This window comes from Sulfobacillus sp. hq2 (genome assembly GCF_002903155.1).
GTDB classification, from domain to species: Bacteria; Bacillota; Sulfobacillia; order Sulfobacillales; family Sulfobacillaceae; genus Sulfobacillus; species Sulfobacillus thermotolerans.
In genome coordinates, this window is the sequence record NZ_NWUL01000031.1 from 400,767 (window position 1) to 458,437 (window position 57,671).

Consider the following 57,671-nt stretch of genomic DNA (forward strand, 5'->3'; position numbering starts at 1 on the left):
ATGACCCTGCAGCCGGGGGATGTTATCTTTTCAGGTACCCCCGAGGGTGTGGGCCCCGTTCAACCGGGCGATCTCATCGAAATTACTATACAGGGCATAGGAAAATTGAGTAATCGCGTAAAAACGAGAGAATAATAGAGATTTTATAGCGAGGATATCGTAATTCTCTGCTATTTCCTGCCTTATTGCATTATTTTGTTGACAGAAGACCTTATTTTGATAAAATGATTCTGGCCGTCGGACAGGTTACTGTTGACGAGCACCAATCGGGTGATAAGGGGGTTGGGAATGCGATGAACGCATTGGGTCGACAAATTCTGGCAGAGATACACGGTTGTGATTCCAAGGTGTTGAACGACATCACCAGCGTAGAGGAAATTATGGTACAGGCTGCTTTAAAGGCAGGCGCTGAGGTGCGAGAGGTGGCTTTCCACAAGTTTAGTCCGCAAGGAGTAAGCGGGGTGGTGGTCATTTCTGAATCGCATTTAGCCGTGCATACGTGGCCGGAACACGGCTATGCCGCCGTAGATGTGTTTACTTGCGGCGATTCTGTCAACCCCTGGGACGCCTGTAATTACATCGTCGAACAGTTCCGCGCCCAAAATTTTACCGCTTCGGAAACCCTCCGGGGTGTTTTGGTCGAGACGAATGCGCATTCGGAAAAAGCTGTGATTTGACGACAGGGGGATTTTAGCGTTGGCAACTACGTTTGTCATGGTCAAGCCTGATGGTGTCAGGCGGGGGCTAGTAGGGGAAGTTATACGGAGAATGGAACAAAAGGGCTTGCGGCTAAAAGCCATGAAGTTATTGCAAGTCAGTCCAGAACTAGCAGCGCAACATTATGCTGAGCACCAAGACAAACCTTTCTATCCCGAGTTGATCGCCTTTATCACGTCGGGTCCCTCTGTCCCGATGGTCTGGGAAGGACGCGAAGCCGTAACGGTTGCCCGGACGATTATGGGGGCTACTGATCCGGTTAAAGCCTTGCCTGGCACCTTGCGAGGAGACTATGGACTGGCCATTACGGAAAATATTGTTCATGGTTCGGACAGTGATGCTTCCGCGGAGCGAGAAATCGGGCTTTATTTTGCCCCGCATGAACTTGTATAGCCGTGCTTAATGCAGCGGTTTTGGGCTTATTCAGCGTGGCGTTTTATGCCGTAGGTATTGAGCCGTTTTGGATTCGCGAAGTATGCTACGATCTGGTTGTCCGCAATTTGGCAAAGGAATTTGACGGTTTCACCATCCTCCATCTGTCTGATTTTCACGGGCGGGTGGGGGCTTTTTCGTTCCTGCGGCACCACCCAATCAGAGCAGATATGGTAGCGGTCACGGGCGATTTATATGCCTGGCGCACGCTGCCACGAGCGCGCCTTGTTCGGGAAATAAATGGGCTGACGGCACCCGAAGGCGTCTTTTACGTGAGTGGTAATCATGATTATCACAGAGGACGCCTCGACGTGACGCCATGGAATCCCGGGCCGCGCCTCCTCGATAATCGTGTACATCGCATCAAGCGTGGAGAACATAGTCTTTGGGTGGCGGGAATTCCTGATTTGGTGAAGGGACAACCGGCATGGGAGCGTGTTTTAGGGCAATTGGCGCAGAGTACGGAACCCGCTATTTTGCTCTCCCATCGTCCTGACGCATGGCTCTTGCCCGGCATTGAGCGGTTTGCATTGGTGCTTGCAGGACACACCCATGGGGGGCAAGTGACAGCCTTTGGGCGCTGGGTACCTGTGCGCCATACCCGGGTAAAAAAGCCGTATGCGGGCGGTTTGATCACAGCGGATTCCAAACCGCCTCTGATTACGTCGCGGGGCTTAGGGGCATCCGAATTGCCCGTGCGATTTGGCTCCCGGCCTGAAGTGGTGAAAATTACTCTACATAGCGACGTGGTAGCACACAAAGCGGTAGAATAGCGGGAAATGGCATTCATTAGGGGGATAGTCGATGAGAATTGCAGTAATAGGGGGAACGGGCGTGTATGATCCAACATGGCTCTCCCAGAGTACGACCGAAGAAGTGGCCACACCGTTTGGGCCCACTCGTGTGACGCGCGGCCATTTAGAAGGAATGGAAGAGGAGGTCTTTTTTATGAACCGCCATGGGGCGGGACACAAAGTCCCGCCCCATTTGGTGAATTATCGGGCTAATATATGGGCGTTGCGGGAGCTAGGCGTCGACCGAGTTGTGGCAACAGCGGCCGTGGGGTCCTTAAATGTGGCTATGCCGCCAGGGGCGTTTGTATTGTGCGACCAATTCCTCGACTTTACCAAAGCGCGGGCTTCGACTTTTCATAACGGGGGGGAGTCAGGCGTTGTCCATACCGACATGACAGAGCCATACTGCCCTGATATGCGGAGTGTTCTCGTCCAAAAGGCTAAGGAATTGGGGATTGCGGCCGTTAATGGAGGCTGTTATGTCACAACCGACGGCCCTCGGTTTGAAACGCCTGCGGAAATTAAGGCCTACCGGTTGCTTGGCGGTGATGTCGTCGGGATGACCGGTGTACCCGAGGTTGTTCTAGCCCGTGAGCTCGGTTTGTGTTACAGCACTGTCGCTTTGGTTACGAATTTCGCGGCGGGCATTTCTTCCGAGGTACTTAGCCATCAAGAAGTGTTGGACGTCATGGCACAAAATGTGGCAGGACTGCGCAATGTTATCGCGGCGGCGCTACCGTTATTGCAGCATGAACGTACGTGTGCTTGTAGCTTATCCGCGCATTGATATCGTGAACCAAAGGAGGACTGAGCCTTGTCAACCATTAAAGATCGCGCTTTAGCCTCAGATGGCCATAAGAAAATGGATTGGGTTGTCGGCCGCATGCCGGTATTAGGCGCCCTGCGTGAGCGTTATGCGAGTGAAAAGCCCTTTACAGACCAACGTATTGCCATCTCCTTACATCTTGAGGCGAAAACTGCCGTCTTGGCAGAATTGCTACATATCGGAGGAGCCACGGTAAGTATTACCAGCTCCAATCCTCTGAGTACTCAAGATGATGTGGCTGCAGCCCTTGCGGAACGGGGCGTGACGGTCCACGCTTTTCGTGGGGCCACTGACGAAGAATTCGACCGCTTGCACCAACGGGTCTTAGATTTGGAACCCACACTAATTATTGATGACGGCGGCGAATTAACCGACCGATTGCATTCGTCACGGTCATCATTGGCTGATCGTGTGAAAGGAGGAGCGGAAGAGACGACCACTGGTGTTACACGGTTGCGTGCGCTAGCCCGAGAAGGAAAACTGCGTTATCCGATGATTGCGGTCAATGATGCGGATATGAAGCATTTATTCGACAATCAGTATGGCACGGGGCAATCAACGTGGGATGGGATTATGCGCACGACAAACCTCTTGATTGCGGGGACAACCGTGGTCGTTGCAGGCTATGGCTGGTGTGGCCGTGGCGTCGCTGAACGGGCTCGGGGGCTTGGGGCTCGCGTCATTGTCACGGAGGTGAATCCGGTGCGGGCAAACGAGGCGCTTATGGATGGACACCAAGTGATGACGATGGATGAAGCGGCCGGCTATGGTGACTTCTTTGTGACGGTGACGGGCAACCGTGATGTCATTACGCCCTCACATTTCGCCAAAATGAAAACGGGCGCTGTCCTGGCTAACGCCGGGCATTTTGATGTCGAGGTGGATGTGAAGGGGCTGCGTGCTATGGCGGTTGAGACGATTCCTGGCCGCAATGCCAACGTAGAAGGCTTTCGTTTGCCGTCAGGTCAGACGGTGTGGTTGCTAGCAGAGGGCCGTTTGGTGAACTTAGCGGCGGGGGATGGCCATCCTGCGGAAATCATGGACTTAACCTTCGGATTGCAAGCGTTAGCGCTGGAGTATTTATTATCTCATCCCTTGTCGCCCGGTGTCTATCCAGTAGACCCTGATGTCGACCAATGGGTAGCCCGCATTCGCCTTAAGGCCCTAGGCATTGGCATTGATACGCTGACTCCTGAGCAACAAGCCTATACGGCATCATGGTAAGAGTGAGAACGATTCAGGAACGAGGTGAGCAGCAGTGAGGTACCGTATACAAGCGGACACCGTGATTACCGTGGATGATGCCTTTCATATTTTCCAGCCTGGTCAGGTCACATGGGACGGTCACGTTATTGTCAGTGTGGGTCCGCCTGAACTGGATACAAGTCGCGTGGACCAAGAGATTAATGTCTCTGGGGGCATCGTTATGCCTGGGTTTTATAACGGCCACAATCATGCGGCAATGACCTTATTGCGTGGACTGGCTGACGATAGTCCATTTTTTGAGTGGTTGGAACAGCATATTTGGCCACGTGAAGCTCGCCTAACGTCCGATGACATCTACGTAGGAACGTTACTGGCGGCGATTGAAATGATTAAGTCTGGCACGGTTGCATTTGCGGACATGTACTTCGAGATGGAAGCCGTGGCCCGCGCAACAGAAGAGAGCGGTATGCGAGGTTGGCTGAGTCGTGGGTTGGTTGGCAATGATGATTTGGACTTTGTCAAGCTCAACCAGAGTGTTGAATTTGTTGATGCATGGCGAGGGAAAGCGGAGGGCCGTATTGTGCCCATGCTGGGACCTCATGCTCCGTACACCTGTTCACCGGCTTATTTAGCCCGCGTGGGGCAAGTGGCCAAAGATCTCGGCGTGGGTATTCATATTCATTTAGCAGAAAGTCCTACAGAAGTTCAGCAAATGCAACAGCAATATGGACTGAGTCCCATCGGCGTTGCGTGGCAGGCAGGATTGTTTGAATCCCGGCTGCTGATTGCTCACGGGGTCCATATTCAGCCCGAGGATCTTGGGTACCTCACGGGCATGACTGGGGGGATTATTTCGTGTCCTATCAGCAATGCCAAGCTGGGTAATGGGATTATGCCCTATTCTTTGTTGTCAGCGCAAAGCGTGCCCGTCGGCTTGGGAACCGATGGGGCGGCATCAACTAACTCGCTGGACATGTTTCTCGAGATGAAAGCCATGGCATGGATGCAAAAGCTCGTTGAGGGCCGGCCTGAAGCCTTTAATGCCCGCACAGCCCTTACAATGGCGACGCGGCGGACCGCCGAGATTTTAGGGAGTACAGGTGGCGTTTTAGAACCGGGGCGCCCAGCGGACCTCATTGTGGTTGATGCAACGGCAGCGGCGATGACGCCAGAGATTGATCCCGTGGCCAACGTCGTCTATACGGCTACGGGATCCAATGTACTCTATACCGTGGTAAACGGGGAGATATTACTGGCGGATGGCTTATTAACCCGACTCGATGAACGGGCCATCATTCAAGAAGCGAAGCAACGTTTGCAGCATTTGTTTGCATAGAGCGACATTGTTAAGGATGGTGTTGGGGGTGGCCCGTGAATATTAACTGGGACGACAATCCGTGTTTTGTCTGCGGAATGCATAACGCCGTGGGGTTGCATGCGCATTTTCTGTATGATGCAGCCCAAAATCAGGTCCATTGTGCCTTAGCGGTTGACAAAATGTGGCAAGGTTTTGAAGGGGTGGTTCACGGGGGCATTATCGCCGGTCTCCTGGATGATGCCATGTGGCATGCGCTTTATCATGAGCACGATCTGGTGACGATGACAGCGCAACTAACTGTTCGCTACCGAAGGCCTGTGCCCATTGACACGTTGCTGAATATTTATGGGACCGTTACCCAATTTAATCGGCGGATTGTGCATACCAAGGCATGGATTGAGAGCTTCGGTGAGACGTTAGTGACAGCAGAAGGGGTTTTTATGCCACCCAAGGAACCGCCGCATGATTGACCCGTTTCATCTTTTTGAATATAGCGTGGTTTTGCACGTGCATTCGCAGTATTCAGATGGGACAGGAACGGTTGCGGACATTATTCAAGCAGGGCAGGCTGCGGGAGTGGATATCGTGATTTTGACCGACCATGACACCTTACAGCCACGCCACGACCGTTACGGAGAAGGGTATTATGGGCGCCTATTGTTTTTGGTTGGTGGTGAAATCACTCCTCAGCAAAACCATCTATTAGCCTTATTTGTTGACCAGTTACCGAACCCCGACCTCCCTTGGGGGGACATTGTTCAGGCGGTGAACCTTCGTGAGGGATTGTCTTTTGTTGCCCACCCGGTTGACCAGGGGAGTCCCTTTCTAAAATTACCCTCGTACCGGTGGACCGAGCGAGGAGTCAGGACGTTTACGGGGATTGAAGTGTGGAACCACTTATCCAGTTGGCTGCCATCGGTTACTAACACCCCGACCGCACTGAGAGCCATTTTGGATCCGTGGTGGCGTATACAAGGACCTGACCCAGAGGCGTTGCAATTGTGGGATGAACTCGGGCAGATGCAGCGAGTGGTTGGCATTGCTGGAGTGGATGCCCATGCCGCTCGCGTCGGCGGCAGACGCTTGGGTTTTACGGTGTTTCCTTATCTGGTGAGCTTCCAAACGCTTCGAACGCAGATCTATGTACCCCAGCCGTTAACGTATCATGATTTGGGTTTTGACCAGCAATTAATTTATGATGCCTTGAAGGAAGGGCGGGTGGCCCTGATGGCGTGCCGCGAGGGCACGGAAAAAGGGTTTCGCTTGTGGGCACAAACGTCCACCCATAAATGGCCGATGGGGAGTGAGGTCCCGTGGCAATCGGGACTTACCCTCAAAGCGACCAGTCCGGTTTTGGTTTCGTGGCGCGTATGGCATAACGGGATGCTGGCAGGAGACGGCGTAGGTTTGATTGGTGACTGGCCGATAACAGGGCCCGGTGTGTGGCGAGTAGAATTGCTCCGGGGCCGCAAGCAGCGGCCCTGGCTTTTTAGCAATCCGATTTATGTGCGAGAAGCCTAAAGTTGTCCGCCATAATGCCGGACGATATCGGCCACATTATTTCGGTCTTCAGCAGGGACCACAGCGGTCAACAACCATGCATCGGGTGCGATACCTTGGGTGCTCCATAAGTAGCTAGAGGCGCTATGAAGATTGGTTGTAAACATCCCGTGACCGTCATCCAAAGAGAGCATATTGTTTTGTGTGTCATAGGCGGATTGCGCGGGAATCGGGTCAATCTCCACCACATCAAAACCTTCTTCACGCAAGCGGGTTTGGCACTTTTGCGCATCTTCCATCCGCGAAAAAAATGCCAAGATGTTTTTGTCGTTCAATCGGGTCGCCTCCTTGTGCATGCTAGTGTGGTCATTATCGGGGGAATCTATAACCCATTCATCGAGGCATTGGACAATGTGCTAAGATAGGCCTACGGTTAATGAAGGACGGGATAGGGGTAGCATGCGAACAGATTTTGTGGTGTTGGATTTAGAAACCACGGGGCTTAATCCTGAAGGGGATCGCATTATTCAGGTGGCTATGCTACGTGAGATCAACGGTTGCGTCGAGCGTCTGGACTTTTTTGTCAATCCCGAACAACCCATACCGTCTTTTGTGAGACGATTGACCGGCTTTCAGGATATCGATTTTACTCTCTACCCTACGATTGACCACGTCATCAATGAGGTTAGGGCGTTTATCGGGGATCGGCCGGTTGTGGGCCATCAAATCAGTTTTGATTTAGCGTTTTTAGCTAAGGTCGGTGTGAGGGTTGTCGATGCCATTGACACATTGGAATGGGCGCGCATTGCTTTGCCCATTCAAAGCAGTTACCGTCTAGAAAGTTTAGCGCCGGAAGATCATGGATTTCATGATGCACGCAATGATGTCGAAGCAACGTATCACTTGGTCTACCGGATTCGTGAGGCTTTAAGCCAGTTACCCAAGGAAACACAGGCGGATTTGCGGTATCTATTGGGAAACGAGTGGGAATGGTGGGATGTGACCGACTCCGGGACAGCCTTTCATTCACCCCTGGATTTTCCCGTCGCCGAAGTGCCTCTGACGGGAGAATTACCTCAGATGGCCCACGGGTATAATGCTCACGATTGGTTAACGGAGCGGTCGCCTATTGGCAAGAGTTTTAGCGCTTTTGAGCGAAGGCCCTCACAAGAAACCATGTTGTCGGCAGTGGACCGGGCTTACGAGGACGGAACAATCCTGATGGTCGAGGCGGGAACCGGTACGGGCAAGAGCTTGGCATATTTAACGCCGGCGTTGTTAGCCTCTCTTGGGCGTGGAGAACGGACCGTTATTGCGACATATACATTGGCATTGCAAGAACAATTGTGGAATAAAGACTTACCCGTCGCCCAGCAGCATCTGCCGGTGCGTTCCGCGATGGTGAAGGGGCGTGGGCAATATATTTGTTTGCTCAAAGCCGATGAATTGCGACAAACCACGACGATGCTTAACGAATCGCGGGGGCGCCGTTTGGCATTAGCCAGACTACTGACATTTATTGCATTGACGGACCGTGGAGACTTTGACGCTTTCAATCCCTCGTCTCATGAGAGCAAACAATTGTGGCAAGATGTTTTGGCCGATCGCCATGCCTGCGCAGGTTCGCGTTGTGTCTATGCGGGATCGTGTTATATGCGTCTGGCCCGGCGTCAGGCCGAAACCAGTCACATTGTGGTCGTTAATCATGCGTTGCTGGCCGCCCACATGGCCACGCCAGGGGTTCTTCCAGACTTTGATCACGTCATCATTGATGAAGCGCATCATTTTAGTGATGTTGTGGAGCGCGCATTTGGGATGGATGTGAATATTGTAGATTTTACCCAGGTCTTAGGGGAAATGGTGGCTCATAATGGGCTCTTTGATCACTTGAAAGCTCATCCCGACTTATTTGGATTGGTGGAAACGGTACGGGATCAGGCCATGCAACTTAGAGATCGCTTGGCACGCGTGGAACAGGCCTTGCTGAGTCAAACCCCCCCGTCTGATTATGGGAGGCAGTCGGTGCGGGTGACGGAGGATCTCTACGCCCAATGGGCTGGTACCGGCATTGATTCGGCGATTCAATCGTTGCGGTACACACTCGCGGCGGTGGCGCAAGTGTCTCGCGACATTTGGGCGTCCGCTGAAGCGATATTAGGTGATGCCGTGAAGACTGATGCAGGCTGGCTAAGATTTCAGAAGTGGGCAGAAGATGTCTATGATTTTAGCATTCACATGGATCAGTGGGGGCCGCCTCAAGAGGCCGTTGTGAGCTGGTGGGAGGCCCGACGATTAGACACAGAGCCTCAGGTTACGTTGCGCCAAGGGCCTGTGGATGTGTCGAAGTTAGTGAATGACACCCTATGGGAGAAGGTCAAAACAGGCGTTTTAACGTCAGCAACGTTAAGTATTGCGGGCGATTTTCAATATATGGCGCGGACATTGGGGGTCCCGAAATCTCGTCTGCGGGCGATTCAGTTACCGTCGGCATTTGATTTGCGCCATAATAGCTGTTTGGCGATTCCCACTGACGCGCCAGATGTCAGTAATCCTCAGCATGTGCATGCGTTGGCACAATTTTTACTCGACGTGGTGCCCATTATTGAGGGAAGAACATTGGTGCTAACGACCTCACACAGGACGTTACGGGCGCTGGCCGATCTTATTCGTGATGAGTTGGAGGCTATAGGGATCATCACATTGGCGCAAGGGATTGATGGCCCTAGTGTGCGCTTAGTCTCTCAATTTAAGGAGACGCCGCGCTCTGTATTGATTGGGGCATCAGGTTTGTGGGAAGGCGTGGATGTGCCGGGCCCGGGTCTTTCCCTGGTGGTGATGACGCGGTTACCGTTTGGTGCCCCGGGCGAACCGCTCGAAGAAGCCCGGATGGAACGACTCCAAGCAGCTGGGAAATCAGCTTTTTACGCGCACACCTTGCCGAGAGCTGTATTGCGTTTCCAACAAGGCTTCGGCCGGCTATTGCGGACACGTCAGGACCGTGGAGTTGTTGTCGTCTTCGATCCACGTTTGATTACAAGTCGGTACGGAACCAAGTTTATTCAAGCGCTCGGGGGACCGCATCTTGAGACCCAGCCTCAAAGGGCTCTTGTGACGTGGATTAGGGAATTCTTTAAGGAGAAAGAAGGAGAGCAGGACCGTGAAATTTAACCGGATTCTTGTGACAAATGACGACGGCATTGGAGCGGAGGGCATTAAGCTGCTGACGGGCATGCTCAGTGCCGTGGCTCGGGTTTACGTGGTGGCGCCCGAATTAGAGCGCAGTGCCATGGGTCATGCTATCACGATGCACAAACCGTTGCACGCAACGCCCGTTGAAATAGAAGGCGCCACGCAAGCGTGGCGCATTAATGGAACACCCGCGGATTGCGCTAAATTGGGGGTGGAAGCGCTTTTGCCTACGCGGCCTGACCTCTTGCTGTCAGGCATTAACCATGGGTCCAATTTAGGACGGGATATTTATTACTCCGGGACCGTATCTGCCGCCATGGAAGGGATGTTTTTGGGCGTTCCCTCCATGGCTTTGTCTTATGCAGGAGATGATCGCGAGGGGCTAGAGTGGTCGGCTAGGTTTGTGAGATGGTGGGTGACCCAATCGAAATTTATTCAGCCCCCGAATGGCATGTTATACAATGTGAATTTTCCGCAATGGAATCATCAGCCTCCTCATCAGATGGTGTGGGTGAGATTAGGGCAGCGCAGGTATTCTAATGATTTCCACAAGCGTATTGATCCGCGCGGCCGTGCGTATTATTGGATGGCAGGAAGGCCGCACGACGCTATCCAGGAAACCGATACCGATGTGGGGGCATTGGCTGGGGGGATGATAACAGTGACACCGCTGCAAATGGATGCGACGGCCTATCCATTCATTGCGGACAAAGAGGCGTTACCTATTCCGTCTCAGCTTGGCGAAGGCTTGTGGCCATGATTGCCATCGTTTGATCAGGAGCAGATTGGCCGTCATACCAAGAAATGACTTGAACCATCAAACATCCGGTGGGGCTATCGTAGCGCACAATTAAGCCTGGGATAAAAACGTTCGCGACGGATTGGCTGTCTAAATGCTCCGTGCTATCTAGTACAAATACGCCATGTGCTACGGAGGGCCACAGTCCTCCTAGCTTTTCTTGAAATACACGAAGTGACAAGTCTGCGGCCACCTCAATGTGCCACCATGTGCGCGGCGCACCGCATGGCGTGACAATCATGTGGCAACTTGACCGGGAGCCTTTACCGCTTAATGGCTGGAATTGTTGGCGCCGTGCTGGGCACGCTTGTAGATGATGGGCCATGCCCGATTCCTGTCGAATCTTCTTGCAAAAATTACACTGTCCTAAACTGTCGTGGGCAATATTTAACTGAGGTCTCGCCATAAAATCTCCCCGCACGTAATCATAATTGTCATTTGAGTGTAACGTCTCAGATAAAGGCTGTCTAGGTGGGAAAAGGTTCCGCTATAACTTGTGTTAGTCGCGGACAGTCTAAAGACGAGGGGGGCTGATTATGGCTGAAGGCAAGAAACCAGTGGAACCAGGCTCAGAAGAGGCGTTAGATGACCTCAAAGAAGAGGTGGCGGAGGATTTAGGATTGGATGATGATATTCGGGAGCGGGGTTGGGGAAACATGACGACTCGCGAAGTCGGGAAAATTGGCGGGAACATGGTTCGTCGCCTTGTCAAAAGTGCCGAGCAACAGATGTCTAAGGAATAAACGTAAACGCCGGCTTAGGTCGGCGTTTTTTTTTTCGAAAATGTCGTCCTCGTCCTGTCATCGAACGGTTATACGCCGCGTAGGTTGTCTTAGGAGAGGAGACGAGGTCAAGTGAGCGTAGGCGTTATCTTGAGAGGCGTGTTAGCCGGTTTTGTGGCGGCAGCCCTAGTGGCTTTTATTTTAGCCTTAGTGGATTATAATACGACCCTAGCTGGCTCTGTATTGTCAATCTTGTTATGGGCCGCATTATTGGTGGTAACAGGAATCAGTGGATGGGTTGCAGGCCGAGGTGCTGAACATGCGGGGTGGATACACGGAAGTCTAGCGGCGTTGACACTCTTTTTGGTAGGGAAAGTAATCGGAGAAAACGTTCATGTGGGTCAGGGAGGCCCGTTATGGGTCGGACTGGTTGCGGCATTGATTGCGGGAATGATTGGCGGGATGTGGGGATATAGTATGCAATATTAGGCCGTCTGAATAAAATCTCGCTTTTGGTGCATTCTGGTAATTGAGGAGGATGCACAATGGCGGGAATCATTTCTTCAACCATGCTTTCAGCGGCTCTATCATTGTCCTTATTGGCGCCCAACACTATTCCGCAGAGTTGGATACAAGGACATGATCCTGTAGCGGTGGCAACAGTCCAAGCGCAGCTGGATGTATTGGGTTATAATGCCGGCCCTCTGACCGGTCAGGTCACCCCAAATTTTTACCATAGTGTTGCAAATTTTGTAACGCAATTCGGGATCGGTCCTAAGGCATCGTTCACGACGCAAGTTGCAGATATTGTCCATACCCTTCCGGCATTGCCCTCGTATGTATCGGGGGCGAGTGTGTTGGCTGTCCAGTCATGGCTTCAGGAGTGGAAGTTGTACCAGGGGGCCTTAAATGGGCGCATGTCACCGGCTCTTAGCCAATCGGTCAAAAAATTTCAAACGATTGCGGGATTGTCCGCGACCGGTGTCTTAAATGGACCAACGTTATCAGCGTTAGCGCATTTGGCTACTGTCCGCGTTGCGGCGCATAAAAGATGGACGTATGCGGCCCAGCCGGGTGATAAGATGCGCCTGTTGGCATGGGCAGCTGGCGTCCCCCTAAAGACGTTCGAAAGGGCTAATGCCGAACATGGAACTCTATTGTGGGTGGGGCAACCGGTTGTTTTTTATCCTAAAGTTTCGGCACACACCAACCCCATCCAAAAACCAGATAAGCGAGCCTCGTCACCCCGCGTTAAAATCCCGGCGCACAGGGATTTGAGCTCCGTTCAATCACAGCCCGCGGCTCAATCCTCCTCAGGATCCTCAACCCCCTCAACAGGGGTATTGAGCAATCTCCAACCCATTGCGGCGTTCGTGCTATATGATCCCCAAAAGGCGGTAATTCAAGCGCTATTATCGGCTCAAAAACGTTATCCTCATGCCCTGATTGATGTGGCAATCACTGGGGAGTGGGCCTTAACGCATACGCGTTTAATGAAAGCTTTGGCCAAATCAGGTAATGAAATCATCATGGACGGGTATTCAGGCGTCTCATTAAACACATTGCCCGATTGGGGCATACGCCAAGAAGTCACATGGTCAGTTAAAGCGCTCTCGCAAACGACCGGGCAGACGCCCGTATTTATCAGCCAATCGGTACCTTTTCAATCATCTGTCCTGGGCGAGATTAGCGCACAAAATGTTATTGCGCTCTCTCCTAGTGTTGTCGTAACCCAAAGTCATTGGGCGACGGTAATGGTACATGCCTTACTCGACCATCCTGAAGGTGTGGTGGGAAGTGTCTACGGTCCCCAATCGTCACAGGGCTGGGACAGGGTGTTCCAACGCTTAGCGACAGATCATTTTGTCTTTTTGACATTAGGGCAAGTGTGGGCGAATGGGGGATAATTTCATGATGGCCCGTACATATTACTCCCAGATGGCTAAGCACCATCTGGGAGGGTTGGATTCAAGATTTAGTCCGAGCGAGACGATAAGGATTCTTCGGCTTGGCGGATCATGACCTTCACCATGTTTCCGCCAATCTTGCCGCCAATACGTCCGAGTTGACGCGATGGCATATCGGCCCATCCTTTCGTGAGGATTTCATCAGTTAATCCTAAGTCTTCCGCCACTTCATATTTAAATTGATCGCGGATTTGGGGCGATAACAATGACGGTCCTTGCTTACGGCGCGCCATAATGCATTCCTCCCTTGTGGATTATTGATGACGTCATTAGTATGCCGAAAACACTCTTCGGGCATGTTAGGATGATCATGACACAACAAGCCACATTTCCCGGGCATAAGTTCCGATCCTTCTTTAATGTGTGGCGAACCTGCTATAATAATTTAAACAACGGCAAGAGACTGTAAGTGGAGGCGTCACGGATGAAGGTATCAGCAGACCATGAAAAACTTGTCGCGCTGGGGCAACGGCGGTTTAATGGGTTTACCCCATATCAAGTGGTTACATTTCTCAATCAAGTGTTAAAGGAGCGCGGTGTTATCTTCGGCCTGCGGCAGCTAGGGGAGGACAACGAGCTGACTATCTACGATATTACTGATAATGCCGGCCAGCCCTAAAATTGGAGTAGCCGCCGCCATTTTAAATCACCAGGGCGAACTCCTCATCGTGCAGCGTGGCCATCCGCCCGAACAAGGATTATGGGCCTTGCCTGGAGGCCGTGTGGAGTGGGGCGAATCGCTTGCCGGAGCCTTGTGTCGTGAGATTTCGGAAGAAGTGCATTTGCATATTGCTCCGGGACCGTTGTTGCATGTAGCAGAAATTGTGACGCCAACGGTCCATTTTATTGTGTTGGATTACGCGGCCACGGTGATTGGCCAGGAGAGTCTCCGCCCAGACTCAGATGCGCTGTCGGCGTGTTGGATTTCTCCCCAAGACATCGGTTCACGAGATTGGGCTGCAGGGATGAACCAGTTCTTTGCCTCAAAGGCCGTACGAGATTATTTATGTCTGTCAACTACCCCGCCCTGAAGGGCGGAGCTTGTGAGAGCAGGCTGGGTTGACCAGGGGCACGGTAACGTGCAGACCTTTGCAACAGGTCGGTAAGACCCACTCCGGGATGCTTCCTCAGTCCCGGACACTGGAAGGCAGGAATCATGCGGGCGAAAGGCAAAGCGCCGAAGGTTCCCGCCGCTACGGAAACGTAGGAGCCGGTTGCAAACAACCCCGAGGGGAGACCGCCGAAAGGCGGCGTCACAAGCGCCCGTAAGGGCTTTGTAGGAGGCAGGTAATGGCCGTTTTGGTATTGGATAAAAGAAAGAAACCACTCATGCCGTGCTCGGAGAAACGGGCGCGGCTGCTGTTGGAGCGTGGGCGGGCGCGGGTGCATCGCATGGTGCCTTTCACTATCCGGCTCGTGGACCGCTTGCAGGAAAATTCCACCTTGCAACCGGTACGTCTCAAGCTGGACCCCGGCAGCAAGACGACCGGCATGGCCCTCGTGCGGGAGACGGAGATGGTAGATGCAGAAACCGGCGAAATTTCCCGCAAGGCTGCGCTGCTGATGCTGCTGGAGTTGCAGCATCGAGGCCATGCTATCCGCGACGCCCTCACCCAGCGCCGAGCCTTTCGGCGGCGACGGCGCGGGAATCTGCGCTATCGTCCGACTCGCTTTGACAATCGCTCCAAGCCCGAAGGCTGGCTGGCTCCGTCCCTGCAGCACCGGGTCGATACGACGATGGCATGGGTGCGGAGACTGCTGCGCTGGTCGCCGGTCACGACGCTGTCGCAAGAATTGGTGCGGTTTGACACGCAGGCCTTGCAGAACCCTGAGATCAATGGGGCCGAGTACCTGCGCGGCGAGCTTTTCGGCTACGAAGTGCGCGAGTACCTGCTGGAGAAGTGGGGCCGCAAGTGCGCCTACTGCGACGCAGAGCATGTGCCCCTGACCATCGACCATATTCACCCCAGAAGCGCGGGCGGTTCCGATCGGGTATCGAATCTCACCCTGGGCTGCTTTCCCTGTAACCAGCGCAAGAGTAACCGGGACGTGGCCGAGTTCCTGGCGCACGATCCCCAGCGTCTGGCCCGCATCGGGGCCCAACGCAAGGCGCCTCTCAAGGATGCCGCTGCCGTCAACAGCACCCGCTGGGCACTCTGGCGGCAACTGGTGGCTACCGGCCTCGATGTCGAGGTCGGCACCGGCGGCAGGACGAAGTACAACCGCCACCGCTTGCAGGTGCCAAAGGCGCACTGCCTCGACGCTGCTTGCGTGGGGCACGTCGATGTTCTTGAAAGTTGGCAGCAACCCGTCTTGGCCATCAAGGCCACGGGGCGCGGTAGCTACCAGCGCACGCGCCTGAACCGGTACGGCTTTCCTCGCGGCTATCTTACCCGCAGCAAAAGCGCCTTTGGTTTCCAGACCGGCGATCTGGTCAAGGCGGTGGTCACCAAGGGTAAGAAAGTCGGCACCTACATGGGCCGCGTTGCGATCCGTGCCCGCGGCAGTTTCAACATCCAGGGCGGAAACGGGTTGATACAAGGCATCCATCACCGATTCTGCGCGTTGCTCCAGAGGGCAGACGGGTATGGATATTTCTGGACCAAGATAGCATTGGACAAAGGAGAGGCGGGAATGGGGCGGTCTTCGACCGCCGCGCTATCCCTGCCCGGCGTGAACGCCGGGGTTTCCCGCGCAACCTGATGAATTTAAAATGGGCCATGGCTGCGGCGGCATTACTCATGATACTCTCCGGGTGTGGCTCGAATAACTACTTAGTGCCTCCAGGAGCTCACGCGAATAATGGTCAGATTGCGGCTGACCAGCAAGCGGTTGAAGAGCGGTACCAGGCCTTGCAGTTTAACTTGCAGCGGGCGGTAGCCACCGAAGAAAGTGCGTTGGTGAAAGACCCGACTTGGGCAGCCGGGTATAGTCGTCTGGGGCAGCTTTTCTGGGATGCGGATCAACCTCATGCTGCACTGAAAGAAGCGCAGCGAGCATGTGCTTTGGCCCCCAAGAGCCAGACCTATTGGAATAATTTAGGGGAAATGGCCGTGAGTATGCAGCAGTGGTCATTGGCACGCCATGCCTATCACCATACTTTGCACTTAGACCCCGCTAATTGGCAAGCCATGGTGGGACTAGGGCAAATTGCTGTGGCTTTGCATCAATGGAATAATGCCCGGGTTCTTGCTGACAAGGCATTAGCGGTAGCGGGACCACAAGGTCCCATTTACGTGTTATTTGGTGAAGTCGCTCAAAATGCCAATGACTGGACGACAGCGGCGACGTATTATCGCAATGCGATTGCTGCGAATCCCGCCTGGTGGGAAGGTTATTATGACATGGCGATTGTCGACGTGCATTGGGGTGAAATCGCTCAAGCCGAAAGTAATATTCGCCAAGCATTGCACGACAATCCCGACAGTGCGGCACCGTGGATCTTACTGCAGTCTTTGCCTCAGACCAGTTCCACCCGCCCATAATCACCCAAGCGGGTGAAGGAGGAAAAAGTTTATGGTGCGCGCTGAACGTGTGATTTTGGTGGGGACGGCTGATAAAGGGGAAAGTGCTAGACGCCGTGGATTGCAAGAGCTGGATGAATTAGCATTGTTAGTGGAACAAGCAGGCGGCGAGGTTGTTGACCGATATTTGCAGGCGCGAGACAATCCCGAGGTAGGGCTGGGGCCGGGAGCATTGCAGGAAGTCGCGCAAAGAGCCTTAGAATTAGACAGTGGGGTCGTCGTCTCTAATGACGATTTGGCGCCTTCGCGTCTGCATCAATGGGCGCGTGTCTTGGGACCAGGTACGCGGATTATTGATAGAACCCAGGTCATTCTTGACATTTTTGCGCAAAGAGCATTCTCCCGGGAAGGCCGAGTCCAGGTGGAATTAGCTCAATTGCAATATTTATTACCCCGTTTGCGTCACTCCGGGACAGCGCCTTCTCGGGCGGGGGCGGGAATTGGAACGCGTGGTCCCGGTGAAACTCATCTCGAGATGGATCGCCGCAAAATTCGTTCGCGTATTAAAGCGTTGGAAGAGGCAATCGAGACGCTTCAAAAGGAACGCGCCGCTCGGCGTAGACGTCGGCAGCATCACCGGGTTCCTCTGATTACCTTGGTCGGCTACACCAACGTGGGGAAATCGACTTTGTTCGAACGATTAACGCGCCGGGCTCAATTAGCTCAAGATGCGCTATTCGTAACGTTAGATCCTAGTGTGCACAGAATTCTTATTCCAGGGGTTGGACCCACTTTGCTGACCGATACCGTTGGGTTCGTTGAACGGTTGCCGCATACGCTAGTGGCAGCATTTCGCGCCACATTAGACGAAGTGGTGGAAGCCGATGTGCTCTTAGAGGTGCTGGACGCATCCAAGCCGACGCTTGACCAGCAACAAGAAGCGGTGGAAGAGGTTTTAAACGATATTGGGGCTAGTCACATCAAACGTATTAAAGTCTATAACCAATGGGATAAATTGCCGGCTGATACGATAAAGCCGCAAGATGGAATAGCTGTATCAGCGCGGTATGACCAGGGTTTCGCTGGCTTATATACAGCGATTAGTCACGCCTTAGAGGAATTTTTCATCGACCAGTGGCTCTTTGTGCCTTGGAATGATGCCGTCGTATGGAAACGCATATATCAAGAAGCGACCATCATTGCGCGGCATGATACGGAAGATGGATCCCGCATGCTGATTCGTGCGCCGCGTGCGGTTTTGCCAGGGCTCATCCATCTTTCGGATGACCTCTAAGGAACTTGCTTTTTACTCCAGGTCTTCATGTTGACATGATATATTGGAACAATAGTGTTTGTCACATATTGTGAGGAAGGGGTAGGAACTATGGCGTCCCCCAAGTTTTATATTCGAACCTACGGGTGTCAAATGAATGAACGAGACTCGCAAATTATGGCGGGGCAATTACAGCAGATGGGCTATGAGCGAGCCGACAAAGAAACGTCGGCTGATCTCATCATTGTCAATACATGTGCTGTTCGAGGGAGCGCAGAGGAGCACGCTTTCGGTTATATTGGGCAGTTAAAGCAGTTGAAGGACGAGAAGCCGCAGATGCGCCTTGCAGTGGCGGGGTGCATGTCTCAAGAACCGGGAACGGTCGCTTGGCTCAAAAAGCATGCGTCCCATGTGGATTTGGTCTTTGGTACGCATAACTTGCATGAGCTGCCCAAATTATTGGACGAAGTGGAGCAGCACGATGAAATGGTGGTCGACGTTTGGAAAAGTGCGGGTGAGGTTGTTGAACACTTGCCGTCGCAGCGTGCTGAAGGTGTGCAGGCCTTTGTCAATATCATTTACGGATGTGACAAGTTTTGCACGTATTGCATTGTGCCGTTCACACGTGGAAAAGAACGTTCGCGTGAAGTCGCTGCTATTGTGGAAGAAGTGCAGTCGTTGGCCCGAGAAGGGTACCAGGATATTACGGTGCTGGGCCAAAATGTCAACTCTTATGGCCATGACTTAAATCCCGCGGTAGATTTAGGCGACTTATTACAGGAACTGGAAAAGATTGATGGTGTGCGGTGGTTGCGGTACACCACGTCACACCCGCGTGACTTTAGTTCGCGCTTGATTGAAGTGATTGCGGCGAGTGAAAAGATTACTCACCATGTTCATTTGCCTGTGCAGGCCGGTTCGAATGCCATCTTGAAACGTATGAATAGGAAGTACACCCGTGAGCACTATTTGGATCTAATTGATCAAGTTAAGCGGGCGATTCCTGATGTCACGCTGACCACCGATATTATTGTTGGCTTTCCTGGCGAAACCGAAGAAGATTTTGAACAAACCTTGGACCTTGTTCGCACGGTGCGATATGATGCGGCCTTTACGTTTTTGTATTCGCCTCGGGAGGGAACGCCAGCTGCACGGTGGGAAGGGCGCGATCCTGTCCCCAATCCTGTAAAAAAGGAGCGCTTAAACCGATTGATGGAGCTTCAGTATCAAATTAGCTGGGAGGCTAATCAACGGTTGATCGGACGCACGGAGTTGGTGTTAATCGAGGGGCTAAGTAAAAAGAATCCGAACGTGTGGGCGGGGCGGACGCAATCTAATAAGGTGGTATTAGTTGCCCGAGATCCCGCCGAGGACTTAATTGACCGTTTCGTGCCCGTAAAAATCACGGAGGCCAAAACGTTCTATTTAGCGGGTCAAGTAGCGGGAAAGCCCGTTTCTGATGTATCGCCTAGGCGCCGGGTTGAACTGCCGCTCGTATAACACGTTGCGGGACGAAAGAGGGGAACTTTCGTGGCATCGACTTACAAACGCAGGACACCCGAGGAGATCCTTGAAGATATTCGGCGCATGAGTCGTGGTCGGCATCGGGTCTATTTGGGTGCGGCACCGGGAGTGGGAAAAACCTTTACCATGTTGGGAGATGCCCATATCGCCCTGGACCAGGGCATTGACGTGGTTATTGGGATTATCGACACACACGGCCGCGAAGAAACGCAGGAGCTCACCCAGGGCATCGAAGCGGTTCCCCTTGCTAAGGGGACCTATAAGGGGCTTGAGGTCGGGGAATTAGATGTAGCCGCGGTGATGGCGCGAGGACCTGATGTCGTCTTGGTGGATGAGTTGGCTCATACCAATGCCGATAATTGCAAAAATCGCAAACGCTACCAAGATGTTGAAGACTTATTAGCAGCTGGTATTAATGTCTGGTCGACATTAAATATTCAGCACTTGGAGTCGCTTAATGATACCGTTCGGCAGATCACAGGCATTCGCGTCCGCGAGACCGTCCCCGATTACATTGTTCGCGAAGCAAATGAAATCCGTCTCGTGGATTTAACACCGGAGGCGCTCATTGAACGGCTAAAACGTGGAAAAGTTTATCAAGGACGCCGGATTGACCAAGCGTTGCAAAACTTTTTCCGGACGGGAAATTTGACGGCACTGCGTGAATTGGCTTTACGGGCGGTCGCCGATGACACCGATGACCGTCTAGAAACGTATATGAATCGGCACGCTATTGAGGGACCCTGGCCTACCCATGATCGCATCATGGTGGCGGTGACGCCCTCTCCGAACGGTGCGCGTTTGCTGCGCCGTGGCTACCGCATCGCGCAGCGATTGAAGGGAGAATTTTATGTGGTCATCGTGCGTCCTGCGGACGGCAGTCAGTTTCCCACAAAGGACGAACAGGCATTGGCGTCGCATATTAACTTGGCCAAGCAGTTAGGAGCGCAAGTCTTTGAGTTGCGAGACAATAACGTTCCTCGGGCGATTGTCAATTTTGCACGGGAACACCATGTGACAGAAATTGTCATGGGAGAATCGTTGCGGACACGGTGGCAAGAGCTCTTTAAGGGGTCGGTCATCAACGAAGTTTTGCGACAAACGAGCAATATTGATATTCTCGTGGTAGGACACGAACGTGATCATGACTAGAAGGGCTGATCACGTTCGTGTCTTATGATATTACCGATATTACTGAGTCGATGTCCATCATGTGATCTGGCGGTGTTGCGGTGATACAGGTGCCATGGCGCTGGCTTTCTTTCCAGAGGATGACGTTTTAGGTTTAGGAGCCGCCTTTAGAGCCTTGGCTACACGGTTCCACCATTGGGCATCTTCGTATCCGACGCGCCAGAATCCGACTCCCCCTAGGTGATCCTTTTCCGCGAGCTTAATCCGGTCCACTGCGCCTCGGTCATTGACGAACCATAAGGTGTACTTCACGCCATTTTGCGTATAGTTATCATACGCTTCTTTATCCGTGGGATCCCACGTATAGGTACCATATTTGTGTTGGTACATGATTTTCAATGGAATGGTGGTAGCTTTCGTAGATCCCGCTTTCCACAAATAGCCGTAATCGGCAATGCCCAGATATAATTTCGACGGTTTGATGCCTGTTTTCAGTGCTAAGTCAATACTCTTCTTGACCCATGGATAGGGACTCACCGGACCTGGGGCGGTGCCATTACTATGCAAATCGTACGCCATTAAGACCATGCTGTTAACGTCGGCCGACAAGGCTTTAAGATCATATGCCCCCGATTGCCCAGTTCCTGCGGTCAGCGGGACGACGGACATGGAAATAGAAACATTTTTGGGCATTTTTGCATGCAACTCGTTCATAAAATCGACGAGAAGCGGGCGGTCAGCGGCTTTGAGTTTCTGAAAATCAATTTGTACGCCAGGGTAGTGATTGTCCGTGACAATCTTGACAATTTGATCCACGGCCTGTGTTCGCAATGCGGCGGTTGAGAGCATGCCATCAGTACCCATATAGTTGTTAAACAAGGGCATCAGCGGCAAATGGGCTTGTTTTGCTAATGTCGCGGCATTCCCTTCAGGTTTGGCAATGACTGTTCCTTGCGACGTGACTTCGTACCAAAATGGGGAAAGATACGTCACCAATGATGGATGGGCTTTAACAAACGTGAAGGGATTAGGACTGACATGGGCCATGGTTTGATCATAAAAGGCAATGACTTTGAGTTCTCCAGGACCGGTCGTAGCCCCGCCCGTTGCCGCCTTTTTCACGGTTGTCGCTGCTTTATTGGCGGATTTTCGTGTGGCTTGCGTGGCTTTTTTTACGGGTGCCGGCTTTTGGGGTTCGGCAGACAGACCGCATCCTCCAATGAGAATGCTTGCGGACCCTAAAGTGGTGAACAGTTTAATAGTGCGCTTGTTCATGCTGTGCCTCCTTTGGCTGTGGAACACATAGTCCGACGGGACAAATTGCAGTTCTATTATGAGTCGCATCGTTAAGGGCCATACTGGAAGTGTTAGGGAAGGTTGGAGGCAAATGGGGTGGAGCGTGAAAAAGTTTTGGCTAGGTGTTCTAGCAGGGGCCATGGTGACTTTGGGGACAGAGGTCAGCTGGCTTGTCACGGGCGGGGTGCACATTACCTTGCCAGTATCTATTGTGTCGCAAGCGCTGACACAGAGCCTCCAAGGAATCCAAAGGTCGCAGTGGAAGGCGATGGGGAATACAGTGGAACAACATATGCGTCCGGAATTAGTGCGTTCTGTTAATAAAATCGTCGGAACGGTCCATATTCAGGTCGATGGCCTTAACGTGGGCATTAATCCACGTAACGAACAGCGCTTGCGCGAACGGTTGCTTTCCGAAATGAGCCAGGCCGTGACCGCCTATCTCACTCAAGGTGGTGGGCACGTCGCGCTCGCTATCGATCTCGAGAAGGTATTTTTGTCCCATCCGCAAGAAATTTTCCTGACTGAACGGGTGGGACCGTTGACGGTACCGGTCTTCGTGACGATTCCCTAACCTTGTCGTAATTCGCTAATTGTGCTATAATTCGCTAGGATTTTTTACCACACACGCTGTTCTTTTCCCTGGTGTTGATCAAAAGCGATAGGAGCAGCGGAGGATAAAACCAGGAGGTATATGATGGCTGTCATTTCGATGAAGCAACTGCTAGAAGCGGGCGTGCACTTCGGTCACCAAACCCGGCGTTGGAACCCCAAAATGAAACCCTACATTTTTACAGAACGAAACGGGATTTACATCATTGATTTGCAAAAGACTGTTCGCAAAGTGGATGATGCCTATAATTTCGTTCGCCAAATCGGCGCAAGCGGCGGCCGTATGCTGTTCATTGGGACAAAAAAGCAAGCCCAAGAAGCTGTCGCGGAAGAGGCTCAACGTTCTGGAGATTATTATGTCAATCAACGATGGCTTGGTGGGATGTTAACCAATTTTGACACCATTAAAAAACGCGTCAAACGGTTGGCAGAATTGAAGGAACAAGAAGCCTCGGGCCAGTGGGACCGTCTGCCGAAGAAAGAAGTCAGTATGTTAACCCGGCAGAAAGAGAAGCTTGAAAAATATTTGGGTGGCATTGAAGGGATGACGCAACTGCCGGCAGCGGTTTTTGTTGTGGATCCTCGCAAAGAACACATTGCGGTCACGGAAGCGCGCAAACTGGGCATTCCTATTGTCGGCATTGTGGACACCAACTGTGATCCCGACGAAATTGATTACATCATTCCCGGTAATGACGACGCCATTCGAGCTGTAAGATTGTTGACGGCCAAAATGGCTGATGCGCTGATTGAGGGTCGTCAAGGTGGAGTTGCTGAAGAAGAAGTTGCTGAAGCCCAGTAAGCATGCCTAATATGATGGGACCAGAGGGCGACCGTAAGGTCGCTCTCATTACGAGGAGGATACTCTGTGATACCCGCAAGTGATGTTAAGAAACTCCGCGAACAAACCGGCGCCGGCATGATGGAGTGCAAAAAGGCTCTGGAGCAAGCGGACGGAGATTTTGCCCGCGCCGTCGATATTTTACGCGAGCGGGGCCTGGCTCAGGCGGCCAAGAAGGCCGGCCGCGATGCTAACGAGGGATTGATTGAGAGCTATATTCACCTCCAAGGTCGCATAGGGGTGTTGCTCGAAATCAATTGTGAAACAGATTTCGTGGCCAATACTCCTGACTTTCACAACTTGGCGCATGACATTGCGATGCATATTGCAGCCGCTAATCCGCGTGTTGTGAGCCGTGATCAGGTATCAGCTCAAGACATTGAACATGAGCGGCAAGTGTTAATGGCGCAAGCGCAGAATGAGGGTAAACCCGCCGCCATTGTCGAGAAAATGGTCGAGGGGCGACTAGAAAAATTTTATAAAGAGATTTGTCTCTTAGATCAGCCGTATGTGAAGAATCCCGATGTAACGATTGACCAATTATTGAAAGAGCATATTGCCCGGTTGGGAGAACATATTGTGGTTCGCCGGTTTGCTCGGTTTGAGCGCGGTGAAGAACTCCCAGGAGTACCAGTTTAAATGCTTTGAAGGAGGGGGCGGGAGCGTCCCCTCCTATCTTGGCGTTATATGGAGGAAATACAATGGCTGATCAGCCCAAATATCACCGTATTGTACTTAAGCTGTCTGGGGAAGCCTTGGCGGGTGCTGCTGGATATGGAATTGATCCGATTGTTGTCGATAGTATTGCCCGACAAATCAAGGACGTGTTAAGTTTAGGTGTGCAGATTGCGGTTGTTGTCGGGGGAGGCAATATTTGGCGAGGTCTCTCGGGTTCCTCTAAAGGCATGGACCGCGCAACGGCTGATTATATGGGCATGTTGGCTACCGTTATTAATGCGCTGGCGTTAATGGACGCATTGGAAAAACACGGTGTTCCCGTTCGGGTACAGACCGCCATCGAGATGAAAGAGGTTGCTGAGCCCTATATTCGGCGTCGGGCGATTAATCACCTCGACAAAAATCGTGTGGTGATATTTGCTGCAGGCAACGGAAATCCGTATTTTTCTACGGATACAACGGCGGCTCTGCGCGCGGCGGAAATTGAAGCCGATGTGATGTTGAAGGCAACTAAAGAGTCTGGGGTATACGATGCTGATCCGCGCACGAATCCGGAAGCTAAGAAACTAGATGAAATTGGTTACCTAGATATTTTGAAAGAAAACTTACGGGTGATGGACGCGACGGCTACCTCTTTATGTATGGACAACGACATTCCGATTGTGGTGTTTAACATGAATCAATTTGGTAACATCCGCAAAGTCGTGTTAGGTGAACCGATTGGGACGTTTGTGAGGAGCGAACATCGTGGTTAAAGACATTCTGTCCGACGCAGAAAGCAAAATGACAAAAACGGTGGAATCCTTTGAGAGAGATTTATCGTCGATGCGTGCTGGGCGTGCGCATCCGGGTCTGCTTGAAAAGATTCCGGTGGATTACTATGGGGCGATGACCCCCATTCAGCACCTGGCCGCTATTTCTGTCCCGGAATCGCGCATGCTGGTTGTGCAACCTTTTGACCCGAGTGTGATGTCGGCCATTGAAAAAGCTATCATTAAGGCAGACATTGGGGTGTCGGTGAGATCAGATGGTCCCATGCTGCGGGTAAGCGTGCCGGCCTTGACCGAAGAACGGCGCAAGGACTTAGTGAAACAATTACGTCGTCTTTTGGAAGAGGAAAAGGTGGCCATTCGTAATATTCGACGGGACGCACTGGAAAGTCTCAAGGCCGAGCAAAAAGACCACACTATTACGGAAGACGACGAACGCCGTGGTCAGACCGAGGTTCAAAAACTTACGGATCGCTTTATTAAGGAGTTGGATGTGTTAGCGGAGCATCGCGAAAAGGATATTTTAACTCCTTAACGAAGCTCGGGCGATACGTCGATCTGTTGGGAGGTTGGATGGAAACTGAGGCTCGTCACGATGCGTTAGTAAATCGCCAAAAACTCATCGAATCCGGAAATGTGCCGCGCCATATCGCTATCATTATGGATGGTAATGGGCGTTGGGCACGACAAAAAGGCTTGACTCGGGCAGAGGGCCATCGGCAAGGGGTCAAAGCGCTGAAGCCTATTGTGAAGGAATGTGCAGCCATAGGTGTTGATGTTCTTACGGTCTATGCTTTTTCGACCGAAAATTGGTCGAGGCCGCAAAACGAAATTGACGCCCTGATGGCTCTTCTTGTGGAGTTCTTGCGTTCGGAAACGGAGGAACTTAAAGCTGAAGGTGTTTGTATCCGCACCATCGGCAACATTTCAGGATTGCCTGAGCTCGCCCAGCGGGCGATTCAAACGGCTATGGAAGCCACGGCTCAACAAACACGGATGGTGTTGAATCTGGCCCTTAATTACGGTGGACGGGATGAAATTGTTCGTGCTATTAACCGTTGGATTCAGGACAACCGTTCGCTGACAGACAACGTTCTTCTCACCGCACCGGCTATGGCGTCGTATTTGGATACAGCTGGCCTTCCCGATCCCGATTTGTTAATTCGTTCCAGTGGTGAAATGCGCATTTCTAATTTTCTTTTATGGCAACTCGCGTATGCCGAGATATACGTGACAGAGACGTTGTGGCCTGATTTTGACCCGGCGGAGCTTCACAAGGCTATACATGCCTACCAACAACGGGTGCGCCGTTTCGGCGGCCTTCGGGAATAAGGAGTTACGCGCGTGCTGGGACTGCGAATACTCACAGCAACTTTTGGCATTCCCGTAGTGGTTCTCCTCATCTATTTAGGTGGATGGGTGTTAACAGGTGGAGTTGCCATTTTGGCTGCGATTGGTGTTGTTGAAATTGCTCGCATGTTCCGCTCCCGTGGAATTGTTTTTTATCCATGGTTAACGGTGGTATGGGTGTGGAGCATTATGGCGGCGGTGGGATTAGGGCGAGGGCTGGTACCAGTTCTTGTCTTAGGCGCGGCTGTCGTGGCCATTGTGTCATTACTAAGCTCGCCGCAGGAAAGCTTTCAAGGGGCCGTCACCACGACATGGGTGGCGGTTTATTTGGGTTTATTTTTTTCCTATTTGCCGATGATTCGTCATTTGGTACACGGACAAGTCTTTGCATATGTGTTTTTTGCGGTGATTTGGGCGACAGACACCACGGCGTTTTTTGTTGGACGACAATGGGGACGGCATAAATTAATGCCGCGCGTAAGTCCAGGGAAGACGTGGGAAGGCACGGTGGCCGGGGCCGTGAGCGGAGTCGTTGTGGCCGGAGGGGCTTTTTGGTTTTTGCATCTTGTTGTATGGCACGCCCTCTTATTTGGCTTTACGGTGAGCATTGTCGGGCAAATTGGAGATCTTTTAGAATCAGCGATTAAACGTTATACAGGGGTTAAAGACTCCGGAAGTCTTCTGCCTGGACATGGTGGTGTCCTTGACCGATTCGATTCTTCTTTATTGGCTTTACCAATTGCTTATTATTTGTTGATAGGCTTGGGCATACATTAGCTGCATGGAGGCCATGCTGATGGGCAGCTATGTGCGTATGCTTCTAATTTGGATAGGCTTGTTATTTAGCGTCTATGCATTCTGGAAATGGTACAGTCCGATTTTCATGCCATTTTTAGGGGCTTTTGTTTTATCTGTATGGCTTGAGCCACTGGTACATCGGATGGAGCGATGGGGGTTGTCTCGGGCCATGGCCGCGTTTGTGACGTTGGGTGCGGCCATGGTGGCTCTTTTATCCATTGTGGTGTTGTTGGTGAGTGTCATGGTGACTGAGTTGGCGCAGGTGGTGAAAACATTGCCGGCATTGACTCTGCCTGTGGAACGCATCGCCAGCCGCGTACTATTCGGTTGGAATCAATTGCGGCAGGTTCTCGGATTAAATCCTGGGGAATGGCACAGCCAATTAGGTTCGGTCATGAGGCTCCTCGAATCAATCTTAAGGACCTTGGGGAATTTTCTCGTGCATCTGCCGGACAGCATGTTAATGTTAATGGTAGCGTTAATTGCGGCGTTTTTCATGATGCGTGATAAGGAACACATATTGCAGGTGGCCGTTAAGTGGGTGCCTCCGCCTATTAGGCCCTACGTCCATCATGTGCATGACGACATTTTGGCCGGTGCTTTAGGGTTTTTGAAGGCGCAAGGGACCTTGATCGCGTTGACGACCTTCGGGACAATGGCGGGTCTCATCTTTTTTGGGTTTAAGTATGCCGTGCTGATTGGGGTTCTCGCAGGACTGTTGGATTTTGTCCCCTACATGGGGCCGACGACATTGTTGGCTCCATGGGCGGTCGTAGCATTTCTGTCGGGGGCGATGATGGATGGCGTTAAGGTTTTAACGGTTATGCTGGGGGTGGCCTTGTTGCGGCAATTTACGGAGCCGCGGCTTGTCGGACAAAACATGGGCCTGCATCCCTTAGTGGCCTTGGCAGCCTTATATTTTGGGGTGCGTTTGTTTGGTCCGGCAGGGTTTATTCTCGGCCCCATTTCTGCCGTGGTCATCAAGGTTTTAGCAGAAGTGCTGGTTGCCCCTCCGGGTGACATTGGCGTATAAGGGCGCAATAAGGAAGGCGAGGACATTATGACGCAGATCATCATTCTCGGGGCTACAGGCTCTGTCGGCGAGACGGCATATCGCGTTATTCAGGCGCAACCCGACCGAATCGCTGTAGACGGGTTAGTGGCACACCGACAAGCGGAAAAGTTGTGGGAGATGGGACAACGTCTCCATGCTAATTGGATTGGACTGACGGACCGCGAACAGGCGGCGGAGCTTCGCCACCAGCACCAGGGACAATCAGGCCCTCGCATTATCAGCGGCATGGATGACATTTTAGAAGCCATCGCGATTTCGCCAGCGACCAAAGTGATTGGGGCTATGAGTGGATTTTCAGGTCTCATGCCGACGTTAACCGCGCTTGAGAATGGCAAGGACATTTTATTGGCCAACAAGGAAACGCTGGTGGCTGCCGGAGATTTAGTTCAGCGGGTTGCCTTGCAACGGGGCCGTAAAATTCTTCCCGTTGATAGTGAACACTCGGCGATATTTCAGTGTCTCGCACTGAATCAGCCATTCAAGCGTATTTTGCTGACATGTTCTGGTGGGCCGTTTCGGGGACGTACCAAAGAAGAATTAAAGACCGTTACGGTGGAGGACGCATTGCGCCATCCCAATTGGTCGATGGGAGCGAAAATTACCATTGATTCCGCGACGTTAATGAATAAAGGACTCGAGATCATCGAGGCGCACCACTTGTTTGGGGTACCCTATGAACAAGTTGAAGTGCTTATTCACCCGCAGAGCATTGTGCATTCGCTCGTGGAATTTGTTGATGGGGCGACCATGGCGCAACTGGGGTGGCCGGATATGGCTGTTCCCGTCCAAGTTGCTCTGAGTTGGCCCGACCGGTGGCCGTTGGCTGGACCAGCTTTGGATTTGACGCAGCAGCCGTTGACATTCGATAAGCCAGACACGGACACGTTTGAAGCATTGGACTTGGCACGGCAGGCGGGAATAGCAGGGGGATTGATGCCGACGGTTCTCAATGCTGCTAATGAGGTCGCCGTCGGGTTGTTTCTTAGTCGGTCAATCCGATTTCTTTCCATCGTTGAGATTATCAAGGACGTGTTGGGAGCGTTTACGGACAACACATCTGTGGTGGCACTCGAGCAAATTCTCGAAGCCGACAGGTGGGCACGGAGGCAAGCAGAAGACATGGCGATGCGTTATCGCCTTTAAGGGGGACAGCCGATGACGACGGTAATCGCCATTATTTTGGTGTTTGGCGTGCTGGTAACGGTTCACGAGCTTGGCCATTTTCTGGTTGCCAAAGCCTTTGGCATGCGGGTCGAAGAATTTGCGGTGGGCTTTGGTCCAGCCTTATATAAAAGGCGGGTGGGCGAGACAGTCTATGCCTTACGAATTATTCCGCTCGGCGGGTATAATCGTTTAGCCGGTATGGAAGGGAATAAGACGGCTGATCCTCGTGAATACCCCAATCGTCCGCTTTGGCAAAGATTCTTGGTGGTGCTGGCGGGGCCGATAATGAATCTCATTTTAGCCGCTATCTTGTATGCTGTCTGTTTTGGACCGGTTGGTATTCCGACCCCCACGACAACCGTCCAGCAGGCCATTCCCCATTATCCTGCCTATGAAGCCGGCATTCGTCCGGGAGATCGGATTATCCAAATCGACCGAACGCGTATCACCAATTGGGAAACGTTAGCGCATGCGATTGTTAATCACAAAAACCATCCGATGAACGTGACGGTGGAGCGTGATCACACGCGGCGCACATTCAAACTGCAGACGCGGTATGACAAGAAATTGAAAGAGTATATTATCGGGATTCAACCCGCCTTTGTCACGGTCCATCAAAATTTTGCCGCGGCCACGATGTCTGGTGTCAGGCAGACAGTGGATTTGTCCGGGCAATGGTTTGGGGCTCTGTACCGGTTGGTGACTGGGCATGGACCCTTTGACCTCACAGGCCCTGTTGGGATTGCAGAACTTGTTGGGCAAGCTGCCCATACGGGTCTTGTGGATGTGTTGTTACTGTCCGCGGCACTGTCTGCAAACCTGGGACTGTTTAACATTTTGCCCATTCCGGTCCTGGATGGTAGCCGATTATTTCTCATTATTGTTGAGGCGATTCGTGGGAAACCCATGGATCCTGACCACGAAAACATGATTCATTTTGTGGGCTTTATTATCCTGATGGCGTTGGTGTTGTTTGTGACCTTTCGTGAGGTCGAACATTTATTCCATGCTTGATATGCAAGGGCATGATAAGATAAGAGTATCGTCGACCGACAAAAAAGGGGGGTGTGCCCGAACATCATTCGGGCCCATATGAGTAAAGCGGTAAGAGTGCGTGATGTGGTGATTGGTGGAGGCGCTCCGGTCGTTGTCCAAGGGATGACCAAGACGGATACTCGCGACGTAAAAAACACGTTGGAAGAAATCGCTCGCTATGTGGACGTAGGCTGCGAGATTGTACGGGTGGCTGTTCCAGACCACGAGGCGGCGCAAGCCGTTGGGGAAATTGTCAAGCGCTCTCCAATTCCTGTTGTTGCTGACATCCATTTTGACTACCGGTTGGCCTTAGAAGTCATTCGGCAAGGAATCGACAAATTACGGCTTAACCCGGGCAATATTGGCGCACGGGAACGGGTGGAAGAAGTCGTTAAGGCTGCGAAAGAGCGACAAATTCCCATTCGCATTGGGGTGAACTCAGGATCGATTGAGAAGGGGCTGTTGCAAGATTATGGGCGCACAGCAGAAACCCTAGTGAAGTCGGCAGAGCATCACATCCAAATTCTTAACGACTTAGATTACGATAATATTGTGGTGTCCTTGAAAGCTTCAGATGTTCCGACGATGGTCGCCGCGTATCGCTTAATGGCACAGCGTCATGACTATCCTCTCCATTTGGGCGTCACGGAAGCGGGAACCTTGTTTCAAGGCACGATAAAGTCGGCTATCGGCATTGGCTCTTTATTGGCCGATGGCATTGGCGATACGATTCGAGTGTCTTTGACCGGGCCGGGCGAAGAAGAAATTCGGGTGGCATGGGAAATTCTAAAAAGTTTAAAGCTGCGGGAACGTGGCGCCAATATTGTCGCCTGTCCGACCTGTGGTCGGTTACAGTTTGATATGTGGCCGGTGACTAATGAGTTAGAACGGCGGCTCGCCGTTATTAAAGAACCCGTGACCGTGGCAGTGATGGGCTGTGCGGTAAACGGGCCAGGCGAGGCTCGCGAGGCCGATGTCGGATTAGCGGGCGGTAAAAATATGGGGCTGATTTTCCGGCATGGACAAATTGTCCGGCGTGTTGACCAAGAGGACATGGTCGAAGAATTATGGAAAGAAATTTTGGATGCAGCCGAGGAGGTTCGCGTGGGTGGAAAAAGTTCTCAAGGAGATCACCCCGAAGTCAAGTGATTTCTCACAATGGTACGTTGATGTTATTCGTAAGGCGGATATGGTGGATTATGCGCCGATGAAGGGCTTTATGGTCATGAAGCCCTATAGCTATCGCATCTGGGAATTTATCCAAGAACAGATGGATCGGCGCTTCAAAGCCACGGGTCATCAAAACGCCTATTTTCCTCTTTTAATTCCGGAGCATTTGCTAGCACAAGAAGAAGAACATATAGAAGGATTTTCAGCGGAAGTCGCATGGGTGACCATGGGCGGTAACGAGCAATTGGCCGAACGTTTAGCGATTCGCCCCACCTCGGAAACGATTATCGGCGCGATGTATGCGCAATGGATCCACTCCTACCGGGATCTCCCGGTACTAATCAATCAATGGGCCAACGTGCTGCGGTGGGAGAAAGCGACGCGACCGTTTTTACGCACGACCGAATTTCTGTGGCAAGAAGGGCATACGGTACACCGCACAGCGGATGAGGCATTGGCGGAGACGCTTCAGCAGTTGGAAATTTACCGTGAAGTTATTGAAGAATATTTAGCCGTGCCTGTCATTGCGGGCGTTAAGAGTGCTGGGGAACGTTTTGCGGGCGCTGTCGATACATACACCTTAGAGGCCTTAATGGGTGATGGACGCGCGTTGCAATCTGCGACCTCTCATTTTCTAGGGCAGCATTTCTCAAAGGCGTTTCAGATTCAGTATCTCGATGAAGATGGGGAATTGAAGTACGGCTGGACTTCATCATGGGGAAGCTCTACACGTTTAATTGGTGCCGTGATTATGGTGCACGGAGACGACAAGGGGCTAAGGTTGCCACCCAAAATTGCGCCGATTCAAGTGGTGATTGTCCCGATTGGGAAAGGGGCTGAACGCGAAGCCGTTGTCGCGCACGCTAAAGCATTGGAAGCACAATTGGCCAATGCGTTTCGGGTCAAGCTAGACGACCGGGATGAATTTACCCCGGGATACAAATTTAATGATTGGGAAATGCGCGGGGTGCCTTTGCGGGTGGAGCTGGGGCCTAAAGACCTAGCGAAACAACAAGTTGTCCTGGCTCGCCGCGATACGGGAGAAAAGCTGAGCGTATCAGAATCTCAATTGGTGGAGACCGTGCAACACCTTTTAGATGCTATCCAATCTGAGTTGTTTCGGCAGGCATTGGAATTTCGTGAGTCGCATACGATGTCTGTTGAAAGTTACCAAGAAATGGCACAAAATGGATATCGAGGCTTTTTCCGTGGAGACTGGTGTGGAAGCGAGACATGCGCGGACCATTTGAAGGCGGAAACGGGCATGACGATTCGGTGCCTGCCATTTAACGAAGAGCCGGTAACGGGTCACTGCATTGTGTGCGGTCAGACTAGTCGTTATCGCGCGCTGTTTGCCCGAGCCTATTAAGCGAAGTTTTTGCAAACGAGGGTGTGGGGGTAGGATGCCGAAGGAACGCGTGGCCGCGATCGTGCCGGCATATAACGAAGAAGCGAATATAGCGGGAGTCCTCCGGGTGTTATGCATGGTTCCGGAAATCGATCAAGTCATTGTGGTCAATGACGGCTCCTGTGACCGCACCGCAGCCGTGGCGGCAAGTTTTCCATCGGTGCTTGTTATAGACCAAGCCGAGAATCAGGGTAAGGGCGCTGCACTGAAGGCGGGAGCTGAAGCGGCTGATGCGGATATTCTCTTGTTTCTTGATGCAGATTTGATTGGATTAACCGTTGGCCATGTCCAGCAACTGTTAAAGCCCGTGATCGATCAAGAAATTGATGCCACAGTGGGCATTTTTGATGGAGGACGCACGAGTACTGATTGGGCGCAAGCTTTGGCCCCCTTTTTGTCCGGTCAGCGGGCCATTCGCCGCACGCTGTTGACGGGCGTCGACCATATCAATGAGTCACGTTATGGTGTAGAGTTGCAATTGCATAGGCAATTAAAACGGATGGGTAAAGCACCTAAGGAAGTCATCTTAAAGGATGTGTCTCAGGTGATGAAAGAAGAAAAGTTAGGCTTGGCCAAGGGCTTTGCGGCTCGGATGCGCATGTATTGGGAAATTATTCGCGAAATTCCCAGAATGTAGGGCATTATTGGCTCGCGGGCCAGACAAGGGCAGGGCGTGGCGCTGGTTGCTGCACCGTAGCTCTCCTTAAGGGTTTATATAACGAAAGGATGGAAACATGGCGGTACGGTTAGGGGATAGACAACAGCAACCGCCGGTGTTTTGGTTGCTGAAAGACCAAGAACGGTCTTGGACCCGTCGAATGACGCTATTTACCATACGTCTGCTCTATGACGCAAGGCGTGGCGTTATTTCTTCGATGTTTTTGCCCCAACGCCGATTTGGTTTGACAGCGTCTTTGATGGAGAAGGGGGGAAGCAACGCTCCTCCCCACCGTGACGGTCGGGGTCTGGGCGCAGCGACTCAGCGATGACTGCTCAACTTCAGAACTGGTTACAGCAGGCGGGATACAATGGTCTGACTCACTTTGAACTGCTTTGGGTCGAGGTTAGGCCCACTAAGGTGCGCATCGTCCTCGTCCGTAAAGCCTCACAAGACGAGGACATTTTGCGTCAGCTGGCGGCAGTACTACAGAGGGAGTGGGGCCGTGAGGTGGAATGGCTGGAGTATCCATGGGCGCACGATCCCTATGAGCGGTTGCAGCAAATTTTTGCTTTAAGCAACTCCGAAGTGCGGCAGCTCGTGGTCCGTGACGGTGTGACACTGACAGATCAAGGATTAGTGGTCACATTTCCCAATGCCATTGCGGAAAGTCTGTTTGCGAAATGGGGCGGGGTGGAACGAGTACGGCGGTTTTGGCCCGAGATGCCTGCGTGGCATCAATCGGTGCGACAAGCTGAAGCTCCCGTGCCTGATCCTGTGGTTGCGGTCGAGCTGCCGCAGAGCCGAAGTGAGGACCGTGCGGCGATTGTAGGACGGGGAATCCCTGAAGGAGAGGCTGTTGCTCTGGGGGAGTTGCCGCCAGCGGGCGAGGTGGTCGTCTTTGGACAGATTGTCAGTTCCGAAATGCGACTAAGCCGGGATAACCTCCGGCATTGGAGCGCTGTCATTACCGATTTGCAGCATGCGTTGCGGATACGGTTGTCGGAGCGACGGGGACAACCATTTCCGGCAGTGGAAACATGGACTCCAGGGCAATATCTTAAGGTCAAGGGCAGTTTAGAGGAGGACAAGTATTCTAAAGAGACGGTATTACGCATTCGAGATGGTGGACGTGTCGATGGGCCGCCGCCTCCCCATGATGCGTCGGAAGCCAAACGCGTGGAACTTCATATACACACCAAAATGAGCGCGGGGGATGGCTTAGTGGCGTTGCCTGAGCTGTTTCAACTGGCTAAGAACCTAGGTCATACGCATGTCGGCGTTGTTGACCATGGTGTGGTGCAGACGTATCCGGAGCTGGAAACGTTAAGCCAAAAATTTGGCATTCAAGCGATTTACGGCGTCGAAGTCAATATGGTTGACGATGTGATGACCGCTCTGACAGGCCCAGGCACTGTGTCAGCGGAGCAACCTATTGTGGTGTTGGACGTGGAAACCACGGGACTATCGCCCCGAGAGCACGAAGTGATTGAAATTGGTGCCGTGAAGATTGTTGGTGGCGCTATCGTTGACCAGTTTCATCGCATGGTCAAACCCATGCGAAGCATATCTCAGGCCACGCAGGAAATTACGGGCATTCGCCCTGAAGAGGTGCTCGATGCTCCTAGTTTTGAGGAAGTGTTTCGAGACTTCTTTGCCTTTGCTTCCGGGTCGGTTTTGGCCGCACATAATGCGCGATTTGATATCGGGTACATTTCGCAGGCGTTTGCGCGTCTTTTTCCTACGGATCCATGGGACTTTTGCGTGATTGATACGTTGACGCTAGCGCGCATTCGATTACCGGGGTTAAAGGCTTACGGCTTAGGCCCATTAACCAATGCGTTGAAAATTCCACTGTCTCAGCACCATCGGGCGTTGGCCGATGCCGAGGCGACAGGTCTTTTGCTATTAAAGTTGTTACAAAATGAGGATGGCACATTGCGTGCTTTAGAAACGTTGCGCGATCTTGTGCCTCAGCCCTATACAATTGGGCGGCCGACTCCCGTTACGCTGTTATTGCGTTCTCAAGAGGGAGTCGAGGCGCTCTACCGCCTCATTAGTCAGTCGCACTTGGAGACATTTCACCGGGTCCCTAGAGTGTTTCGGTCGGCCCTGGAGGCCGGGCGCTCTCATTGGCTTTTGGGTTCGCCTATCCATGGGGGAGAGCTTCAAGAAGCGTTATTTCGAGGGGCCTCGCCACAAGAAATCCAATCCATTTGTCAGTTTTACGATTATTGGGAAGTAGCGCCTCATTCCGCTTTGCGACAGATGGCGCGGGACGAAAATCTTGGCGGTGACGAGGCGGTCACACAATGGATTTCCGAGTTAGTCCAGCTCGGGATAGCACACAAAAAACCCACGCCGGCTGTGTCGGATGTCCATTATTTGTATCCTTACCAAAAGGCATTTCGGGATATTTTAGCGACCACGGCCAAGGGTGAATTGCATAATCATGACGATCAGCTGCACTTTCGGACAACGACTGACATGATGGAAGAGATGGCGTGGTTAGGGCCTGAGTTGGCTCAGAAAGTGGTGATTGATGATACTCAGGCGATTGCGGCCCAGTGCCCTGTCATTAAGCCCGTGCCAGATGGACTGTTCTCGCCTAAATTAGAGGAAGCCGAACGTGTTGTTCGCGAAGAGCCTATTGCGCGGGCGAAGAGCCTTTATGGCGATACGTTGCCTGACATTGTTCAGGCGCGCCTGGATAAAGAAATTCGGTCAATTGTGGACAACGGTTTTTCGAGTATTTATTATATCGCTCACCGGTTGGTCAAAAAGTCTTTGGATGACGGCTACTTGGTAGGTTCGCGAGGTTCAGTGGGGTCATCATTGGTGGCGACCTTCCTCGATATCACCGAGGTCAACCCCTTGCCGCCGCATTATCGGTGTCCGCAATGCCGCTATACCGAGTTTATTACGGATGGCTCCTTTGGATCGGGATATGATTTGCCAACCAAATTGTGTCCGCAGTGTCAGCATCCGTTAGTGGGAGATGGCCAAGATATTCCGTTTGAAACGTTTCTCGGGTTCAAAGGCGACAAAGTGCCTGATATTGATTTAAATTTTTCAGGGGACTATCAACCGGAAATTCACAAATATACTGAGGTTCTGTTTGGAGAGGGCCATGTGTTTCGTGCCGGCACCATTGCGACCATTGCCCAAAAAACCGCCATTGGACTTGTGCTGGCATGGGCTCGGGAAAATGGACGGGAGGTCTCTGGAGCTGAGTTGGAATGGTTGGCCTCTGGTATTACAGGCGTAAAACGTACGACGGGACAACATCCCGGAGGCTTAATGGTGGTGCCTCGTGACGAGGATATTCATCATTTTTGTCCGGTGCAACATCCCGCAGATCTAAAGACCTCTGACATCATTACGACTCACTTTGATTATCATTCAATTGAAGGGCGTTTGTTGAAGCTTGACTTGCTAGGACACGATGATCCGACAGCTATTCGTATGTTGGAAGATCTGACGGGCATATCAGCCAAGGCCGTTCCTTTTCAAGACGAAGCCACCATGAGTCTGTTTCGGGGAGTGCAGGCACTTGGGGTCAAACCAGATGATATTGGCACACCGGTGGGAAGTTTAGGGATCCCCGAATTCGGGACAAGTTTTGTTCGACGTATGCTGGTTGACACCAAACCTCAGACGTTTGCCGAACTCGTACGCATATCAGGCTTATCCCATGGTACGGAGGTGTGGGCGAATAATGCGCAAGATATCATTCGCCAGAATTTAGCGGGTTTGTCGGATGTTATCGCAACGCGTGATGACATTATGCTGTACCTCATCAGTCGGGGAATGGAACCGCAAGTAGCGTTTGGCATCTCGGAATCGGTACGTAAAGGAAAAGGGCTTAAGCCTGAGCAAGAACAAGCCATGAGAGAACACCAGGTTCCAGCTTGGTACTTAGAGTCGTGTCGTAAAATTAGTTATCTGTTTCCCAAAGCGCACGCGGCTGCTTATGTCATGATGGGGTGGCGCATTGCGTGGTTTAAAGTGCACCATCCGCTGGCGTTTTATGCCACCTATTTTTCGGTACGGGCATCAGACTTCGATCCGGATCCGGTGTTAGCGGGGGTTAAAGGAATTAATAAGGCGTTGGCAGAGATCGAAGAAAAGGGCAATCAAGCAACAGCGAAGGAGAAAGGACTGATTACCGTGTTGGAGATTGCCCGAGAAATGCTAGCGAGGCGATTTCAGTTTTATCCTGTTAGTTTGGAAAAGTCCCATGCCTCTCGATTTGTCATTGAGGACAATGGGTTGCGAATTCCCTTTGCTGCCCTGCCGGGATTAGGAGTTCAAGCGGCAGAGAACATCATTCAAGCGCGGGCCCAAGGACCATTCCTCTCCGTGGACGACCTCCGTCAACGGGCCCATGTGTCTAAGTCAGTCATTGACTTACTTCGGGCCCAAGGAGCTTTGAAGAATCTCGGGGAGACTAATCAGCTTGCTTTCTTCTAGCAACGAACAAACCTCGCTGTGGCCGTTATTGCTGGCCACTCTCGTGGTTCAAAGTGCCTTTGGTACAATTCTTCCGTTGTTGCCGCTTTTTGTCAAAGCCCGCGGGTTGCCATTAAGCTGGCTGGGTATTATGGCCGCTTTATATGCTCTGGTAGCTTTTGTGGGTCAATTGTTCTTTGGCCGACTGTCTGATATTTGGGGACGCAGGCGATTTATGCTTTTGGGAACGGCCTTAAGTACGCTTGGCACCCTCTTGTTTTTGATTCACACGGCGCCTATTTACTTTCTCGGATTTCGCGCCTTGCAAGGGCTGGGTGTCGCGGCCTTTCTCCCAGCTGCTAATGCTCTGGTGGCCGACCGCGTGCCGAGCCACCGGAGAGGACGGGCTTTTGCTTTATTGTCGTCATTTTATATGGCCGGCTTTGCTGTGGGGCCGATGATCGGCGGTCTGGCGAGTGCGGTGGGAGGTCTTAGCCTGCCCTTTGAAGTCGGGGTGGTATTAGGTGTGATCGCCATCATCGCCGTGCTGTTTGGGATACGCGAGTCTAGTCCTATGCCACGCTCGGTGCAAAAAGAGGCCAAACCACATCCCATACCGTGGAATACTCTCGGGCGCTGGCTGGTCTTGAATTTTGGATGGATGGGGCTGGGAGGCATGTACGATGCCACGTGGAGCATCTATATGGACCAGCTTGGGGCTTCTCACATTGTCATTGGCTTGTCGTGGACGTTGTTTGCGCTACCGTACTTACTTTTTAATTTCTTGGCGGGACGATTGGCGGATAAGGCTGCGTGGCGTTCACGGCTCATCTATGGTGGGGCGCTTCTTAATGGAATCATCGTGCTATTGTATGTCGCGTCCGATTCTCCGAGTGTGTCCATTGCCTTGTCAGTGCTTGAAGCTGTTTCTATGAGTCTTATCACACCATCGCTTAATGCGGATGTCATGAGTCATTCCCAAACGGCTACGCGGGGTCAAATTCAAGGGCTATTTCAGTCCGCTGGCACTTTAGGATCTTTTTTTATGGCACTTGCGAGCGGGTATCTTTTACCTTATGGTCCCAAATGGGCGCTTTTAGCGGGTGCTTGTGTGCTTTTTCTGAGCGTAAGTACGTCATGGGTATGGGGAAATGGGGCGACAATGTCCTCGTAACGAGGCATTCCCACGGTTGTTCTTTGCAGGAGAAATGTGCTAAGATAGTGCTGTGACAGTTTTGATAACTTTAAGAGGCAGGCTGGTCTCGGACCGGACTTGGAGTGGGAGCTTCCCACTCTTTTCGCTTGACAGGGGCTAAGGCTCCTTTGAGGGGGGATGTTTGGTGTGAACGCGGAGCTGCTAGGTGCTCTTGACGATCTCGAGCGAGAAAAGGGTATAGACAAGGAAATTCTGTTTCAGGCCATAGAATCGGCATTGATTTCGGCATACAGGAGGAACTTTGCTTCCGCTCAAAATGTCCGAGTACGTATTGACAGGGAAAGCGGTGCGACCCAAGTGTGGGCCCAAAAGACAGTCGTGGCTGAAGTGCAAGACCATCGTCTGGAAGTGGGACTTGATGAAGCGCGAGAAATACGGCCCGGATCTATTGAGGGTGACATTTTGGAATTTGAGGTGACGCCCAAAAACTTTGGGCGGATTGCGGCACAAACGGCAAAACAAGTCATCGTCCAGCGGATACGAGAAGCGGAACGTGGTCTCATCTACGAGGAATTCGTGGGCCGCGAAGGCGATATTGTCACGGGGACCATTCAACGAAGCGAGCGGGGCCTTATCTATATTAATTTGGGCCGGACCGAAGCGATTATGATGCCAAGCGAGCAGGTTCCTAATGAACGTCTGCGTCTCAACGAACATGTGAAATTATACGTGGTCGAGGTGAAGAAGACCAACAAAGGACCGCAAATTTTTGTTTCACGGAGCCATCCGGGGTTGATTAAGCGATTATTTGAACTCGAGGTGCCGGAAATTCATGATGGCATTGTGGAGATCAAGGGGATTGCTCGAGAACCCGGGGCACGGACTAAAATTGCCGTGTGGGCTGAAGACCCCAATATCGATCCGGTTGGGTCGTGCGTAGGGGCCAAGGGTACGCGGGTGCAAGCCATTGTCCAAGAACTTCATGGTGAAAAGCTTGATATTATTCGTTGGGATCGGGATCCCACCATTTTTGTTGCGAACGCGCTGTCTCCTGCGCAAGTGACCGAAGTCGTGGTAGAACCGGATACGCGCGCAGCGCGGGTTGTTGTGCCAGATAACCAATTGTCTTTAGGAATTGGTAAGGAAGGGCAAAATGCTCGGTTAGCAGCCAAGTTGACCGGATGGAAAGTGGATTTGCGATCCGAGTCTCAGGTATCTGGTGGGGGCCTGTGGTAATGAAGACGCGAAAAATCCCAATGCGTACCTGCGTGGCATGTCGGACAACGCGCCCTAAGCGTGAATTGATTCGCGTGGTGCGAACGCCGACAGGAACGGTGGTTGTAGACCGTAAAGGGAAAGTGTCTGGCCGGGGGGCATACATTTGCTCCACGGTGGATTGTTTTGATTTAGCAGTTCGCAGTAAGAAGCTTGAGCATGCGCTCGATGTGGTCTTGGATTCGGAAATTGTAGACCAGCTACGGCAAATGGTCGCAAAGGAGAACATCAGTGGATAACTGGTTAAACTGGATAGGTTTGGCGAAACGTGCTGGTAAGCTGGCGCCTGGTCATAATCAAGTGCAGATTGCATTAACGAATCATGATGCACGCCTCGTGGTTATCGCAAAGGATGCAGGCGAGTCAGTTTATCGCAAGTACCACCTGTGGGCCCAGAACCTTGATGTGCCTCTTTTACAAGCCGGATCCATGTCCGATCTTGGCAGGGCTATGGGAATGGGGCCGCACGCGGTACTTGCGATTTTGGACCAATCAATCGCCGACCGTTTAGCCGCCCAGTTTGGAGTGCCATCAGGGGGGATGAATTTTGACAGAAAAAGAAAAAGTACGGGTGTACGAACTAGCCAAGGAAGTGAAACTAGACAGTCGCCGTCTGATCGACCTGCTTCACCGTCTCCACGTAGAAAATATCAAAAATCACATGAGCACCGTGGAACCCGAGGCGGTTCAGACCGTGAAAAACATCATGGAAGGCAAGTTACCGCCGGAACCGAAGTCGCAAGAACCGGCAGTCAGCGAACCAGTGAGAAAGACCGAACCCACGCCGAGCGTCCCCGCCCATAGCGAAGGACCGACAGTGGCCGGTACGCCACTAGTGTCGTCATCTCATGATGAAAAAAATCACGTGTCAACCTCTGCAAAACCCATGGCTAATGGGGCCAGACCAGATAATCGGTCGCCTCGACCCACGAACGGTCGAGACAATCGACCTTATCCGCCGCGCGAAGGTGCAAATGGGCGTTCCGCTGCATCCGCGTCAAGCAACCGGCCCGCAAGTGCCAGTACCTCGCGTCCACAAACGTCATACAATGCCGGGGGAACGCGGACTGGAGGAGCTGGATATAACGGCGGCAACCGGCCAGCTGGTGGGGGGGAGCGGCGTGGCCCCGGTCCGTCTCGTCCTTCGGGGCCGCGTCCCCAAGGGAGCGGATACAATGGACCGGGACCTCGTCCTTCCGGCCGTCCCGGAGGAGCGCCTGCGGGGGCTTCTTCAAACCGTTCAGGAGGAACCGGACCGCGCCCCGCGAGTCGTCCGATAGGGGCTCCTCTTGCCGCCCCCCCCACGCGTCCTGCTCGGGAGCAAAATCGCCGAGGGGCTTATAACAAGGACCGCCGTACGACCCCGGCTATGTCCTCAGGTCGCCGGAAAAACGCGTGGGAAGACGAAAATTACGGGAGCAAGCATCGGTCGAAATCGCAAAAAAACCAAGTCAAGCAGCAAGAAACGGTCATGCCGCCGGTGCAGCGTCACATTATCATTTCCAGTGCCATTATGGTCAAGGATCTGGCGGACCAATTAGGCGTCAAAGCGACCGAACTGATTAAGCGCCTGATTGGATTAGGGGTAATGGCCGGCGTGAATCAGGAGCTCGACCGGGAGACGGCCGTGATCATTGCAACAGAATTTGGTGCCACGGTTGAGGAACGGGCCACCCAAGAAGAGCAGGAAGAGATTATTTTGCAAGGGGAAGACGATAGCCCGGAGAGTTTGACGGAACGTCCTCCTGTCGTCACCGTGATGGGGCATGTTGACCATGGGAAGACCTCGTTGCTGGACCGCATTCGCGCAACTCGGGTGACCCAGTCCGAAGCAGGGGGCATCACCCAACACATTGGAGCTTCTGTGATTGAGTGGAACGACCGTAAGGTGGTCTTTCTGGATACGCCGGGGCATGAAGCGTTTACGTCCATGCGTGCACGAGGAGCACAAGTGACGGACGTGGCTGTTTTGGTCGTGGCGGCCAATGACGGTGTCATGCCGCAAACGGTTGAGGCGATTAACCATGCTAAGGCTGCGAACGTCCCGATTGTCGTGGCGATTAACAAGATCGACTTACCGGGCGCTAATCCCGACAAGGTCCGCACGGAACTAAGCAATTACGGACTTATCGCCGAAGAGTGGGGTGGAGATACCATTATGGTGCCGGTATCTGCGCGCACAGGTGAGGGCATCGAGAATTTACTAGAAGCTCTGATTTTGCAAGCGGACGTTTTGGAGCTGAAAGCCAACAGCCAGCGGGCAGCACAAGGGACCATTATTGAAGCAAAGTTGGATAAAGGCCGGGGACCGGTGGCTACGGTTTTGGTCTCGCGGGGCATGCTCAATGTGGGAGATGTCTTTGTGGCAGGGGCCGTCTATGGCCGCGTGAGGGCGTTAATTAACGATCGTGGGCAACGGGTGAAGAGTGCAGGGCCATCTATGCCGGTGGAGGTTTTGGGATTCAATCAGCTGCCCGAAGCAGGCGATGATTTTGTCATTTTGGCCGATGAGCGCCAAGCGAAAAGCATTGCGGATTCGCGGCAAGATCGGATTCGCCGTCAGTCCGAGCCCAACGCACGCGGAGTATCGTTGGATGACTTTTTGCAGCGTCTCAAAGACGAAGCGGTCAAAGAGCTCAACTTGGTTATCAAGGCCGATGTGCATGGGTCTGCTGAGGCCTTGGCGCAGTCCGTGAGTAAATTGTCTAACGACGAAGTGCGCGTACGGGTGCTTCATGCGGGAGTTGGATCCATTACGGAAACCGATGTCATGTTGGCGCAGGCATCCAATGCTATTATTGTGGGCTTTGGTGTTGGTGTAGAGAACAAGGCCCGACAAATCGCGGAGAAAGAACACGTCGATATTCGTAGTTACCGGGTCATCTATGATGCTATTGATGATATCAACAAGGCATTGCGCGGGATGCTCGAGCCGAAGTTCCAAGAAGTCATTTTGGGAAGAGCGGAAGTGCGGGAAGTGTTCCGTGTTCCCAAGATCGGGGCCATTGGCGGGTGCTATGTCACCGATGGGAAAATTTTGCGTTCGGGTAAGGTGCGTGTCTTGCGTGACGGGGCGGTCATTCATGAAGGGAATATTGCCTCTCTTAAACGCTTCAAAGATGATGTTCGGGAAGTGGCTACCGGGTTTGAATGTGGTATTGGCCTAGAGAAATTTAACGATATTAAGGTCGGAGATATTTTTGAGGCCTTTAGTGAAGAAGAGGTCAAAGCCAGCTGAAAGTGAGGGTGTGCTTGTGAACAAAGCCCGAGCAGAACGGATCGCGCTTTCCATTCAGCAAGAACTGGGTGCGATGCTGTTGCGCGATGTGAAAGATCCTCGTATTGGATTTGTGAGCGTGACGCACGTGGAGCTCTCACGAGACTTGTCGGTGGCGAAAGTTTTTGTGAGTCACATGGGCAGTGCAGAGGAAGCTGAGGCCAGTCTTGCAGGACTCAAGAGCGCTACGCCTTTCCTGCGAGGGGAAATTGCGCGTCGGCTGCATTTGCGGCTGGCGCCGCAGCTCGATTTTCGTTTGGACAAGTCGATTGTCGATAGCATGCATATTCAAGAAATCATTAAAACCCTGCCCGGTCACGAATGACGGGCGGGGATGAATGGAGTGTTCTGTGGCGAACGGATTTCTCAACGTCTATAAACCGGCGGGCATGTCGTCACATCAGGTTGTCCAACGCATTCGCCGTTTGACGCACGAACGTCACGTGGGTCATGCTGGGACATTGGATCCCGATGCGACCGGGGTATTGCCAGTGGCGCTGGGACAGTTCACCCGTCTATTAGAGTGGGCCGTTCTAACGCCCAAGGTCTATCGGGCTGCCATTGTTCTGGGACGCTTAACCCATACCGGGGACCGCGCAGGGGATGTGGTCGGGGAATCAGGAGCTCCTTTTCCCGATCGACACGCTCTAGAAAATATTTTACCATGGCTTACAGGGACTATCTGGCAATTTCCCCCGCAGGTCTCGGCCCTTAAGCAAGGGGGCCAGCGGTCATATCATAAGGTCCGACAGGGTCAAACGGTCTGGCTCGATCCGCGACCGATCGAAATAGAGGCCATTAAGGTACTAGACGGGGTGGGCGATCGGTGGTACGTTGAGGCTGTTGTCGGTTCAGGCACCTATATTCGCGCATTAGCCCGTGACATGGGCTTTTTACTGGGCCATGCGGCCTCTTTAGAATCGCTTGAACGGACGCAAGTTGGGGCGTTTTCTGCGCAAGACGCATGGCGTCTCGATGACTTGGAAGCTAATCCGAACCAATGGCAAGACGCGCTCGTAGCCGGGACACAGATGCTCAGCCTCAGTACTTGGCCTGTCACCGCTGATCAAGCCGCGATGCTGTGGTCAGGGAATGTGGCGGGGATTCCACCATTGCCAGGGTCTGGTCCCACAGCCATCGTCTACGAGAAGCAGATTGTGGCGGTGGTAGATGGTCCTCCGTGGCACTTTCGCAAAGTACTCGCAAAGGGTGAACGATAATGGAGCGCATAGTGGCCAACGCATTTGCGTCGCCCAGTGTAGTGATGATTGGCAATTTTGATGGTGTTCATATCGGCCACCAAGCGTTGATCCAACATGCCAAAACCATTGCATCAGGTCATGGGTGGCGCATTATTGCCTTGACCTTTGACCCCCATCCCGCCATGGTCTTAAGGCCGGTGCCCCCAGAACATTTTCTCATTACGCCGACGGATGTAAAGCTGTACTGGCTTGAACAATTCGGCGTAGAGTTTGTGAAAATCCTGCCCTTTGATCGCCAGCTGGCTGCTGTTCCCGCGCTTCCTTTTCTAGCCCATGAAGTCAAAGCGGCGCTCAATGCGCATGCGGTGGTTGTGGGTTTTAATTTTACATTTGGGGCGCAAGGCGCGGGCCGGGCCGAGACGTTAATCGAGTGGGGACGCCTCAATGGGACTATCGTGGATGTGGTTGAACCCGTGGAAGGAGACCACTCGGCGCAGGTGGTCTCAAGTTCTGCGATTCGGCAAGATATTCAAGCAGGCCAAATCGGCACAGCGAATGAACGCCTCGGGCATCCTTTCGTGGTAATGGGACCCGTGCAGCATGGGGATGGACGCGGGCGGACCATAGGGGTTCCAACGTTAAATGTCGGGGTTCCGTCGTGTCAGATTATGCCTCCTTATGGAGTGTATGCGGGATTTCTTAGAGGAACGGATGGTTCCCGTTATGCGGCGGTAGCCAATTGGGGAGTACGTCCGACGTTTGGACAGTCTTTACCAGTGTTGGAAATTCATGTGCTCGATAAAATATTAGACGACTGGTATGGACATCGCGTATCATTTGATTTTATAGAGCATGTGCGCGCTGAACAGAAATTTGACGGTGTTGACGCATTGATTCGACAAATTCAGAAGGATATCGAAAAAGCCCGTCAGTTGCTGACTTAGCGGGGTCATGATACAATAAACTGTCTTTGGACTGGAGGAAGCTTAATGCAAACGGATACCTGGCGTGAAATGGTGGGGAAAGTGTCTGCCATTTGTGTCACCGGGGAGTTTAAGCGCTTGCAGCGTCAACTCGAAGAGCTTTATCGGCGGGCAGGAGTTTCCCAACCGGCAGTACAGGCTTATCAAGACGCATTGCTTTCCATCTTGGCACAAGATGAGGAATCTGGCGCGGTCTTGACTGCGCATTAACGCTATTGAGAAGGGGGGAGAACGAATGGCCCTACAGGAACAACAAAAGCAGGCCATCATTGCGGCTAATCGGCTGCATGAATCGGACACGGGGTCGCCGGAAGTTCAAATCGCGTTGTTGACTCAGCGCATTAGTGAACTCACCGAGCACTTGAAGATTCACAAAAAGGACCATCACTCCCGGCGTGGACTGTTGACCATGGTCGGACATCGTCGCGCGTTGCTGAATTACCTGCGAAAGACCGACAGCGCACGATATCATGCCTTGATACAACGGTTGGGATTGCGTCGATAGAGCGGGACATTCCCGCTCTTTTTTACCACACAAGAAGATTTCTGGGAACCGTATACGGACCCAAGGCTGTACAGGAGGGTACATATGGAGGCTATCACTACCGATTTTTTGGTAGGCGGCCGTACGTTGACGTTGGAAACCGGAAAAATGGCCAGGCAAGCGAATGCCTCTGTGGTCGTTCGGTACGGGGATACCGTCGTCTTAGTGACGGTCGTCTCGTCTCGCGAACCAAAGGAAAATTATGACTTTTTTCCTTTAACCGTTGATGTCGAAGAACGCCTTTATGCGGTGGGTAAAATTCCCGGAGGCTACATCAAACGCGAAGGTCGGCCCAGCGAAGCGGCAATTCTGGCCGCCCGATTGACGGATAGGCCCATTCGTCCGTTATTTCCGGAAGGGTTTCGCAATGAAGTACATGTTGTTGCCAGCATTTTATCGGTGGACTACGATCATTCGCCAGAAATCTGCGGCATGATTGGGGCATCGGCGGCTCTAAGTTTGTCGGACATTCCTTTTGATGGACCGATTGGAGCGGTTCAAGTCGGATATGTCGGTGGCCAGTTTATCATTAATCCTACCGCAGAACAGGAAAAAGTTAGCGAACTTAAGCTAATGATTGCGGGCACCTATGATGCGATCTTAATGATCGAGGCGAGTGCCAATATTGTCTCAGAGGCAACGATGCTCGATGCTATCTGGTTTGGCCATGAAGAAATTCGGCGCATTATTGAAGGCATTCAACGCTTTCAGGAGATGGCGGGAAAACCGAAAGCCGAATATCCGGTGTTTTTGCCGAGTCCTGAACTCGTTCAAGCCACGAAGGATATCGCCTATGACAAACTGCTAGAAGCGATGCGTAATCCGGACAAGCAGCAGCGGGGCCAGGACATTGAGCAGGTGAATAAAGAGGCGCGTCAAATCTTGCTCGAACAATTTCCAGAGCAAGAAGCGATGATTGGGGCAACGCTCAAGAAAGTTCTCAAAGAAGTGGTCAGGCAGGCGATTATTAAAGACGGCATCCGACCCGACGGACGTGGATTTGATGAGATCCGTCCCATTTCGATCGAAGTGGGCGTACTACCGCGCGTACATGGCACCGGATTGTTTACCCGCGGCCAAACGCAGGCTTTAACGGCAATGACACTAGGGCCGTTGTCCGATCAGCAGATGCTCGATGGCATCAGCGCCGAGGAATCGCGCCGTTATATGCACCACTACAACTTTCCGCCTTTTGCTACTGGGGAATCGGGACCTATGCGGGGACCGAATCGGCGGGCCATCGGTCATGGGGCACTAGCCGGACGTGCCTTGGAACCCGTCATTCCCTCAGAGTCTGAATTTCCCTACACCTTGCGCTTGGTCTCCGATATCTTAGAGTCGAACGGATCCAGCTCGATGGCGTCTGTGTGTGGCAGCACCTTAGCCCTTATGGATGGGGGTGTACCCATCAAAGCGCCCGTCGCGGGAATTGCCATGGGGTTGGTGAAAAATGAAGATGGGATTGCCATTTTGACCGACATCCAGGGGCTAGAGGATGCCTTAGGGGACATGGATTTCAAAGTGGCAGGCACACGCGACGGAATTACGGCCATTCAGATGGACATTAAAATTCATGGACTATCGCGCGAAATCCTAGAAACAGCCCTGGACAAGGCACGCAACGCCCGTTTGTTCATTCTGGACAAAATTGAGGCGGTAATTCCCACTCCGCGTAAACATCTCTCGCTGCATGCACCACGCATTTTGACGATGTCGGTAGAGCCAGACAAAATCCGTGAGGTTATTGGACCCGGCGGAAAGACCATCAACAAAATTATCGAGGCCACCAAAGTGGGGGACAAGAAGGTGGATATCGATATTCAAGATGATGGGACGATCTATATTGCTGCGCTCAACGAAGAAGTGGGACGCAAGGTTCAGCAAATGATTGAAGACTTGACACGCACTGTTCAGGTCGGTGAAGTGTTTACCGGGCGAGTAACGCGTTTGATGAATTTTGGGGCCTTTGTGGAGCTTTTACCGGGGAAAGAGGGGCTTGTGCACATCTCCCAGCTCGCCTATCAACGCGTCAACAAAGTCGAAGATGTGGTTAACGTCGGAGATATGCTCACGGTGAAGGTAATCGAAATAGATAGCGCGGGACGCATTAACCTTTCGCATAAAGACACCATGCCAGTGCCTGAAGGATACGAGCCGCCAAAACCGCGGCCAGCACAAGACCGGGAGCGCGGGGCAAGTCATCGACCTTCTGCGCACTCGGGTCCACGGCGTGATTCGGGACGGTGAAACTTGGCGCACAACTGTCCACCACGCGTGGTCTGAAGACAGCCATTATGGAGGCGTCTGAACGCGGTCTCTCCGTGTTACAAGTGTTTAGTCGTAGTCCGGTTGGTGGACAAAGTAAAGAATTGCCCAAAACGGGGACGGTATCGGCCTGGTTGGAACAGGCCCACATCCGCCCGTTTTTTGTTCATGCGCCGTATTTTGTGAATCCGGCAGCCACTGATCCCACAATGCAGGAACGAGCCCGAGCGGTCTTGGCAGAAGAAATGGTTCGCGTCAAGCGGTTGCATGGAGACTTTTTGGTGTTGCATCCAGGTCATTGCCAAGGCATTGGAGATGAGGCTAAGGCAGCAGGACTAGAAATACTGGCCGGCACGCTCCGTTACATGTTGACGCGTCCGGGTATCATTTTGATGGAAAATACGGCAGGACAGGGCCGCGAATTGGGCAGTACCTTTGATGAACTCCATGAATTGTTTCGCCATTTGGGACGAATACGCCGTGTCGGGATTCTGTTAGATACCGCACATGCCATGGCAGCGGGGTTTCCCCTGCACACCACTGAAGATGTGACGCGGTTTCTTGGCGCGGTGGAGCGGGGGGTGGGCCTTAACCGGGTTCGGGGTGTGCATCTTAACGACAATGCCTATCCCGTGGGTTCCCACCGCGACCGCCATGCACATTTACTAACCGGACATCTCGGATTACCCGCGCTTAAGGCGTTGCTCAGAGAGGCACGCGACCGTTCATGGCCTCTTATTCTCGAAACGCCTGGTTCGACCGTAGAGGCTCGTGAGCACGATCTATGGCAGATTGAACAGCTCCTTTAGATGCCCATTGTTCTACCTCTTTGGCTGTCCACATAGGACAAGGAAGGAGGGAGAGCACGATGTGGATTAAAGTCATTTCCTTAAGATCACCAGCAACCAAAGTAGTTGCCCTTTTCTTGTTGTTTTTAGCTAGTGTCGCGATCTTTCATTCACCGGCCACGGCACCTGTGCCGACAACGGAGAATTTAGAGCCAGGACCTGTGTACCGAGTTGTCACAACACAACGGGCCATGGCTTTAACCATCAATGTGGTGTGGGGAACACAATACGTGCCGCAATTGCTGCAAGCGCTGACAGCTGCCCATGTCAAAGCGACCTTCATGGTGGGGGGAGTATGGGCTAAGAAGAATCCGACAGTGCTCGAACAGATTGTGAAAGACGGCATGCAAGTAGGCAACCATGGCTGGGCACATGGACATCCGGCTGCGATGTCCGTAAGCGAGAATGTCGCAGATATCCAAAAGACAAATGAGATAGTTCACCAGCTTGTGGGGGTGACTCCTGCCGTGTATGCTCCTCCTTATGGAGAACTTGGCGGCGCGGTGTTAAAGGCGACGTCGTTATTGCATATGCCGTTGGTGATGTGGACGATTGACACGATTGATTGGCGCCCGTCGTCCTCCGTGCCTTATATGGTGAATAAGGTTCTGGCCAAAGCCCGCCCTGGGGCCATTGTTCTCATGCATCCAACGGACCGCACGGTTAAAGCTTTGCCTCTTATTATAGAGGGATTAAAGAGTCAAGGATACAATTTAGTGACGGTCTCTGCGCTTTTAAAAATGGGGACCCCTGTCGGCGATGGTTAATGGTGTGGTAAAGTACCTAGATGTGAAGTCTGTAGGATGATAACGAACGAGGGAATGAGCTTCGTATAAGGATAACCGGAAATTTAAGCGCTGTCATGAGGATCTGGGGCAGTGGAAAGGCAGGAGAAGCGATATCAATTACTTGACTCCATTGTCATCGGGTTTGACGTTAGCATGGGATGACTATGGTTCATTGGGCACAACCGCAATAGCTTTTTACGTCCATGTCGGTTCGCGGGATGAGAACCCTGAGTTATTTGGGGCGGCGCATTTCCTTGAGCACGCGGTCTTTAAGGGCGCACGGTCATGGTCGGCTCGCGATATCGCCAATATTCAAGATCGTCTAGGCGGGGAAATCAATGCCTTTACGACGCGGGATTATACCGTCTTTTATGCCAAGGTCTTGGCGTCAAAAGCGGCGGATGCGTTGGAACTTCTGTGGGCCATGGTCAGCGAACCCTGGTTGCGCGAAGACGATATTGGGAAAGAGCGCCAAGTGATTTTAGAAGAGTTGCTGGAAGCCGAAGATGATCTCGAAGACCGCGCTACCGAACTCTATATGGCTGCACTCTACCCCGATGAACAATTTCATCATGATATTTTGGGGAGTCGGCGTAGCTTACGTCAGTTAAACGCTGAACAACTAAAAAACTTTCACCGAAAATTTTATCATCCCGACAATATCACGTTAGTCCTCAGTGGGGAAGGCGTCGAAGAGTTGAAGGTCTTGGCTGAATCCTTGCGGTGGCCGCACCCTTTAGGCCCCAGTATCACCCCGGTACGTTTGGGCCCGAAGATTGGTCCTCACATAGAAATATTGTCACGTCCTGGAGAGCAAGTGCATGTTACGATGGGGGTTCCTGCTCCACGAATGTTTGATGCGGACCATGACGCGGCTTTGGTCTTGTCAACTATTTTGGGAGGCCAGAATTCGTCCCGGTTATGGCAGCGATTGCGGGAAGACGAAGGTCTCGTGTATACCGTCTCGGCCTCTTATAGTGCGATGAAGGATTGGGGAGAGTTGTCCATTTATATGGCAATGAGTCCACAATCGGTGCCGCAAGCATTGGAGGCAGCCACTCAAGAGGTTATGAATTTATTGGAATATGGGCCCACGGAGGAGGAACGGGCATGGGCTCTGACCCAAGCGGAAACCGCGATGGCATTCACCATGGAAACACCTGATGGACGCATGGCGCGACTCGGCGCTTATGCCGTTTGCGGAGCCTCTCCGTTAGACCCCAAAGCCCGCTTGTCGCGTCTAGAGCAAGTGAGTTGCGAGCAAATTATGCGAGTCTCGCGCGAGATCTTGGCTGTAAGACCGTGGGCTGTGGCGGCATGCGGGCCAGTCCAAGGATTGGAACGAGTGCTACAGACTGCGTTACACGCATAATGTCTTCTAAGGAGGAATGCCTTATGCGTTTTAGTGAACTGGCTTCCAAAGAAATTATCAACTTAACCAATGGTGAACGGTTAGGGCCTTTAGGGGATACCGATTTGGAAATTGATCCCACAAGTGGAGCCATTTTTTCGATTTTAGTGCCTCCGCGTGGACGGTTGGTCCGTCAAGGTCGGACGACGGTAATTCCTTGGCGGGTTATTCGCCGCATTGGGCCAGAAGTTATGATCGTTGATCTCGATGAATCTGCACAACCCACGGAATTTGGAGAAAATTAACCCTGAGTTCCTTTCAATGTCCGGGCATACTAACTCCGGTCATTTGAAAAGGAGGGATTGAGATGAAGAAGACAGTCGTCGGTGCCTTTAAAAATCACCATGATGCTGAAGAGACGGTCTCTGTGCTAAAAGACCGGGGTGTGCCAGAAAAGGATATTTCGTTGGTGGCACGACACGAAGGGCATGTTCGAGAAGGTCACCCGGGTGACGGTATGCATAACTTAGGGAATGGGATTGGTTGGGGCGGCACGCTCGGAGGTATCACGGGTCTGTTAGCAGGAGTTGGAGCCTTAGCGATTCCGGGTGTTGGCCCGATTATTGCCGCCGGCCCGTTAGCGGCCACGCTAACTGGAGCTGTTGCAGGCGGGGTAGCTGGAGCCCTTGTGGATTATGGCATTCCCAGCAACGAGAGTCATGGCTATGAGAAGCGTCTTAAAGAGGGTGATGTCTTGTTGATGGTGCGCTCTGATGCACCGGAAGTCGATAAAGCCCAGCACCTTTTTGAAGAACATGGAGCCACGGACATTCACGTCCACTAATTCTCTTTAAGGTCCGGCTGTGTACGGACCTTTGGTCTAACGAACAGAAAACCACTAGTGTCTCATCCGATTGCGCATAGCGAGTTGGATGAGACACTGGTGGTTTTTATTATCTCACCGCCAATGCCCCCTATTTGGCTGGGAAGTTCTGACACTACGGCTTACGGAACGTCAGGCTTGGATGTTCCGTATAGTGACACCAGAGGGATAAGAATGCAGAAAGGGATGAGAATGTGGCAACAAGGGTTGTCGTAGCTGGTGGTGATGCGCGCGATGCATGGTTATGTCAGTTTCTGGAGAATCAAGGATTTACGGTAGAAGCTTGGGGCTTTAGCGCGCCAGGAATCGCCCCTTACCGTGAATCGGGGGAGCCCGTGGCCATCTTTATAGGACCAATGACGGGCATTGATGCGGATGGTTCAATGAAGACGATGGATGGCCGTGTCATTCTCACCCCCGACTTCTTAGCGCGTATGGCCCACGGCGGTCTTATCGCTGCGGGGTTAATTGCGGCTCCTGTGACGTTATGGGCAAAGCGTTATGGACTCACGACGGTGGAGTACCGTAATCAAACTACCTTTATGTGGCTCAATACGGTGCCAACGGCAGAGGGGGCGATACGCGCAGCGATTGGACGTTCGGGGTTTACGCTCTATCATCGCCCCGTGGGCATTTTAGGATTTGGGCGTGTCGGGGCGATTTTGGCGCTTCGCCTCCAGAGTTACGGAAGTTTCGTAGAAGTGTTTGACCGTTCGGTCGAAAAACGGGCTATGGCGTCTGCAATGGGATTTCCCGTCCATCCTCTCGACCCGGTGTGGTGTCCGCCGCTAGATGGGCTGTTCAATACGATACCGGCTCCGGTGATTACCCGGGAGTGGATCGATACGACAGATCCGGCTTGGATTATCGATCTGGCGTCACTGCCAGGGGGGTTGGCCAAAGGGCTGGAGACGGATTCGCATGTCATGGCGCGATATGAATCGTATTTGGGGGTCCCGGGTCACATTGCGCCTAGGCGGGCTGCGGAAATCATTTGGGAGACGTTAGCGTCCATCTTGCAGGAAAATGCGGTGAAAGCTACGGTACAACGGGAAAGGAACTGAAAAACATGACAGAGGGAGAACTCAACGGAGTAAAAATCGGCGTAGCCATGGCCGCTTCCCATTGCAATATGCACCGTGCTGTCGCTACAATGAAGCTATTAGTGGACCAGGGTGCCATTGTCACGCCGATTGTATCGCCCAGTATTCTTCACGTAACAACACGATTTGGGTCCGGCGATTATTGGGCAGAACAAATTACAGCGGTTACAGGCCAAGAAATCCTCACGACGATTCCCGAGGTGGAACCCAGCGGACCGCAACGTTGGTTTGATGTCGTGCTGGTCATGCCGTGCACTGGCAACACCTTGGCCAAGATTGCTAATGCCATTAATGATTCTCCCGTAACCATGGCGGTAAAAGCGCAATTGCGCAATGGGGGGCCGGTCTTGTTGGCTATTACCTCAAATGACCTTTTAGGCCTCAATGCAGTTAATTTAGGGCGGTTGCTTGGCGCACGCAACATTTATTTTGTCCCGTTTGGTCAAGATGACCCAATACGGAAGCCGCGTTCTATTGACGCGCATCTTGAACTCATTGTCCCTGCGGTCCAAGCGGCTCAGCGCCAAGAGCAGATGCAACCCATTTTAGTGCCATGGAATTGATACTGTAGGAGTTGACGGATCAAGTGAACGCATTGCGTATTGCCGTTGTTGGAGCAACAGGACTCGTTGGGCAAAAAATTCTTGAAATTCTTGAGGAACGCAACACGCCGGTGCGCTCGTTGGTGGCGCTGGCTACGGAAGGACATGGCCGATTTATAGAATTTCGAGGACAACAAGTTCCTGTGCAAAGTGTGGATGCGGCGCATTGGGACGAAATTGACGTGGCATTTTTTGCGGCCACGAATGATGTGAGTCGGCACTACGCCCCCCTGGCTACAGCCCACGGCGTAACGGTTATCGACAAATCGAGTTACTTCCGTATGGATCCAACCGTACCTTTGGTGGTTCCCGAAGTAAATGCTGAGGTTATAGGGGACGCTCGTCTTATTGCTTCGCCTAACTGTTCAACGATTCAGATGGTCGTGGCACTTGAGCCTTTGCGTCAGCGCTACGGGCTGCGGCGAGTGATTGTCTCGACGTACCAGGCTGTTTCAGGCACTGGCCGCGAAGCGATGGAGACCTTGCGCCATGAAGCGGCGCAAACATTGGCTCAAGAGCCTGTAACGCCGAGTACTTATCCCACCCCGATTGCGTTTAACGTGTTGCCTTATTGTGATAAGTTCGGAGATCTGGACTATACGGGCGAAGAATGGAAACTTACGCGCGAGACCCAGAAGATTTTTCGCATGGAATTGCCTGTTAGTGCAACCGCGGTTCGAGTGCCCGTAGCTGTGTCCCACGCCGAAGCAGTCTACGTCGAGTTAGAGCGACCTTTTGAGGTCGACGAGGTGCGCACGCTATTGCGGGAGGCCCCAGGAATTCGAGTCGTGGATGATCCTGAGCATGGCATTGTGCCCACACCGTTAGAAGCTGCTGGACAGGATTTGGTGTTCGTTGGACGCATTCGCCGGGATCCCTTTATTGCTCAAGGACTTCATTTATTTGTAGTGGCCGATAATCTGCGCAAAGGGGCTGCGACCAACGCTGTACAAATTGTCGAAACGCTCGAAGAACGTTGGTCCTGACAGGGAGGAGATTTCTGTGTCTTTGGTGATCCAGAAATTCGGCGGGACTTCGGTGCGTGACGCAGCGCGTCGTGACATTGTGGCGCAATGGGTTCAAAAAGCTGTGCGAGAAGGGCACCATGTCGTGGTTGTGGTGTCGGCAATGGGACGGCTTGGCGATCCGTACGCGACCGATACGCTCTTATCGTTACTAGATAATGGCACCGAAGGCGCGTTGGATGAACGCGATCTTTTGATTTCTTGTGGAGAAATTATCAGCGCGGTGATTCTTGCGGGTCATTTGCGGTCGGTGGGGTTGCAGAGCCGGGCCATTACGGGTGGAGATGCGGGGATTGTCACCGATGCGAATTTTGGTGATGCGCGCATTGTGGAGGTCAAACCTCAAGCCTTAGAAAGTTTGGTGGCTCAGGGGATCGTTCCGGTGGTTGCGGGATTTCAAGGGCGAACGCCCGATGGGCGGGTGGCGACGCTGGGACGCGGAGGATCTGACACCACTGCTGTAGCCTTAGGGGCAGCGCTAGGGGCAGAGGTTGTCGATATTTTTACCGATGTCGATGGGATTAAAACAGCCGATCCCCGCATTGTCCCAGAGGCGCGGACGATTTCTTCGTTAGATTACGAAGAGGTGTTTCAGTTGGCCAATCTTGGCGCGAAGGTGATTCATCCTCGGGCGGTAGAAATTGGGAGACAGTTTGGCGTGACGATCCGCGTCCGATCCACGTTTTCGGAGTCGTTAGGCACTATTATTGCGTCGGGTCAGGGCATATTGGATGCGTGGGGCCACCGTGATCCGGACCATTCTGTAACCGGTATTACCCAACTAGACCACTTGCTGCAATTTCGTGTCACGCCACCGGAAACTATGCACAAAGATTGGGCGTTTCAACTATTTATGGCATTGGGCGAACGCGGCGTTTCCGTGGATTTGATTAATCTCTTTCCCGACCAAGTGTACTTTTGTGTGCCGCCCGAGAAAAATGCTGTGACCCAAGAAATTCTCGAAACTAGCGGGTTTGGCTATGAGGCGTTTGACGATCGGGCTAAAGTGTCCATTGTCGGGTCCGCTATTCAAGGACTTCCAGGAGTCGTAGGACGGGTGATGGCGGCCATGGCGCAATCGGATATTGAAATTCTGCAATCGGCGGATTCGCATTCGACGATCACCCTTTTATTGCATCGCTCTGATATGGAAAGGGCGGTGAGTGCATTACACAAACAGTTCCATTTGGCTGAGGAGGTGCCCAAAGGATGAGATGGCCACGAGTTTTTACAGCAATGATTACACCCTTCACCGAGGAAGGCAGCATCGATGTCGAAGCCGCCGAAGGGTTGGCGCGGCATTTGGTGGCTCACGGAACGCAGGGAGTAATTTTGGCAGGCTCGACCGGGGAAGCTTTTAGCCTAAGTCCTGATGAGCGGTACCGGTTGTACACGGCTGTGCGCCGGGGGGCGGGTGACATGGTGCCGGTGTGGATGGGATGTGGCACGAATGACACCCGGTCAACGGTTGACTTGGCGATGGCGGCCGATGAGTGGGGTGCGGATGGGGTACTGGTTGTGTCGCCATACTACAATAAGCCTTCGCAAGAAGGGTTAATTCGTCACTTTGGGGAAGTCCTCCACCATGTTACCTGTCCGGTTATGCTCTACAATGTCCCTTCACGTACCGCTAGTATGGTCGAGGCCGACACCGTGGCCAAGATAGCCAAGAAAGCGCGTGCACCTTTTGCGGTGAAAGAGGCTTCCGGTACGATCGAGCAAATTATTCGCTTAGATCAAATTCTGGGGTCTGAGGTGCCGATTTTTTCCGGTGACGATAGTCTATATCTAGCGAGTTTGGCCGTTGGCGCGTATGGTGTGGTATCGGTGGCATCGCACGTGGTAGGAATGGAAATGGAACAGATGACAGAACTCTTTATATCTGGCCATCCTGACGAGGCGAGGATGCTACACGCGGACCTCTGGCCTTTGTTTAAACAACTCTTTGTTGTTTCAAATCCCATTCCCCTTAAATGGTTGCTACATCGCTTGGCGTTGGCTCCGAGAACGGTGCGAATGCCCTTAGTCATGCCGGAGGATGCGGTATTTGGTGACTTATGGTTGGCGTACTTGCGAGCGAAGCATATTCGCCAGATGCCTATAAGCTCTGTAAAAAATTAGTGGCCATTGCGTGCAATAGTCCAACCGCGTTATAATTAACGCAACGACTTAGTGCTCGGTGGTCAAATGGGGTGTAGCG

60 protein-coding genes and 1 pseudogene (1 of these 61 only partly in view) are annotated in these 57,671 nt (G+C 52.4%); 57 read left to right on the plus strand and 4 right to left on the minus strand.

The window, feature by feature from the left end; translation table 11 throughout:
• From CO251_RS08930 to CO251_RS08970, 9 genes are all read left to right on the plus strand, one after another.
• Positions 1-135: the final stretch of a fumarylacetoacetate hydrolase family protein gene (locus CO251_RS08930; protein WP_207654661.1), read on the plus strand. The gene continues 636 nt to the left of window position 1, outside the view; 135 of the gene's 771 nt are visible here — the last part of the coding sequence; the start codon falls outside the window, past its left edge; its stop codon occupies positions 133-135.
• A gap of 158 nt (positions 136-293) precedes the next feature.
• A complete protein-coding gene (gene speD / locus CO251_RS08935; protein ID WP_103375531.1) occupies positions 294-677 on the plus strand; it encodes an adenosylmethionine decarboxylase in 384 nt (127 codons plus the stop codon).
• Between the two features lie 19 nt (positions 678-696).
• Positions 697-1,110, plus strand: a complete 414-nt coding sequence (gene ndk, locus CO251_RS08940) for a nucleoside-diphosphate kinase (protein ID WP_103375424.1) — start codon at positions 697-699, stop codon at positions 1,108-1,110.
• Between the two features lie 2 nt (positions 1,111-1,112).
• On the plus strand, positions 1,113-1,922 hold the full coding sequence (locus CO251_RS08945; protein ID WP_103375425.1) for a metallophosphoesterase: 810 nt from the start codon (positions 1,113-1,115) through the stop codon (positions 1,920-1,922).
• 31 nt (positions 1,923-1,953) lie between these two features.
• Positions 1,954-2,730 (plus strand): S-methyl-5'-thioadenosine phosphorylase, encoded by a 777-nt coding sequence (gene mtnP / locus CO251_RS08950; protein WP_103375426.1) that lies wholly within the window; start codon positions 1,954-1,956, stop codon positions 2,728-2,730.
• Between the two features lie 27 nt (positions 2,731-2,757).
• Complete coding sequence (locus CO251_RS08955; RefSeq protein ID WP_103375427.1) at positions 2,758-3,993, plus strand: adenosylhomocysteinase; 1,236 nt, start codon at positions 2,758-2,760, stop codon at positions 3,991-3,993.
• A 34-nt stretch (positions 3,994-4,027) separates the two neighbouring features.
• Positions 4,028-5,311, plus strand: a complete 1,284-nt coding sequence (locus CO251_RS08960) for an amidohydrolase family protein (protein ID WP_103375428.1) — start codon at positions 4,028-4,030, stop codon at positions 5,309-5,311.
• 35 nt (positions 5,312-5,346) lie between these two features.
• Positions 5,347-5,763 (plus strand): PaaI family thioesterase, encoded by a 417-nt coding sequence (locus CO251_RS08965; protein WP_242968491.1) that lies wholly within the window; start codon positions 5,347-5,349, stop codon positions 5,761-5,763.
• Positions 5,756-6,814 (plus strand): CehA/McbA family metallohydrolase, encoded by a 1,059-nt coding sequence (locus CO251_RS08970; protein ID WP_103375429.1) that lies wholly within the window; start codon positions 5,756-5,758, stop codon positions 6,812-6,814. Before CO251_RS08965 ends, CO251_RS08970 begins: the two co-directional genes overlap by 8 nt.
• On the opposite strand, the gene CO251_RS08975 is transcribed toward CO251_RS08970, so the two are convergent.
• Entirely contained in the window at positions 6,811-7,128 is a 318-nt protein-coding gene (locus CO251_RS08975; RefSeq protein WP_103375430.1) for a hypothetical protein, read from the minus strand. The two genes, CO251_RS08970 and CO251_RS08975, sit on opposite strands and share 4 nt — an antisense overlap.
• A 124-nt stretch (positions 7,129-7,252) precedes the next feature.
• Here CO251_RS08975 and CO251_RS08980 point away from each other — a divergent pair, with 124 nt between their 5' ends.
• Both CO251_RS08980 and surE read left to right on the plus strand, forming a co-directional pair.
• Positions 7,253-9,961, plus strand: coding sequence for a helicase C-terminal domain-containing protein (locus CO251_RS08980; RefSeq protein ID WP_103375431.1), 2,709 nt, complete (start codon positions 7,253-7,255; stop codon positions 9,959-9,961).
• Entirely contained in the window at positions 9,951-10,742 is a 792-nt protein-coding gene (gene surE, locus CO251_RS08985; RefSeq protein ID WP_103375432.1) for a 5'/3'-nucleotidase SurE, read from the plus strand. The genes CO251_RS08980 and surE overlap by 11 nt, the downstream gene beginning before the upstream one ends.
• Here the strand turns inward: surE and CO251_RS08990 are convergent.
• Entirely contained in the window at positions 10,705-11,187 is a 483-nt protein-coding gene (locus tag CO251_RS08990; protein ID WP_146039038.1) for a hypothetical protein, read from the minus strand. The genes surE and CO251_RS08990 overlap by 38 nt on opposite strands.
• Before the next feature lie 130 nt (positions 11,188-11,317).
• On the opposite strand from CO251_RS08990, the gene CO251_RS08995 reads away from it, so the two are divergent.
• The 3 genes from CO251_RS08995 (at position 11,318) to CO251_RS09005 (ending at position 13,410) form a co-directional block, all read left to right on the plus strand.
• The gene (locus tag CO251_RS08995; protein ID WP_103375434.1) at positions 11,318-11,524 is read left to right on the plus strand and encodes an alpha/beta-type small acid-soluble spore protein; all 207 of its coding nucleotides are present in this window, start codon (positions 11,318-11,320) and stop codon (positions 11,522-11,524) included.
• A gap of 111 nt (positions 11,525-11,635) precedes the next feature.
• Entirely contained in the window at positions 11,636-11,992 is a 357-nt protein-coding gene (locus CO251_RS09000; protein WP_103375435.1) for a TIGR04086 family membrane protein, read from the plus strand.
• A gap of 56 nt (positions 11,993-12,048) precedes the next feature.
• The gene (locus CO251_RS09005) at positions 12,049-13,410 is read left to right on the plus strand and encodes a peptidoglycan-binding protein (RefSeq protein WP_103375436.1); all 1,362 of its coding nucleotides are present in this window, start codon (positions 12,049-12,051) and stop codon (positions 13,408-13,410) included.
• A gap of 68 nt (positions 13,411-13,478) precedes the next feature.
• On the opposite strand, the gene CO251_RS09010 is transcribed toward CO251_RS09005, so the two are convergent.
• On the minus strand, positions 13,479-13,703 hold the full coding sequence (locus CO251_RS09010; protein WP_103375437.1) for an alpha/beta-type small acid-soluble spore protein: 225 nt from the start codon (positions 13,701-13,703) through the stop codon (positions 13,479-13,481).
• Between the two features lie 191 nt (positions 13,704-13,894).
• On the opposite strand from CO251_RS09010, the gene CO251_RS09015 reads away from it, so the two are divergent.
• The 7 genes from CO251_RS09015 (at position 13,895) to CO251_RS09045 (ending at position 20,883) form a co-directional block, all read left to right on the plus strand.
• On the plus strand, positions 13,895-14,089 hold the full coding sequence (locus tag CO251_RS09015; RefSeq protein WP_103375438.1) for a DUF4264 family protein: 195 nt from the start codon (positions 13,895-13,897) through the stop codon (positions 14,087-14,089).
• Positions 14,073-14,501, plus strand: coding sequence for an NUDIX hydrolase (locus CO251_RS09020; protein ID WP_103375439.1), 429 nt, complete (start codon positions 14,073-14,075; stop codon positions 14,499-14,501). Before CO251_RS09015 ends, CO251_RS09020 begins: the two co-directional genes overlap by 17 nt.
• 259 nt (positions 14,502-14,760) lie before the next feature.
• Positions 14,761-16,173 carry an RNA-guided endonuclease IscB gene (gene iscB, locus CO251_RS09025; protein ID WP_103375440.1) on the plus strand — a complete coding sequence of 471 codons (1,413 nt, stop codon included), beginning with the start codon at positions 14,761-14,763 and terminating at the stop codon, positions 16,171-16,173.
• Positions 16,173-16,955 (plus strand): lipopolysaccharide assembly protein LapB, encoded by a 783-nt coding sequence (locus tag CO251_RS09030; RefSeq protein WP_103375441.1) that lies wholly within the window; start codon positions 16,173-16,175, stop codon positions 16,953-16,955. The genes iscB and CO251_RS09030 overlap by 1 nt, the downstream gene beginning before the upstream one ends.
• A gap of 31 nt (positions 16,956-16,986) precedes the next feature.
• Positions 16,987-18,228, plus strand: coding sequence for a GTPase HflX (gene hflX, locus CO251_RS09035; protein WP_103375442.1), 1,242 nt, complete (start codon positions 16,987-16,989; stop codon positions 18,226-18,228).
• Positions 18,229-18,318: 90 nt separating this feature from the next.
• Positions 18,319-19,707 (plus strand): tRNA (N6-isopentenyl adenosine(37)-C2)-methylthiotransferase MiaB, encoded by a 1,389-nt coding sequence (gene miaB, locus CO251_RS09040; RefSeq protein ID WP_103375443.1) that lies wholly within the window; start codon positions 18,319-18,321, stop codon positions 19,705-19,707.
• 30 nt (positions 19,708-19,737) lie between these two features.
• Complete coding sequence (locus tag CO251_RS09045; RefSeq protein WP_103375444.1) at positions 19,738-20,883, plus strand: universal stress protein; 1,146 nt, start codon at positions 19,738-19,740, stop codon at positions 20,881-20,883.
• A gap of 57 nt (positions 20,884-20,940) precedes the next feature.
• Here CO251_RS09045 and CO251_RS09050 read toward each other — a convergent pair whose 3' ends face one another.
• The gene (locus tag CO251_RS09050) at positions 20,941-22,137 is read right to left on the minus strand and encodes a glycosyl hydrolase family 18 protein (RefSeq protein WP_173677090.1); all 1,197 of its coding nucleotides are present in this window, start codon (positions 22,135-22,137) and stop codon (positions 20,941-20,943) included.
• 112 nt (positions 22,138-22,249) lie between these two features.
• On the opposite strand from CO251_RS09050, the gene CO251_RS09055 reads away from it, so the two are divergent.
• The 36 genes and pseudogenes from CO251_RS09055 (at position 22,250) to dapA (ending at position 57,592) form a co-directional block, all read left to right on the plus strand.
• The gene (locus tag CO251_RS09055; protein WP_103375445.1) at positions 22,250-22,732 is read left to right on the plus strand and encodes a hypothetical protein; all 483 of its coding nucleotides are present in this window, start codon (positions 22,250-22,252) and stop codon (positions 22,730-22,732) included.
• A 123-nt stretch (positions 22,733-22,855) separates the two neighbouring features.
• Positions 22,856-23,572 carry a 30S ribosomal protein S2 gene (gene rpsB, locus CO251_RS09060; protein ID WP_103375446.1) on the plus strand — a complete coding sequence of 239 codons (717 nt, stop codon included), beginning with the start codon at positions 22,856-22,858 and terminating at the stop codon, positions 23,570-23,572.
• Positions 23,573-23,638: 66 nt separating this feature from the next.
• Positions 23,639-24,250: a translation elongation factor Ts gene (tsf, locus tag CO251_RS09065; protein WP_103375447.1), complete on the plus strand. Its 612-nt coding sequence runs from the start codon at positions 23,639-23,641 to the stop codon at positions 24,248-24,250.
• 62 nt (positions 24,251-24,312) lie between these two features.
• Entirely contained in the window at positions 24,313-25,044 is a 732-nt protein-coding gene (pyrH, locus tag CO251_RS09070) for a UMP kinase (RefSeq protein ID WP_103375448.1), read from the plus strand.
• A complete protein-coding gene (gene frr / locus CO251_RS09075) occupies positions 25,037-25,594 on the plus strand; it encodes a ribosome recycling factor (RefSeq protein WP_103375449.1) in 558 nt (185 codons plus the stop codon). Before pyrH ends, frr begins: the two co-directional genes overlap by 8 nt.
• 38 nt (positions 25,595-25,632) lie before the next feature.
• The gene (locus tag CO251_RS09080; protein WP_103375450.1) at positions 25,633-26,391 is read left to right on the plus strand and encodes an isoprenyl transferase; all 759 of its coding nucleotides are present in this window, start codon (positions 25,633-25,635) and stop codon (positions 26,389-26,391) included.
• Between the two features lie 12 nt (positions 26,392-26,403).
• Complete coding sequence (locus tag CO251_RS09085) at positions 26,404-27,186, plus strand: phosphatidate cytidylyltransferase (RefSeq protein WP_103375451.1); 783 nt, start codon at positions 26,404-26,406, stop codon at positions 27,184-27,186.
• Positions 27,187-27,205: 19 nt separating this feature from the next.
• Positions 27,206-28,240: a sporulation integral membrane protein YtvI gene (gene ytvI, locus CO251_RS09090; protein WP_158246255.1), complete on the plus strand. Its 1,035-nt coding sequence runs from the start codon at positions 27,206-27,208 to the stop codon at positions 28,238-28,240.
• 27 nt (positions 28,241-28,267) lie between these two features.
• Positions 28,268-29,425, plus strand: coding sequence for a 1-deoxy-D-xylulose-5-phosphate reductoisomerase (gene dxr, locus CO251_RS09095; protein ID WP_103375453.1), 1,158 nt, complete (start codon positions 28,268-28,270; stop codon positions 29,423-29,425).
• Between the two features lie 12 nt (positions 29,426-29,437).
• Positions 29,438-30,460, plus strand: a complete 1,023-nt coding sequence (gene rseP / locus CO251_RS09100) for an RIP metalloprotease RseP (RefSeq protein ID WP_103375454.1) — start codon at positions 29,438-29,440, stop codon at positions 30,458-30,460.
• A gap of 66 nt (positions 30,461-30,526) precedes the next feature.
• Positions 30,527-31,630: a flavodoxin-dependent (E)-4-hydroxy-3-methylbut-2-enyl-diphosphate synthase gene (ispG, locus tag CO251_RS09105; protein ID WP_255398127.1), complete on the plus strand. Its 1,104-nt coding sequence runs from the start codon at positions 30,527-30,529 to the stop codon at positions 31,628-31,630.
• Positions 31,590-33,020, plus strand: a complete 1,431-nt coding sequence (proS, locus tag CO251_RS09110; protein ID WP_369825244.1) for a proline--tRNA ligase — start codon at positions 31,590-31,592, stop codon at positions 33,018-33,020. Before ispG ends, proS begins: the two co-directional genes overlap by 41 nt.
• A gap of 34 nt (positions 33,021-33,054) precedes the next feature.
• Entirely contained in the window at positions 33,055-33,696 is a 642-nt protein-coding gene (locus CO251_RS09115; protein ID WP_103375457.1) for a glycosyltransferase, read from the plus strand.
• A gap of 97 nt (positions 33,697-33,793) precedes the next feature.
• Entirely contained in the window at positions 33,794-34,048 is a 255-nt protein-coding gene (locus CO251_RS09120; protein ID WP_103375458.1) for a hypothetical protein, read from the plus strand.
• A complete protein-coding gene (locus tag CO251_RS09125) occupies positions 34,045-38,190 on the plus strand; it encodes a PolC-type DNA polymerase III (protein ID WP_103375459.1) in 4,146 nt (1,381 codons plus the stop codon). Before CO251_RS09120 ends, CO251_RS09125 begins: the two co-directional genes overlap by 4 nt.
• Entirely contained in the window at positions 38,177-39,343 is a 1,167-nt protein-coding gene (locus tag CO251_RS09130; RefSeq protein WP_103375460.1) for an MFS transporter, read from the plus strand. Before CO251_RS09125 ends, CO251_RS09130 begins: the two co-directional genes overlap by 14 nt.
• 168 nt (positions 39,344-39,511) lie before the next feature.
• Positions 39,512-40,561 carry a transcription termination factor NusA gene (gene nusA, locus CO251_RS09135; RefSeq protein WP_103375533.1) on the plus strand — a complete coding sequence of 350 codons (1,050 nt, stop codon included), beginning with the start codon at positions 39,512-39,514 and terminating at the stop codon, positions 40,559-40,561.
• On the plus strand, positions 40,561-40,839 hold the full coding sequence (gene rnpM, locus CO251_RS09140; protein ID WP_103375461.1) for an RNase P modulator RnpM: 279 nt from the start codon (positions 40,561-40,563) through the stop codon (positions 40,837-40,839). The genes nusA and rnpM overlap by 1 nt, the downstream gene beginning before the upstream one ends.
• Positions 40,832-41,083 (plus strand): annotated as a pseudogene (locus CO251_RS18050) (L7Ae/L30e/S12e/Gadd45 family ribosomal protein); the annotation flags it as partial. The gene rnpM and the pseudogene CO251_RS18050, both read left to right, overlap by 8 nt.
• Before the next feature lie 64 nt (positions 41,084-41,147).
• Positions 41,148-43,838, plus strand: coding sequence for a translation initiation factor IF-2 (gene infB / locus CO251_RS09150; protein ID WP_103375463.1), 2,691 nt, complete (start codon positions 41,148-41,150; stop codon positions 43,836-43,838).
• A 16-nt stretch (positions 43,839-43,854) separates the two neighbouring features.
• The gene (gene rbfA, locus CO251_RS09155; protein ID WP_103375464.1) at positions 43,855-44,202 is read left to right on the plus strand and encodes a 30S ribosome-binding factor RbfA; all 348 of its coding nucleotides are present in this window, start codon (positions 43,855-43,857) and stop codon (positions 44,200-44,202) included.
• A 13-nt stretch (positions 44,203-44,215) separates the two neighbouring features.
• Entirely contained in the window at positions 44,216-45,097 is an 882-nt protein-coding gene (gene truB, locus CO251_RS09160; protein WP_103375465.1) for a tRNA pseudouridine(55) synthase TruB, read from the plus strand.
• On the plus strand, positions 45,097-46,023 hold the full coding sequence (ribF, locus tag CO251_RS09165; RefSeq protein ID WP_103375466.1) for a riboflavin biosynthesis protein RibF: 927 nt from the start codon (positions 45,097-45,099) through the stop codon (positions 46,021-46,023). Before truB ends, ribF begins: the two co-directional genes overlap by 1 nt.
• 45 nt (positions 46,024-46,068) lie before the next feature.
• Entirely contained in the window at positions 46,069-46,272 is a 204-nt protein-coding gene (locus tag CO251_RS09170; protein ID WP_103375467.1) for a hypothetical protein, read from the plus strand.
• Positions 46,273-46,297: 25 nt separating this feature from the next.
• Positions 46,298-46,567 (plus strand): 30S ribosomal protein S15, encoded by a 270-nt coding sequence (gene rpsO, locus CO251_RS09175; RefSeq protein ID WP_103375468.1) that lies wholly within the window; start codon positions 46,298-46,300, stop codon positions 46,565-46,567.
• Between the two features lie 84 nt (positions 46,568-46,651).
• Entirely contained in the window at positions 46,652-48,853 is a 2,202-nt protein-coding gene (gene pnp / locus CO251_RS09180; RefSeq protein ID WP_103375469.1) for a polyribonucleotide nucleotidyltransferase, read from the plus strand.
• Positions 48,850-49,680, plus strand: coding sequence for a deoxyribonuclease IV (locus CO251_RS09185; RefSeq protein ID WP_103375470.1), 831 nt, complete (start codon positions 48,850-48,852; stop codon positions 49,678-49,680). Before pnp ends, CO251_RS09185 begins: the two co-directional genes overlap by 4 nt.
• Positions 49,681-49,739: 59 nt before the next feature.
• A complete protein-coding gene (locus tag CO251_RS09190) occupies positions 49,740-50,486 on the plus strand; it encodes a polysaccharide deacetylase family protein (RefSeq protein ID WP_103375471.1) in 747 nt (248 codons plus the stop codon).
• Between the two features lie 142 nt (positions 50,487-50,628).
• Positions 50,629-51,879 (plus strand): pitrilysin family protein, encoded by a 1,251-nt coding sequence (locus CO251_RS09195; RefSeq protein ID WP_103375472.1) that lies wholly within the window; start codon positions 50,629-50,631, stop codon positions 51,877-51,879.
• A 23-nt stretch (positions 51,880-51,902) separates the two neighbouring features.
• Positions 51,903-52,163 carry a YlmC/YmxH family sporulation protein gene (locus CO251_RS09200; RefSeq protein WP_103375473.1) on the plus strand — a complete coding sequence of 87 codons (261 nt, stop codon included), beginning with the start codon at positions 51,903-51,905 and terminating at the stop codon, positions 52,161-52,163.
• A 62-nt stretch (positions 52,164-52,225) separates the two neighbouring features.
• On the plus strand, positions 52,226-52,702 hold the full coding sequence (locus CO251_RS09205; protein ID WP_103375474.1) for a hypothetical protein: 477 nt from the start codon (positions 52,226-52,228) through the stop codon (positions 52,700-52,702).
• A 233-nt stretch (positions 52,703-52,935) separates the two neighbouring features.
• The gene (locus tag CO251_RS09210; RefSeq protein WP_103375475.1) at positions 52,936-53,805 is read left to right on the plus strand and encodes a dipicolinate synthase subunit DpsA; all 870 of its coding nucleotides are present in this window, start codon (positions 52,936-52,938) and stop codon (positions 53,803-53,805) included.
• 5 nt (positions 53,806-53,810) lie between these two features.
• Positions 53,811-54,407: a dipicolinate synthase subunit B gene (locus tag CO251_RS09215; protein WP_103375476.1), complete on the plus strand. Its 597-nt coding sequence runs from the start codon at positions 53,811-53,813 to the stop codon at positions 54,405-54,407.
• Between the two features lie 23 nt (positions 54,408-54,430).
• Entirely contained in the window at positions 54,431-55,432 is a 1,002-nt protein-coding gene (locus CO251_RS09220; RefSeq protein ID WP_103375477.1) for an aspartate-semialdehyde dehydrogenase, read from the plus strand.
• 16 nt (positions 55,433-55,448) lie between these two features.
• The gene (gene dapG / locus CO251_RS09225; RefSeq protein ID WP_103375478.1) at positions 55,449-56,684 is read left to right on the plus strand and encodes an aspartate kinase; all 1,236 of its coding nucleotides are present in this window, start codon (positions 55,449-55,451) and stop codon (positions 56,682-56,684) included.
• Positions 56,681-57,592 (plus strand): 4-hydroxy-tetrahydrodipicolinate synthase, encoded by a 912-nt coding sequence (gene dapA, locus CO251_RS09230; RefSeq protein WP_103375479.1) that lies wholly within the window; start codon positions 56,681-56,683, stop codon positions 57,590-57,592. Before dapG ends, dapA begins: the two co-directional genes overlap by 4 nt.
• The last annotated feature ends 79 nt before the right edge of the window (positions 57,593-57,671 follow it).

What these genes read in the sequence shown, in the direction of transcription:
- pnp (WP_103375469.1), top strand. Translation starts at nt 46,652, where the DNA reads ATGGAGGCTATCACTACCGATTTTTTGGTAGGCGGCCGTACGTTGACG.
- CO251_RS09055 (WP_103375445.1), top strand. Translation starts at nt 22,250, where the DNA reads ATGGGGTGGAGCGTGAAAAAGTTTTGGCTAGGTGTTCTAGCAGGGGCC.
- CO251_RS09115 (WP_103375457.1), top strand. Translation starts at nt 33,055, where the DNA reads ATGCCGAAGGAACGCGTGGCCGCGATCGTGCCGGCATATAACGAAGAA.
- ytvI (WP_158246255.1), top strand. Translation starts at nt 27,206, where the DNA reads ATGGGCAGCTATGTGCGTATGCTTCTAATTTGGATAGGCTTGTTATTT.
- CO251_RS09050 (WP_173677090.1), bottom strand. Translation starts at nt 22,137, where the DNA reads ATGAACAAGCGCACTATTAAACTGTTCACCACTTTAGGGTCCGCAAGC.
- iscB (WP_103375440.1), top strand. Translation starts at nt 14,761, where the DNA reads ATGGCCGTTTTGGTATTGGATAAAAGAAAGAAACCACTCATGCCGTGC.
- dxr (WP_103375453.1), top strand. Translation starts at nt 28,268, where the DNA reads ATGACGCAGATCATCATTCTCGGGGCTACAGGCTCTGTCGGCGAGACG.
- CO251_RS08970 (WP_103375429.1), top strand. Translation starts at nt 5,756, where the DNA reads ATGATTGACCCGTTTCATCTTTTTGAATATAGCGTGGTTTTGCACGTG.
- CO251_RS09015 (WP_103375438.1), top strand. Translation starts at nt 13,895, where the DNA reads ATGAAGGTATCAGCAGACCATGAAAAACTTGTCGCGCTGGGGCAACGG.
- CO251_RS09030 (WP_103375441.1), top strand. Translation starts at nt 16,173, where the DNA reads ATGAATTTAAAATGGGCCATGGCTGCGGCGGCATTACTCATGATACTC.
- CO251_RS09215 (WP_103375476.1), top strand. Translation starts at nt 53,811, where the DNA reads ATGACAGAGGGAGAACTCAACGGAGTAAAAATCGGCGTAGCCATGGCC.
- CO251_RS09010 (WP_103375437.1), bottom strand. Translation starts at nt 13,703, where the DNA reads ATGGCGCGCCGTAAGCAAGGACCGTCATTGTTATCGCCCCAAATCCGC.
- CO251_RS09080 (WP_103375450.1), top strand. Translation starts at nt 25,633, where the DNA reads ATGGAAACTGAGGCTCGTCACGATGCGTTAGTAAATCGCCAAAAACTC.
- miaB (WP_103375443.1), top strand. Translation starts at nt 18,319, where the DNA reads ATGGCGTCCCCCAAGTTTTATATTCGAACCTACGGGTGTCAAATGAAT.
- rnpM (WP_103375461.1), top strand. Translation starts at nt 40,561, where the DNA reads ATGAAGACGCGAAAAATCCCAATGCGTACCTGCGTGGCATGTCGGACA.
- speD (WP_103375531.1), top strand. Translation starts at nt 294, where the DNA reads ATGAACGCATTGGGTCGACAAATTCTGGCAGAGATACACGGTTGTGAT.
- CO251_RS09190 (WP_103375471.1), top strand. Translation starts at nt 49,740, where the DNA reads ATGTGGATTAAAGTCATTTCCTTAAGATCACCAGCAACCAAAGTAGTT.
- CO251_RS09205 (WP_103375474.1), top strand. Translation starts at nt 52,226, where the DNA reads ATGAAGAAGACAGTCGTCGGTGCCTTTAAAAATCACCATGATGCTGAA.
- dapA (WP_103375479.1), top strand. Translation starts at nt 56,681, where the DNA reads ATGAGATGGCCACGAGTTTTTACAGCAATGATTACACCCTTCACCGAG.
- truB (WP_103375465.1), top strand. Translation starts at nt 44,216, where the DNA reads ATGGAGTGTTCTGTGGCGAACGGATTTCTCAACGTCTATAAACCGGCG.
- CO251_RS09170 (WP_103375467.1), top strand. Translation starts at nt 46,069, where the DNA reads ATGCAAACGGATACCTGGCGTGAAATGGTGGGGAAAGTGTCTGCCATT.
- CO251_RS09120 (WP_103375458.1), top strand. Translation starts at nt 33,794, where the DNA reads ATGGCGGTACGGTTAGGGGATAGACAACAGCAACCGCCGGTGTTTTGG.
- rseP (WP_103375454.1), top strand. Translation starts at nt 29,438, where the DNA reads ATGACGACGGTAATCGCCATTATTTTGGTGTTTGGCGTGCTGGTAACG.
- ribF (WP_103375466.1), top strand. Translation starts at nt 45,097, where the DNA reads ATGGAGCGCATAGTGGCCAACGCATTTGCGTCGCCCAGTGTAGTGATG.
- CO251_RS09020 (WP_103375439.1), top strand. Translation starts at nt 14,073, where the DNA reads ATGCCGGCCAGCCCTAAAATTGGAGTAGCCGCCGCCATTTTAAATCAC.
- CO251_RS08995 (WP_103375434.1), top strand. Translation starts at nt 11,318, where the DNA reads ATGGCTGAAGGCAAGAAACCAGTGGAACCAGGCTCAGAAGAGGCGTTA.
- hflX (WP_103375442.1), top strand. Translation starts at nt 16,987, where the DNA reads ATGGTGCGCGCTGAACGTGTGATTTTGGTGGGGACGGCTGATAAAGGG.
- rpsB (WP_103375446.1), top strand. Translation starts at nt 22,856, where the DNA reads ATGGCTGTCATTTCGATGAAGCAACTGCTAGAAGCGGGCGTGCACTTC.
- CO251_RS09200 (WP_103375473.1), top strand. Translation starts at nt 51,903, where the DNA reads ATGCGTTTTAGTGAACTGGCTTCCAAAGAAATTATCAACTTAACCAAT.
- CO251_RS09005 (WP_103375436.1), top strand. Translation starts at nt 12,049, where the DNA reads ATGGCGGGAATCATTTCTTCAACCATGCTTTCAGCGGCTCTATCATTG.
- CO251_RS08990 (WP_146039038.1), bottom strand. Translation starts at nt 11,187, where the DNA reads ATGGCGAGACCTCAGTTAAATATTGCCCACGACAGTTTAGGACAGTGT.
- rpsO (WP_103375468.1), top strand. Translation starts at nt 46,298, where the DNA reads ATGGCCCTACAGGAACAACAAAAGCAGGCCATCATTGCGGCTAATCGG.
- pyrH (WP_103375448.1), top strand. Translation starts at nt 24,313, where the DNA reads ATGGCTGATCAGCCCAAATATCACCGTATTGTACTTAAGCTGTCTGGG.
- mtnP (WP_103375426.1), top strand. Translation starts at nt 1,954, where the DNA reads ATGAGAATTGCAGTAATAGGGGGAACGGGCGTGTATGATCCAACATGG.
- CO251_RS09125 (WP_103375459.1), top strand. Translation starts at nt 34,045, where the DNA reads ATGACTGCTCAACTTCAGAACTGGTTACAGCAGGCGGGATACAATGGT.
- CO251_RS08980 (WP_103375431.1), top strand. Translation starts at nt 7,253, where the DNA reads ATGCGAACAGATTTTGTGGTGTTGGATTTAGAAACCACGGGGCTTAAT.